Origin of the sequence: Pseudomonas sp. ITEM 17296, from assembly GCF_028895205.1 — a bacterium.
Classification (GTDB): Bacteria; Pseudomonadota; Gammaproteobacteria; order Pseudomonadales; family Pseudomonadaceae; genus Aquipseudomonas; species Aquipseudomonas kermanshahensis.
Map to the genome: position 1 here is coordinate 115,344 of NZ_WJRS01000013.1, position 56,079 is coordinate 171,422.

At 62.4% G+C, this 56,079-nt stretch carries 52 protein-coding genes and 1 tRNA gene (2 of these 53 running past the window's edge); 24 read left to right on the forward strand and 29 right to left on the reverse strand.

All coding sequences use genetic code 11. The features are described from left to right. A protein-coding gene (locus GIB19_RS16100; RefSeq protein WP_027594369.1) for an Lrp/AsnC family transcriptional regulator crosses the window boundary here: on the reverse strand, positions 1 to 28 show its beginning. It extends 434 nt beyond the left edge of the window; 28 of the gene's 462 nt are visible here — the first part of the coding sequence; its start codon is at positions 26 to 28; its stop codon lies beyond the left edge, outside the window. Between the two features lie 114 nt (positions 29 to 142). On the opposite strand from GIB19_RS16100, the gene GIB19_RS16105 reads away from it, so the two are divergent. Together GIB19_RS16105 and GIB19_RS16110 are read left to right on the forward strand one after the other, a co-directional pair. Further along, positions 143 to 712, forward strand: a complete 570-nt coding sequence (locus tag GIB19_RS16105) for a serine acetyltransferase (RefSeq protein WP_099428163.1) — start codon at positions 143 to 145, stop codon at positions 710 to 712. A gap of 93 nt (positions 713 to 805) precedes the next feature. After that, positions 806 to 1,348 carry a DUF2442 domain-containing protein gene (locus GIB19_RS16110; RefSeq protein ID WP_099428164.1) on the forward strand — a complete coding sequence of 181 codons (543 nt, stop codon included), beginning with the start codon at positions 806 to 808 and terminating at the stop codon, positions 1,346 to 1,348. Between the two features lie 71 nt (positions 1,349 to 1,419). Here GIB19_RS16110 and GIB19_RS16115 read toward each other — a convergent pair. From GIB19_RS16115 to rpsU, 5 genes are all read right to left on the reverse strand, one after another. After that, positions 1,420 to 1,496, reverse strand: a tRNA-Ile gene (locus GIB19_RS16115). 16 nt (positions 1,497 to 1,512) lie between these two features. Next, positions 1,513 to 5,256, reverse strand: a complete 3,744-nt coding sequence (locus GIB19_RS16120) for a bifunctional diguanylate cyclase/phosphodiesterase (protein ID WP_099428170.1) — start codon at positions 5,254 to 5,256, stop codon at positions 1,513 to 1,515. A gap of 131 nt (positions 5,257 to 5,387) precedes the next feature. Continuing rightward, positions 5,388 to 7,235 carry an RNA polymerase sigma factor RpoD gene (gene rpoD / locus GIB19_RS16125; protein WP_085274068.1) on the reverse strand — a complete coding sequence of 616 codons (1,848 nt, stop codon included), beginning with the start codon at positions 7,233 to 7,235 and terminating at the stop codon, positions 5,388 to 5,390. Between the two features lie 67 nt (positions 7,236 to 7,302). Beyond that, positions 7,303 to 9,285 carry a DNA primase gene (dnaG, locus tag GIB19_RS16130; protein ID WP_274887204.1) on the reverse strand — a complete coding sequence of 661 codons (1,983 nt, stop codon included), beginning with the start codon at positions 9,283 to 9,285 and terminating at the stop codon, positions 7,303 to 7,305. Between the two features lie 312 nt (positions 9,286 to 9,597). Beyond that, a complete protein-coding gene (gene rpsU, locus GIB19_RS16135; protein ID WP_003255575.1) occupies positions 9,598 to 9,813 on the reverse strand; it encodes a 30S ribosomal protein S21 in 216 nt (71 codons plus the stop codon). A gap of 204 nt (positions 9,814 to 10,017) precedes the next feature. Here rpsU and tsaD point away from each other — a divergent pair, with 204 nt between their 5' ends. Then, on the forward strand, positions 10,018 to 11,043 hold the full coding sequence (gene tsaD / locus GIB19_RS16140) for a tRNA (adenosine(37)-N6)-threonylcarbamoyltransferase complex transferase subunit TsaD (protein ID WP_099452716.1): 1,026 nt from the start codon (positions 10,018 to 10,020) through the stop codon (positions 11,041 to 11,043). Between the two features lie 6 nt (positions 11,044 to 11,049). Here the strand turns inward: tsaD and plsY are convergent, their stop codons facing one another. After that, positions 11,050 to 11,619, reverse strand: coding sequence for a glycerol-3-phosphate 1-O-acyltransferase PlsY (gene plsY, locus GIB19_RS16145; protein ID WP_274887205.1), 570 nt, complete (start codon positions 11,617 to 11,619; stop codon positions 11,050 to 11,052). A 74-nt stretch (positions 11,620 to 11,693) separates the two neighbouring features. On the opposite strand from plsY, the gene folB reads away from it, so the two are divergent. Continuing rightward, entirely contained in the window at positions 11,694 to 12,050 is a 357-nt protein-coding gene (folB, locus tag GIB19_RS16150) for a dihydroneopterin aldolase (protein WP_033703061.1), read from the forward strand. After that, positions 12,041 to 12,550 carry a 2-amino-4-hydroxy-6-hydroxymethyldihydropteridine diphosphokinase gene (gene folK / locus GIB19_RS16155; protein WP_027594378.1) on the forward strand — a complete coding sequence of 170 codons (510 nt, stop codon included), beginning with the start codon at positions 12,041 to 12,043 and terminating at the stop codon, positions 12,548 to 12,550. The genes folB and folK overlap by 10 nt, the downstream gene beginning before the upstream one ends. Before the next feature lie 138 nt (positions 12,551 to 12,688). Here the strand turns inward: folK and GIB19_RS16160 are convergent, their stop codons facing one another. The 11 genes from GIB19_RS16160 to GIB19_RS16210 form a co-directional block, all read right to left on the reverse strand. After that, positions 12,689 to 13,807: a multifunctional CCA addition/repair protein gene (locus GIB19_RS16160; protein WP_274887206.1), complete on the reverse strand. Its 1,119-nt coding sequence runs from the start codon at positions 13,805 to 13,807 to the stop codon at positions 12,689 to 12,691. A 60-nt stretch (positions 13,808 to 13,867) separates the two neighbouring features. Further along, positions 13,868 to 15,436, reverse strand: coding sequence for a SpoVR family protein (locus tag GIB19_RS16165; protein WP_027594380.1), 1,569 nt, complete (start codon positions 15,434 to 15,436; stop codon positions 13,868 to 13,870). Then, positions 15,433 to 16,704: a YeaH/YhbH family protein gene (locus GIB19_RS16170; protein WP_027594381.1), complete on the reverse strand. Its 1,272-nt coding sequence runs from the start codon at positions 16,702 to 16,704 to the stop codon at positions 15,433 to 15,435. The genes GIB19_RS16165 and GIB19_RS16170 overlap by 4 nt, the downstream gene beginning before the upstream one ends. Positions 16,705 to 16,823: 119 nt before the next feature. Further along, positions 16,824 to 18,746: a PrkA family serine protein kinase gene (locus GIB19_RS16175; protein ID WP_027594382.1), complete on the reverse strand. Its 1,923-nt coding sequence runs from the start codon at positions 18,744 to 18,746 to the stop codon at positions 16,824 to 16,826. Positions 18,747 to 19,029: 283 nt separating this feature from the next. Beyond that, a complete protein-coding gene (gene glpE / locus GIB19_RS16180) occupies positions 19,030 to 19,359 on the reverse strand; it encodes a thiosulfate sulfurtransferase GlpE (RefSeq protein ID WP_274887207.1) in 330 nt (109 codons plus the stop codon). Between the two features lie 14 nt (positions 19,360 to 19,373). Then, complete coding sequence (locus GIB19_RS16185; RefSeq protein ID WP_027594384.1) at positions 19,374 to 20,240, reverse strand: symmetrical bis(5'-nucleosyl)-tetraphosphatase; 867 nt, start codon at positions 20,238 to 20,240, stop codon at positions 19,374 to 19,376. Beyond that, a complete protein-coding gene (apaG, locus tag GIB19_RS16190) occupies positions 20,240 to 20,620 on the reverse strand; it encodes a Co2+/Mg2+ efflux protein ApaG (RefSeq protein ID WP_027594385.1) in 381 nt (126 codons plus the stop codon). The genes GIB19_RS16185 and apaG overlap by 1 nt, the downstream gene beginning before the upstream one ends. A gap of 163 nt (positions 20,621 to 20,783) precedes the next feature. After that, positions 20,784 to 21,584: a 16S rRNA (adenine(1518)-N(6)/adenine(1519)-N(6))-dimethyltransferase RsmA gene (rsmA, locus tag GIB19_RS16195; RefSeq protein ID WP_027594386.1), complete on the reverse strand. Its 801-nt coding sequence runs from the start codon at positions 21,582 to 21,584 to the stop codon at positions 20,784 to 20,786. Next, a complete protein-coding gene (gene pdxA, locus GIB19_RS16200; RefSeq protein WP_274887208.1) occupies positions 21,581 to 22,570 on the reverse strand; it encodes a 4-hydroxythreonine-4-phosphate dehydrogenase PdxA in 990 nt (329 codons plus the stop codon). The genes rsmA and pdxA overlap by 4 nt, the downstream gene beginning before the upstream one ends. Further along, a complete protein-coding gene (gene surA, locus GIB19_RS16205) occupies positions 22,567 to 23,886 on the reverse strand; it encodes a peptidylprolyl isomerase SurA (RefSeq protein WP_027594388.1) in 1,320 nt (439 codons plus the stop codon). The genes pdxA and surA overlap by 4 nt, the downstream gene beginning before the upstream one ends. Further along, positions 23,867 to 26,674 carry an LPS-assembly protein LptD gene (locus GIB19_RS16210; RefSeq protein ID WP_027594389.1) on the reverse strand — a complete coding sequence of 936 codons (2,808 nt, stop codon included), beginning with the start codon at positions 26,672 to 26,674 and terminating at the stop codon, positions 23,867 to 23,869. Before GIB19_RS16210 ends, surA begins: the two co-directional genes overlap by 20 nt. 130 nt (positions 26,675 to 26,804) lie before the next feature. Between GIB19_RS16210 and GIB19_RS16215 the strand changes: the two genes are divergently transcribed. From GIB19_RS16215 to GIB19_RS16225, 3 genes are read left to right on the forward strand one after another with little or no spacing between them, the layout of a single operon-like run. After that, the gene (locus GIB19_RS16215; RefSeq protein WP_099428178.1) at positions 26,805 to 27,824 is read left to right on the forward strand and encodes an aminoglycoside phosphotransferase family protein; all 1,020 of its coding nucleotides are present in this window, start codon (positions 26,805 to 26,807) and stop codon (positions 27,822 to 27,824) included. Beyond that, complete coding sequence (murU, locus tag GIB19_RS16220) at positions 27,821 to 28,492, forward strand: N-acetylmuramate alpha-1-phosphate uridylyltransferase MurU (RefSeq protein ID WP_099428179.1); 672 nt, start codon at positions 27,821 to 27,823, stop codon at positions 28,490 to 28,492. Before GIB19_RS16215 ends, murU begins: the two co-directional genes overlap by 4 nt. A gap of 1 nt (position 28,493) precedes the next feature. Then, complete coding sequence (locus GIB19_RS16225; RefSeq protein ID WP_027594392.1) at positions 28,494 to 29,258, forward strand: TerB family tellurite resistance protein; 765 nt, start codon at positions 28,494 to 28,496, stop codon at positions 29,256 to 29,258. Positions 29,259 to 29,353: 95 nt separating this feature from the next. On the opposite strand, the gene GIB19_RS16230 is transcribed toward GIB19_RS16225, so the two are convergent. Next, positions 29,354 to 30,352: an alpha/beta hydrolase family protein gene (locus GIB19_RS16230; protein WP_274887210.1), complete on the reverse strand. Its 999-nt coding sequence runs from the start codon at positions 30,350 to 30,352 to the stop codon at positions 29,354 to 29,356. A 93-nt stretch (positions 30,353 to 30,445) separates the two neighbouring features. On the opposite strand from GIB19_RS16230, the gene GIB19_RS16235 reads away from it, so the two are divergent. The 9 genes from GIB19_RS16235 (at position 30,446) to trpE (ending at position 41,493) form a co-directional block, all read left to right on the forward strand. Next, positions 30,446 to 32,833 (forward strand): PAS domain-containing sensor histidine kinase, encoded by a 2,388-nt coding sequence (locus tag GIB19_RS16235; RefSeq protein ID WP_274887211.1) that lies wholly within the window; start codon positions 30,446 to 30,448, stop codon positions 32,831 to 32,833. Positions 32,834 to 32,840: 7 nt separating this feature from the next. Further along, positions 32,841 to 33,473, forward strand: a complete 633-nt coding sequence (locus GIB19_RS16240) for a response regulator (RefSeq protein WP_274887219.1) — start codon at positions 32,841 to 32,843, stop codon at positions 33,471 to 33,473. Between the two features lie 305 nt (positions 33,474 to 33,778). Beyond that, on the forward strand, positions 33,779 to 34,903 hold the full coding sequence (locus GIB19_RS16245) for an ABC transporter ATP-binding protein (RefSeq protein WP_027594396.1): 1,125 nt from the start codon (positions 33,779 to 33,781) through the stop codon (positions 34,901 to 34,903). A gap of 40 nt (positions 34,904 to 34,943) precedes the next feature. Beyond that, positions 34,944 to 35,978, forward strand: coding sequence for an ABC transporter substrate-binding protein (locus tag GIB19_RS16250; protein ID WP_274887212.1), 1,035 nt, complete (start codon positions 34,944 to 34,946; stop codon positions 35,976 to 35,978). Positions 35,979 to 36,131: 153 nt separating this feature from the next. After that, complete coding sequence (locus GIB19_RS16255; protein WP_274887213.1) at positions 36,132 to 37,379, forward strand: ABC transporter permease; 1,248 nt, start codon at positions 36,132 to 36,134, stop codon at positions 37,377 to 37,379. Between the two features lie 11 nt (positions 37,380 to 37,390). Continuing rightward, complete coding sequence (locus tag GIB19_RS16260) at positions 37,391 to 38,218, forward strand: ABC transporter permease (RefSeq protein ID WP_099428183.1); 828 nt, start codon at positions 37,391 to 37,393, stop codon at positions 38,216 to 38,218. A gap of 233 nt (positions 38,219 to 38,451) precedes the next feature. After that, on the forward strand, positions 38,452 to 39,126 hold the full coding sequence (gene rpe, locus GIB19_RS16265; protein ID WP_099430855.1) for a ribulose-phosphate 3-epimerase: 675 nt from the start codon (positions 38,452 to 38,454) through the stop codon (positions 39,124 to 39,126). Beyond that, positions 39,123 to 39,941: a phosphoglycolate phosphatase gene (locus GIB19_RS16270; RefSeq protein WP_027594401.1), complete on the forward strand. Its 819-nt coding sequence runs from the start codon at positions 39,123 to 39,125 to the stop codon at positions 39,939 to 39,941. The genes rpe and GIB19_RS16270 overlap by 4 nt, the downstream gene beginning before the upstream one ends. 70 nt (positions 39,942 to 40,011) lie before the next feature. After that, the gene (trpE, locus tag GIB19_RS16275; RefSeq protein WP_027594402.1) at positions 40,012 to 41,493 is read left to right on the forward strand and encodes an anthranilate synthase component I; all 1,482 of its coding nucleotides are present in this window, start codon (positions 40,012 to 40,014) and stop codon (positions 41,491 to 41,493) included. Between the two features lie 81 nt (positions 41,494 to 41,574). Here trpE and estP read toward each other — a convergent pair whose 3' ends face one another. Beyond that, positions 41,575 to 43,464, reverse strand: a complete 1,890-nt coding sequence (gene estP, locus GIB19_RS16280) for an esterase EstP (protein ID WP_274887214.1) — start codon at positions 43,462 to 43,464, stop codon at positions 41,575 to 41,577. A gap of 373 nt (positions 43,465 to 43,837) precedes the next feature. Here estP and GIB19_RS16285 point away from each other — a divergent pair, with 373 nt between their 5' ends. From GIB19_RS16285 to GIB19_RS16300, 4 genes are all read left to right on the forward strand, one after another. Then, the gene (locus tag GIB19_RS16285; protein ID WP_099428187.1) at positions 43,838 to 44,431 is read left to right on the forward strand and encodes an aminodeoxychorismate/anthranilate synthase component II; all 594 of its coding nucleotides are present in this window, start codon (positions 43,838 to 43,840) and stop codon (positions 44,429 to 44,431) included. Positions 44,432 to 44,440: 9 nt separating this feature from the next. Beyond that, complete coding sequence (trpD, locus tag GIB19_RS16290) at positions 44,441 to 45,490, forward strand: anthranilate phosphoribosyltransferase (protein WP_027594405.1); 1,050 nt, start codon at positions 44,441 to 44,443, stop codon at positions 45,488 to 45,490. Then, positions 45,487 to 46,320 carry an indole-3-glycerol phosphate synthase TrpC gene (trpC, locus tag GIB19_RS16295; protein WP_099428188.1) on the forward strand — a complete coding sequence of 278 codons (834 nt, stop codon included), beginning with the start codon at positions 45,487 to 45,489 and terminating at the stop codon, positions 46,318 to 46,320. Before trpD ends, trpC begins: the two co-directional genes overlap by 4 nt. Positions 46,321 to 46,464: 144 nt before the next feature. Beyond that, a complete protein-coding gene (locus GIB19_RS16300; protein ID WP_027594407.1) occupies positions 46,465 to 47,169 on the forward strand; it encodes a lipoate--protein ligase family protein in 705 nt (234 codons plus the stop codon). On the opposite strand, the gene crp is transcribed toward GIB19_RS16300, so the two are convergent. After that, positions 47,166 to 47,810, reverse strand: a complete 645-nt coding sequence (gene crp, locus GIB19_RS16305) for a cAMP-activated global transcriptional regulator CRP (protein ID WP_027594408.1) — start codon at positions 47,808 to 47,810, stop codon at positions 47,166 to 47,168. The genes GIB19_RS16300 and crp overlap by 4 nt on opposite strands. A 191-nt stretch (positions 47,811 to 48,001) precedes the next feature. On the opposite strand from crp, the gene GIB19_RS16310 reads away from it, so the two are divergent. Continuing rightward, the gene (locus tag GIB19_RS16310; protein ID WP_027594409.1) at positions 48,002 to 48,424 is read left to right on the forward strand and encodes an OsmC family protein; all 423 of its coding nucleotides are present in this window, start codon (positions 48,002 to 48,004) and stop codon (positions 48,422 to 48,424) included. A 138-nt stretch (positions 48,425 to 48,562) separates the two neighbouring features. Here the strand turns inward: GIB19_RS16310 and GIB19_RS16315 are convergent, their stop codons facing one another. The 6 genes from GIB19_RS16315 to hemJ all read right to left on the reverse strand — a co-directional run bounded on the left by GIB19_RS16315 (position 48,563) and on the right by hemJ (position 52,989). After that, positions 48,563 to 49,603 (reverse strand): DUF2157 domain-containing protein, encoded by a 1,041-nt coding sequence (locus tag GIB19_RS16315; protein ID WP_274887215.1) that lies wholly within the window; start codon positions 49,601 to 49,603, stop codon positions 48,563 to 48,565. A gap of 10 nt (positions 49,604 to 49,613) precedes the next feature. After that, positions 49,614 to 50,261: a 2-polyprenyl-3-methyl-6-methoxy-1,4-benzoquinone monooxygenase gene (gene coq7, locus GIB19_RS16320; RefSeq protein WP_027594411.1), complete on the reverse strand. Its 648-nt coding sequence runs from the start codon at positions 50,259 to 50,261 to the stop codon at positions 49,614 to 49,616. A gap of 65 nt (positions 50,262 to 50,326) precedes the next feature. Next, on the reverse strand, positions 50,327 to 50,665 hold the full coding sequence (locus GIB19_RS16325; protein ID WP_027594412.1) for a histidine triad nucleotide-binding protein: 339 nt from the start codon (positions 50,663 to 50,665) through the stop codon (positions 50,327 to 50,329). A 64-nt stretch (positions 50,666 to 50,729) separates the two neighbouring features. Beyond that, positions 50,730 to 51,512 carry an SDR family NAD(P)-dependent oxidoreductase gene (locus tag GIB19_RS16330; protein ID WP_027594413.1) on the reverse strand — a complete coding sequence of 261 codons (783 nt, stop codon included), beginning with the start codon at positions 51,510 to 51,512 and terminating at the stop codon, positions 50,730 to 50,732. A gap of 68 nt (positions 51,513 to 51,580) precedes the next feature. Beyond that, positions 51,581 to 52,537 carry an NAD(P)H-dependent flavin oxidoreductase gene (locus GIB19_RS16335; protein ID WP_274887216.1) on the reverse strand — a complete coding sequence of 319 codons (957 nt, stop codon included), beginning with the start codon at positions 52,535 to 52,537 and terminating at the stop codon, positions 51,581 to 51,583. 26 nt (positions 52,538 to 52,563) lie between these two features. Continuing rightward, the gene (gene hemJ, locus GIB19_RS16340) at positions 52,564 to 52,989 is read right to left on the reverse strand and encodes a protoporphyrinogen oxidase HemJ (RefSeq protein WP_027594415.1); all 426 of its coding nucleotides are present in this window, start codon (positions 52,987 to 52,989) and stop codon (positions 52,564 to 52,566) included. 142 nt (positions 52,990 to 53,131) lie between these two features. Between hemJ and argC the strand changes: the two genes are divergently transcribed. Then, positions 53,132 to 54,166, forward strand: coding sequence for an N-acetyl-gamma-glutamyl-phosphate reductase (gene argC / locus GIB19_RS16345; protein WP_008089527.1), 1,035 nt, complete (start codon positions 53,132 to 53,134; stop codon positions 54,164 to 54,166). 146 nt (positions 54,167 to 54,312) lie between these two features. After that, positions 54,313 to 54,663, forward strand: a complete 351-nt coding sequence (gene erpA, locus GIB19_RS16350) for an iron-sulfur cluster insertion protein ErpA (RefSeq protein ID WP_027594416.1) — start codon at positions 54,313 to 54,315, stop codon at positions 54,661 to 54,663. A 58-nt stretch (positions 54,664 to 54,721) separates the two neighbouring features. Here the strand turns inward: erpA and GIB19_RS16355 are convergent, their stop codons facing one another. Together GIB19_RS16355 and GIB19_RS16360 are read right to left on the reverse strand one after the other, a co-directional pair. Further along, entirely contained in the window at positions 54,722 to 55,813 is a 1,092-nt protein-coding gene (locus GIB19_RS16355; RefSeq protein WP_274887217.1) for an anhydro-N-acetylmuramic acid kinase, read from the reverse strand. Positions 55,814 to 55,816: 3 nt separating this feature from the next. After that, positions 55,817 to 56,079, reverse strand: partial view of a peptidoglycan DD-metalloendopeptidase family protein gene (locus GIB19_RS16360; protein ID WP_099428193.1) — the 3' portion only. Its footprint extends 1,159 nt past the window's final position; 263 of the gene's 1,422 nt are visible here — the last part of the coding sequence; its start codon lies off the right edge, out of view; the stop codon is at positions 55,817 to 55,819.

The following is a 56,079-nucleotide window of genomic DNA, read 5'->3' on the forward strand; positions in this document are numbered from 1 at the left end:
CCAGCGTAATGGGGCGGGCATCCGACATGGCAAGTCTCTACAGTGGGCCCGCTAGCCTAGCCAGCCAATGGCAACCAGGGCAAGGCTGCGTCACTGGCTTTCTTTCGGCATCATGGCAGGCCGACCGTACTGGACCTACGCCGTGAACTTCGCAAACCTGCTCGAATGCTGGCGACTGGAAGTCTCCAACAAGAAAAAGCCCGGCCGCCGCATCAGCCTGCTGTTCAACGTGCTGCGCCGCGCCCGCAAGGACAACAAGCTGCGCTTTCTCTTTGCCTTCCGCCTGGCCCAGTACCTCGACGCACGAGGCGGCCTGGCCCAGCGTCACGCCATGCGTATGCAGCAACGGCTCAATCTTAAGTACGCCGTGGACATCGACATCGGCGCCCAGATCGCCCCCGGGCTGCGCATCGCCCACCTGCCTGGCGTGGTGATTACCCGCCACGTGAGCATCGGGCGTAACTTTTTCATCCGCCAGAATTGCTCGATCGGCATCAAGACCCTAGGGCTGGAGGCGTATGCGTTGCGCATTGGCGATAACGTCAGCGTGGGCGCCAACAGCTGCATCGTGGCGGACCGGATCAGCATTGGCGACGACGTGGTGATTGGTGCCATGTCGCTAGTGATGCGGGACATTCCGGCGGGGAACACGTTTTACAATACGCGGCAGGTAGAGATGCAGCCTCGGGTGATCACAAAATCTAACGATTAACTGTTGTCATGATCGCCATTGCTGAGCGGACAATGAGGTTTTCGAGGCTGCGACATCCAAGGGGTATCGCTGCCGCTCGGATGGATTGAATCCATGACCAACAAACACTTCCGGCTGACAGAGCTCGCTGTCACTGCCCCCAACGAGTTACTGCTGACCTTCGCCGATGAAAAGCACTACCCATTGAGGATGGACGCTATCATCGCGAAACACCCAACGTTGCGCCGGCTATCTGACCCCGAGGTTTTTGCGACCGCTGCAATTGGCGAGTGGAGCGATACCGTTATTTGGGCCGATGACGACGAATTGGAGCTTGCTGCCGACAACCTCCGCGCCAGAGCAGTGGAGCAAAGCGGTGATTGTTCGCATGAGCTGGTTTGGAATTGGATGGCCAAAAACGGGCTTACGTTGGACCGTGCCGCGCAGGAATTGGGCCTTAGCAGGCGTATGCTGGCTTACTATCGCAGTGGCGAAAAACCTGTGCCGAGGACGGTCGCTTTAGCGATGAAGGGCTGGGATGCGCTTTGTACTAGGCAAGAGGAAGCTCAAGAGGCTTCTAGGCGCCGGAAGGTGTCACTCAACAAGGGCGCCAACGGGTTTGCGAATGCAGGCCAGGTATCCAAGAAACGGGCCTAAGCGGCATGTCCTTAATCAGGACGGGACAACAGGCACAAAAAAGCCGCGCGATTGCGCGGCTTTGTCGTATTTGGTGGGCCCACACGGACTCGAACCGTGGACCAAAGGATTATGAGTCCTCTGCTCTAACCAACTGAGCTATAGGCCCTCAGTAAGTGGCCGGATTATAACGAGGGTTTTGAAAGGGTGCCATCCGAAAGATCGGATAGTGCTATACGAAGAAACGTCGCGGCGAACTCCTCCGGGGGTAAGGGCAGGCTGACGATGTAGCCTTGGATCTGTTCACAGCCCTCGGCTGCCAGGAAGCGCTGCTGGGCCTGGTTCTCCACACCTTCGGCAATGATCGTGAACTGCATGCTGCGGCCCAGGGCAATGATCGCCCTCGCGATGGCGGCGTCGTGGGGGTCGTCAGGTAGGCCGCGGATGAACGACTTGTCGATCTTGAGGATGTCCAACGGCAGGCGTTTGAGGTAGCTGAGGGACGAATAACCCGTGCCGAAGTCGTCGATGGCCAGCTGCACGCCTAGTTTTTTCAACTGGTGCAGCACGGCCAGGGCTTCTTCTGCCTGGCTCATGATGAAGTTTTCGGTGATCTCCAACTGCAGGTCGCCGGCCTTGAGCTGGTAGGTCTTTAGCAACTGTTCGATGCGCCGTGCCAGGTGGGGATGGCGCAGTTGGGCGCCGGCCAGGTTGATCGACAGCGGGCCAAAGTCTTCGTAGTGCATCTTCCAGATGTGCATTTGCTGGCACGCCTTTTCAAGCACCCAGTCACCGAGCTGCAAAATGGTGCCGTTCTCTTCCGCCAGGTGAATGAAGTGCTCTGGCGGCACTTCGCCAAAGGTCGGGTGGCTCCAGCGGATCAGCGCTTCGGCGCCGACCAGGCTCTGGGTCTTTAGGCTGAGCTTGGGCTGGAAGCACAGGCTCATTTCGTTGCGTTCGACGGCGCGGCGCAGCTCATGTTCGAGGGCGATGCGCTCGCTGGCCTGGGCGGTGAGGTCGCGGGTGTAGGCTTCTACGCGGTTGCGGCCTTTGGCTTTGGAGCGGTACATGGCGGCGTCGGCATTGCGGATCAGTGTGGAGACGTCGCTGCCGTCCTGTGGATAAAGGCTGATGCCGATGCTGGCGCTGGTGAAAAACTCGTGCTCGCCGGCCTGGAAGGGCGCGCTGAAGCAAGCCAGCAGCTTGCCGGCGATGCTGTTGGCGTCGCTGGGCCTGTGCAGGCCGGGCAACAGAATGATGAACTCGTCACCGCCCAGGCGCGCCACGGTGTCGACGTCGCGCACCTGTTCTTTCAGGCGCTGGGCGATGCCTTTGAGCAACAAGTCGCCGACCGGGTGGCCGAGGCTGTCGTTGATGTGCTTGAAGCGGTCGAGGTCGAGGAACAACACCGCGCCCTGGCGGTTCGAGACTTGGGCGCAGGTGAGCACGGCCTGCAGGCGGTTCTCGAACAGGGCACGGTTGGGCAGGCCGGTGAGCGGGTCGTGGTGAGCCTGGTAATCCAGCTTGGCCTGGGCGTGCTTGAGGCTGGAAATGTCGGCGAACACTGCTACGAAATGGGTAATCTCGTATTCGCTGTTGCGCACCGCGCTGATGGTCAGCCAACTGGGGTACAGCTCGCCATTCTTGCGTTTGTTGTAGATCTCGCCCTGCCAGTGGCCCTCGTCGGTCAGTTGGTGCCACATGGCGGCATAGAAGGCGCTGTCGTGCTGGCCTGAGGCAAGCAGGCGCGGGGTTTGGCCGAGCGCCTCGATCTCGCCGTAGCCGGTAATTTCGCTGAAGGCGCGGTTGACCGCGCTGATGCGCTGGTCGATGTCGGTGATCAGAACGCCCTCGGCGGTGTTTTCGAACACAGTGGCGGCCAGCTGCAGTTTTTCCTGCATGAGGTGGCGCTCGGTGATGTCGCGGGCAATGGTCAGCATGCAGTCGACACCGCCAATCGGAAGGGGCCGGGCGGACAGTTCGCACAGGCGGATCTGCCCATCGCTGCGGCGGATGTGGCAGCTGAAGTCACGTACGAAGCCATCACGCTTGAGCTGGTCGACCAGCCGCTTGCGCTCGTTGAGGTCCACCCAGATGCCCAGGTCAAGGGAGGTCTGGTCGATGGTCGGGTTCAGGTCGTAGCCGGTGAGGCGGCAGAAGCCTTCGTTGACCTCAATCAGCAGCCCGTCGCTTTGGCGCGACAGCAGCAGGCCGTCGGGCGATGCGTGGAATGCCTTGGCGAACTTCTCTTCCGAGGTTTGCAGTTGCTCCTGGGTTTCTTTGAGCTGGCTGATGTCGCGCACGGCCACGACCAGCGCCGGCGTGCCATCGAGCTCGAATGTTTCTGCCGAGGTCAGGCCTGTGAACAACTGGCCATTGCTGCGGCGGAAGCTCATTTCCAGGTTGCGGATGCCGCCTTGGTGCAGGCGTTCGAGCAGCCGCGGCCCGGTGCCGGCGACGGCCCACAGGTTCAGCTCGGTGGCGGTGCGGCCGATCACTTGACCTGGGGTGAGGCCGATCTGCTCTTCGAAGGCTTCGTTGACCTCCAGCAGGCAGCCGTCGCTATGGCGGGCGATCAGCAGGATGTCCGGGCACTGCTGGAACACCGAGGCGAACTTCTGCTCCGACAGGCGCAGGGCGTCTTCGGTGCGTTTGGTCTCGCTGATGTCGATCATCAGCCCGCGCATCACCGGCCGGTGGCCATGCTCGATCATGCTGACGATGTTGCGGATCCAAAGGGGCTGGCCATCGGCGCGGATGACCCGGTAGTCGAGGCTGTGATCGCGGCCGGCTGCGGTTTCACTGTCGCAATAAGCCTGGGCCCAGAGCGCGTCCTCCGGGTGCAGGATGCTGCGCCAGAAGCCGGGCTTGAGCCAGTCATGCAACGGGTAGCCGAGCAGGTCTTCGGCATGGGGCGAGACATAGTTGTAGGTGAAATCGTTGGCGTCGGCTTCCCAGGCGATGGCCGACAGGCTCTCGACCAGGCCGCGGTAGTGATATTCGCTGCTGCGCAGCTCTTGTTCGAGGGCGATGCGGCGGGAAATTTCCGAGCTAAGCCTGCGGTTGATGCGGATCACCACGGCAAGAATCGCCACCAGCAACAGCACCGCAGGCAGGCCATACACCAGCATGTCGGACCAGAACAGGCGCTGGTCCACCACGTTACCGACCCAGCGCTGTTGAATACGGTTGATCTCGGCGCTGCTCATGTCGGCCATGACTTTGTCGAGAATGCCCACCAGGACTTTGTTGTCCCGTGGTGCGGCCATGGCCAGTTGGTAGCGGTAGGGCGTTTCGCCACTGACATAGAGGCCGTCGAGCTTGAGCTGGCGAAGGCTCCAGATACTCGAGGCGAGGTCGCCGACCACGGCGTCGACTTCGTCTGTGGCCAGTGCCTGCAGGGCCGAGCTGACATTGGGCATGGCCACCAGGTTGAGGTCGGGGTGGTGGGTGCGCAGCAGTTCGTGCGGGGCGTAGTTTTCGACCACGGCGATCTTCAGGCCGTACAGGTCCTTCAATGAGCGGGGTTGCGCCCCGCCTTTGTGGGCCAGGATGACAATCGGGAAGTCGAGGTAGGGGCGCGTAAAGGCCAGGTAACCCTGGCGCTCGGGAGTCGACATGATGCCGGGTAGCAGGTCGAGCTGGTTATTGCGCGCCTGCGCCAATACCTCGGTCCAGCTCTTGGGCTCGACCGGTTTTAGCGTCACGCCCAGGCGTTCCTGGATCGTGTCGATGTAGTCGGCGGCCAATCCCTGGTACCGGCCCTCCTGGTCGCGAAACTCGAACGGTGGCCAAGAGGCGTCTACGCCCAGGCTTAACTGCGGGTGGGCAGCCAGCCAGGCTTTTTCCTCGTCTGTCAGGGTCAGGGCGCCGGCCGTTGTGGTCCACAGGATAAGGAGCAGCAACAGAATGGCCGGCATTAGGGGCATAGCGGCCTCGCTATCAGAGTGTCTGACGTCGAGTGTAGACGGGCATTCAGGGGGATGTGGGGCAGAAATCAGGCATTGTGTCGCCGCTTTGCCCACAAAAGAAAAACCCCGGCCTGGGCCGGGGTTTGTCATCACTCGTCGAGGAAGGAACGCAGATGCTCGCTGCGCGTCGGGTGGCGCAATTTGCGCAACGCCTTCGCTTCGATCTGACGGATCCGTTCACGGGTCACGTCAAACTGCTTACCTACCTCTTCGAGGGTGTGGTCGGTGTTCATGTCGATGCCGAAGCGCATACGCAGCACTTTGGCTTCGCGGGCGGTCAGGCCCGAGAGCACGTCACGGGTGGCTTCCTTGAGGCTTTCGACCGTGGCTACATCGATCGGGGACTGCATGGTCGAGTCCTCGATGAAGTCGCCCAGGTGCGAATCTTCGTCGTCACCAATCGGGGTTTCCATGGAGATCGGCTCTTTGGCGATCTTCAGTACCTTGCGGATCTTGTCCTCAGGCATTTCCATGCGCTCGCCCAGCTCTTCCGGGGTCGGTTCACGGCCCATTTCCTGCAGCATCTGGCGGGAAATACGGTTGAGCTTGTTGATCGTCTCGATCATGTGCACCGGAATACGGATGGTGCGGGCCTGGTCGGCGATCGAACGGGTGATCGCCTGGCGAATCCACCAGGTGGCATAGGTCGAGAACTTGTAGCCGCGACGGTATTCGAACTTGTCCACCGCTTTCATCAAGCCGATGTTGCCTTCCTGGATCAGGTCGAGGAACTGCAGGCCACGGTTGGTGTACTTCTTGGCGATGGAGATCACCAGACGCAGGTTCGCCTCGACCATTTCTTTCTTGGCGCGGCGGGCCTTGGCTTCACCGATCGACATGCGACGGTTGATTTCCTTGATCTCCGCGACGGTCAGGCCAGTCTCGGTCTCAAGGTCGATCAGCTTCTGTTGGCAGGCGACGATGGCAGCGTCTTTTTCACCCAGGGCAGCAGCCCACTTGGTGTTACGCTTGGCCAGGTCACCGCTCCAGGTCTGGTCGGTTTCGTTGCTTGGGAACATGCGCAGGAAGTCGGCACGCGGCATGCGAGCGTCACGGACGCACAGTTGCATGATGGCGCGTTCTTGCTGACGCAGGCGGCTCAGTGCATCACGCACGCGCTCTACCAGTACCTCGAACTGCTTGGGTACCAGCTTGATCGGCATGAACAGATCGGCCAGCGCCTGCATGGCGCCGATGCTCTCGGCATGGCTACGGCCATGCTTTTTCAGCACCTTGAGGGTGACGGCAAGCTGATCGGAAACCGCACCGAAACGCTGAGCGGCAACGACTGGGTCCGGGCCACTTTCGGCCTCTTCCTCATCGTCGCTCTCTTCGCTTTCTTCTTCGTCGTCCGTTTCTTCCTTGGCAGCCGCAACCTTGGCACCTGGAACAGGCACTTCTTCGGTCGGGGCAGCGATGTTGTCATCAGGGTCGATATAACCGCTGAGCACATCGGACAAACGGCCACCTTCGGTGGTGACGCGGTCGTATTCGCTGAGAATGTAGTCGACAGTACCCGGGAAGTGAGCGATGGCGCCCATGACTTCACGGATGCCTTCCTCGATACGCTTGGCGATTTCGATCTCGCCTTCGCGGGTCAGCAGCTCGACAGTACCCATTTCACGCATGTACATGCGCACTGGGTCGGTCGTGCGGCCGATATCGGTTTCAACTGCCGCCAACGCAGCAGCGGCTTCTTCGGCCGCGGCTTCGTCGGTGTCGGCTTCCGCCAACAGAAGGGCATCCGCATCCGGAGCACTCTCGAATACGTTGATCCCCATGTCGTTGATCATGCGGATGATGTCTTCCACCTGTTCAGGATCTGAAATATCCTCAGGCAGGTGGTCGTTGACCTCCGCGTAAGTCAGGTAGCCCTGCTCACGACCGCGGGTGATCAACTCTTTGATACGAGACTGCTGTTGCGCTTTTCCGGACATAACACCCTATCCACTGAAGGTCTTGGCGGGCAAAAAACAAGCCGAGGATTATACCCGAGCATGGGCCTCACGCGCCAGATGAGGTCGGCGTTTGTGCGGGAACATTCCTGCTAAGCAGGGCGAGAAGCTGCGATTTTTCCTCACTGCTCAACTCGCTTTGACGTGCTTTCCTGAGCAGATGTTCCAGGCTGCGCTCGCGTTGGCGGGCGGACAAGCTAGTTATAGTGTCGAAAAACTGTTGTTCAAGGTTGTCGGCTACGATCAGCCATTCCTTCTCGGCCAGCGCTCGCAGCAAACGGCCCTGTTCGGTGCCGTGCCAACGTGCGATCAACTGCATTGAGCTTAGCCCAGGATTCTTCTGAGCGGCTTCGATCAATGCCACCAGCAACTGGCTGTACAGGTGCTCTTCGTCGGCGAAGTGGCTGGCATCTTCCACCTTGCCGGCCAGTAATGGGTGGTGCAGCAACGTGCGCAAGGCCGCCAGGGTCGGGGGCTCCACGGGGGCCGGGGTGCGCGGTGGGGCCTCGTCGCGTTGCTGCCAGGGCTTGCCGCCTTTGCGGTTTTTGTCCCAGGGCTTGTCGCTCCACGGCTTCTTGCCGCCCCCTTTGTTCGGCTTCCATTGTTGCTCTTGCTGTGCCGGCGCGTAGTCGTGCTGCGGCATGTCGCCGTAGTCTGGCGTGTAACTGGCCATGGCATCGTAGTCATAGCCCGGATCATAGTCCGGGACGCTGCTACTGGCTGCCGGTTGCTGGGCCAGTTGCTCGACTTGCTGAGGGTCGAGGCCGGTGATTTCCTTCAGGCGGTTACGCATCAGCTGACGCAAGTTGGCGCCAGGGATTTTTTCGATCAACGGTGCAGCCAGGGTCGCCAAATGCGCCTTGCCTTCCAGCGAGCGCGGGTCAGCTTCGACACTCAGTTGCTCGAAAAAGTAATCCGCCAGGGGTTGGGCATGCTGGTTGATACGTGCCATGAAGGCATCGGTGCCTTCGGCGCGCACCAGGCTGTCCGGGTCTTCGCCTTCGGGCAGGAACAGAAAGCGTGCGCGGCGGCCATCTTGCAGGGCCGACAGGGTCGACTCCAGCGCGCGCCAGGCCGCCTTGCGCCCGGCCTGGTCGCCGTCGAAACAGAACAGCACGCTGGGCACCACGCGGAACAGGCGCTTGAGGTGCTCTTCGCTGGTGGCGGTGCCGAGGGTGGCGACGGCGTTGCGCAGGCCCTGCTGGGCCAGTGCGATGACGTCCATGTAGCCTTCGACGACGATGATTTCGTCGAGGTTGCGGTTGTGCTTGCGCGCCTCGTAAAGCCCGTAGAGTTCCTGGCCTTTATGAAAAACCGGGGTTTCCGGGGAGTTGAGGTACTTGGGTTTGTCGTCACCCAGTACGCGGCCGCCGAAGGCGATCACGCGGCCACGGCTGTCGCGGATCGGGAACATCACGCGGTCGCGGAAGCGGTCATAGCGTTTGCCGGTTTCGGCGTTCTCGATCAGCAGGCCGGCATCGATCATGACCTTTTGCTGCAGGGTGTCGGCACCCAGGTGCTTGAGCAGGTTGTCCCAGCCGGGCGGCGCGAAGCCCAGGCCGAAGTCCCGGGCAATCTCCCCAGACAGGCCGCGGCCTTTGAGGTAGTCCACCGCCGCTTTGCGGGTGGGGTGGTTGCGCAGGGCCTGGCGGTAGAATTCGGTGGCGGCATCCAGTAGCGGATACAGCGGTGAATCGGTTGGCTGGCGCGGCTTTTGTGCGCGACGGCCTTCCTCGCGGGGTACTTCCATGCCAGCGGCGCGGGCCAGTTCCTCGACCGCCTGGGGGAAGTCCAGGTTGTCGTGGTCCATGACAAAGCCGAGGGCGTTGCCACCGGCGCCGCAACCGAAGCAGTAATAGAACTGCTTGTCGGGGCTGACCGTGAAGGACGGGGTCTTTTCCTTGTGGAACGGGCAGCAGGCCGAGTAGTTCTTGCCGGTTTTTTTCAGCTGGACGCGCGAACTCACCACGTCGACAATGTCGAGGCGGTTGATAAGGTCGTCAATGAAACTCTGGGGAATCAGCCCGGCCATGGCAGTCTCGTCATCTGGCAACTGGCAAGTCTAATCGCTCACGCGCCGGTTGGGGCGAATGCTGCAAGGGGAAGTGCGAGGGAAGTATGTGCTCGTCGCCAGCCAATGAAGGCTCGTCAGACAGGACGTGCACGATCTGGTCAATGACCAGCTCTGACGTTTCAGGCAGGTTGCCCCCATGCAGTTCGCATGAAGCGAGTGCATAAAAGGCCTTGAGCTAGCTGCCCAAGTTTGAAGCAGTTGTGAAGCAACCGCTGCCATCGGCCCGGCGGTGAGCCGGGCAGGGCAGAAGCTTTGCGTAGAACGTCTGTATTAGTACAGACGAACGGCGCGGCGCTGTTCGCGCTGAACTTTCTTGGCGTGGCGCTTAACAGCAGCAGCTGCTTTACGCTTACGCTCGGCGGTCGGCTTCTCGTAAAACTCGCGGCTACGAACTTCAGCCAGTACACCGGCTTTTTCGCAGGAGCGCTTGAAACGACGCAGAGCTACGTCGAAGGGTTCGTTCTCTTTAACTTTGACGGCTGGCATCCAGGGCTACCTTAATTCATTACCGGGGTAGACGTGCTCCTGGCAAAACAAAGGTGTGCTGGAGAACGTCGGTTTTCAAGGGTTGCGGATGTTAACCCTTAGCTGGCCGGAATGCAAAGCCTCTGATCGAAAACCGCTGGTCGGCACCCGACACGGCGACTATCATGCGCGGCTTCGAATTCAGCCCCCACAAGGGACGAGCCCATGCTAGTACTGGGATTGGAAACATCCTGCGACGAAACTGGCGTCGCATTATATGACAGCGAACGCGGTTTGTTGGCCGACGCGCTGTTCAGCCAGATCGACCTGCACCGCGTGTTTGGCGGTGTGGTACCGGAGCTTGCCTCGCGCGATCACGTCAAGCGCATGCTGCCGTTGATTCGCCAGGTATTGGACGAGGCTGGCTGCGTCGCCACCGAGATCGATGCCATCGCCTACACCGCGGGTCCTGGGCTGGTCGGCGCACTGCTGGTCGGCGCGTCCTGCGCCCAGGCCCTGGCGTTTGCCTGGGACATCCCGGCCATTGGCGTGCACCACATGGAAGGCCATCTTCTGGCGCCCATGCTGGAAGAAAACCCGCCCGAGTTTCCGTTCGTCGCTTTGTTGGTGTCGGGTGGCCATACCCAGTTGGTCAGGGTCGATGGCATCGGCCAGTACGAGCTGTTGGGCGAAAGCCTGGACGACGCAGCCGGTGAGGCGTTCGACAAGACCGCCAAGCTGATCGGCCTGAACTACCCCGGCGGCCCGGAAATCGCCCGGCTGGCCGAGCAGGGCGTGCCAGGGCGGTTTGTTTTCCCACGGCCGATGACCGATCGCCCGGGGCTGGAATTCAGCTTCAGCGGCCTCAAGACCTTCGCCCTGAATACCTGGCAGCAGTGCCGTGATGCTGGCGACGACGGTGAGCAAACCCGTTGCGACGTGTCGCTGGCATTCCAGCAGGCGGTGGTGGAGACTTTGACCATCAAGTGCAAGCGTGCCCTGAAGCAGACGGGCCTGAAGCGGCTGGTGATTGCCGGTGGTGTCAGCGCCAACAAGGCCTTGCGTGCCTCCCTCGAGGAAATGCTGGCTGGCATGAAGGGCAACGTGTACTACGCCCGCCCGCAGTTCTGCACCGACAACGGCGCGATGATCGCCTATGCCGGCTGCCAGCGCCTGTTGGCCGGGCAGCAGCAGGACCTGGCGATCAGCGTGCAGGCGCGCTGGCCGATGGAGCAGTTGCCGCCGGTCTGAAAGTTGTCAGAAGTGGCGTTCACGCCCGGCGAACAGGTCGCGTAGGTTGTTGCGGTGGCCCCAGACGATCATCAGCGTGAGCACGCTGATCGGCAGCAATGCCTCGGGTTCGCGCCAGGCGAGCAGGGGCAAGGTCAGCGGCGTGGCGATAAGCGCCGCCAGTGAGCTGGTACGTGTGAGGCAGAAGGTCAGCAACCAGGCCGCGATGGCCAGCAATGCCGCCGGGAAGTACAGGCCCATGAGCATGCCGGCCGCGGTTGCCACGCCCTTGCCGCCCTGGAAGCGAAAGTACAGCGGGAACAGGTGGCCCAGCACCGCGCACACGCCAACCCAGGCCTGCTCCTGCAGGTCGAGGCCGGCAGCGCGGGCAAGCAATACGGGCAACAAGCCCTTGCACAGGTCGCCAAGCAGGGTCAGGATCGCCAGCTTGCGGCCTGCCAGGCGAAGCATGTTGGTGGCCCCGGCATTGCCTGAACCGCTGGCACGGGGGTCCGGGCTGCCGAAGAGGCGGCTCAGGACAATGGCGAAGGACAGCGAGCCGAGCAGGTAGGCGAGCAGCGCCAATAACCAAAACATGCTAACTATTCCGGGCGAGGACGCCCTGATTCTAACGGCGCCAGTCGCCCTTGTCGTGCTGTGGAGAGAAGTGCTTGGACAGAGTGTTCATCGAAGGCCTGGAAGTCGATACCGTCATCGGTGCCTATGACTGGGAGCGGGATATTCGCCAGTGCTTGCGCCTGGACCTGAGTTTTGCCTGGGACAACCGCCCGGCAGCGGCCGGCGACGATCTCAGCCTGGCGCTGGACTACGCCAGTGTTTCGGCGCGTATCCAGGCATTTTCCGAACAGGCACGCTTCGAGTTGGTAGAAACCTTCGCCGAGCGCCTGGTCGCGGTGCTGATGGAAGAATTCCAGATTCCGTGGGTGCGGTTGAAGCTGACCAAGCCAGGCGCGGTTCCGGCTGCCCGTGGCGGTGTTGGCGTGGAGATCGAGCGCGGATGTCTCTGAACACGGTTTACCTGGGCTTGGGCAGTAACATCGACCGGCATGCACACTTGTGTGCCGGGCTCGATGCCTTGGCGGGCATTCTTACCGACATGCGCTGTTCGCCAGCGTTCGAAAGCCAGGCGGTCGGGATCAAGAGTGGGCCGTTCATCAACTTCGTGGTGACCGGCAAGACCGATTTGCCGTTGATGGAGCTGGACCGCCGCCTCAAGTTCATCGAAGCCGACAACGGCCGTTACGCGCCAGAGCGTAAAGGGCTGCCGCTGGATATCGATGTGCTGCTGTATGACGACCTGCATGGCACGTTCGATGGGTTGGTGCTGCCGCGGGCCGAGATTTTGAAAAACGCGTTTGTGCTGTGGCCATTGTCGCTGCTGGCGCCAGAGCTGGTGCACCCGGGGGTGGGCAAGCCGATGGCGCAGGTGTGGCAGGAGGCGCGGATTGATCAGGTGTTGGCGCCGGTTGCCTTTGAGTGGCGCGGGTTGCAACTGACGCCTGCCTGATCCGAACTCTTTTGTTGCCTGAGCGGGCCTCTTCGCGGGTAAACCCGCTCCCACAAGTACGCCGCTGCCCTCAGGTTTTGTGGGGTCTCTGTGGGAGCGGGTTTACCCGCGAAAGGGCCCGCTCAGGCAATCGAGAAATCAGCCTTCTGCACCACTTTTGTAAGCAACAAGTGCCTTCAACCGCTCACCTTTGAGTGCCTCCCCCAGCGCCTGCCCGGTCAGCCCAGCCTGCACCAGCGGCTTCACATCCACAGCCCTCGCCGCCACCGCTGCGCCCCGCAGGTAATCAGCCTGTGGATAAGCCCGCTCGCCCTGACGCGCACGCGCATCCATCTCGCAGGCGCTGAGGAAATCGTCAAAACGCTGTGGCCGGCGGTACACATCGAACTTCTGCAACAGCCCCAGCAATGCCTCAGGATCCAGCTCAAAGGCCTGGTTGCAGTGTGTCAGGCACTCACCCACCAGCATGGCCAGCTCCTGGCACTCGCGCGGTGCCTTGAAGCGCTGGCTGACCGCCTTGATCACAGCCGGCTGTAGCTCGCGCAGCAGGCAGGCCCAGCGCACGTGCAGCGGTTGACCGTGCAGCGCAGCCTGCTCCAGGCCTGCCAGGGCGTGGGGGCTGTCGTTGAGCTCAGGCAGCAGCTCCTGCAAGGCATCGCACGCGTGCAAGACCTCGAAGAACACCTGGGGTCGCGGCTCCATCAGCGCGCGCTCGATCTCTTTCCAGCTGCGCTCAGCGGTGAGCGCTTGCAGCTCGCCGGAGGCGCTGATCTGGCGCATCAGCGCCAGCGTCTCGTCAGCGACCTTGAAGCCGAGGGGGGCGTAGCGTGCGGCAAAGCGGGCAACCCGCAGCACCCGCAGCGGGTCTTCGGCGAATGCCGGGGAAACGTGGCGTAACAGGCGCCTGTCGAGATCTTCTCTGCCGTGGTAGGGGTCGTACAGCGTGCCCGCATCATCCTCCGCCATCGCATTGATGGTCAGGTCGCGGCGGATCAGGTCTTCTTCGAGGGTGACGTCGGGGCTTGCATGGAAGGTAAACCCGCCATACCCCCGCCCGCTCTTGCGCTCGGTGCGCGCCAGGGCATATTCCTCACCGCTTTTGGGGTGGATGAAAACCGGAAAATCAGCCCCCACCGGGCGATAGCCCAGGGCTTGCATCTGTTCGACGGTCGCGCCAACCACCAGCCAGTCGATATCGCTGACGGGGCGCCCGAGCAAGCGGTCGCGCACGGCGCCGCCGACTTTGTAGATGTGCATGTACAGCCTCCATAACTGCCCACAGGATAACCTGTTGGCAGTCATGCAGGGGCAGCAGTGCTAGAGGTGGTGGATGACGGCCAGGTCCATGCGGCCATAGTCGGCGCTTTCGCTGTGTTCTCCGCGGGGTGGCATGTGGTGGGTCTTCATGACCTGGTCGCCCTGAACGGTCTCCAGGTGGATGTCGAAGCCCCACAGGCGATGCAGGTGCTTGAGCACTTCCTCGGTCGAGTCGCCCAGGGGTTTGCGGTTGTGCTGTTGGTGGCGCAGGGTCAGTGAGCGGTCGCCGCGCCGGTCGATGCTCCAGATCTGCACGTTCGGTTCGCGGTTGCCCAGGTTGTATTGCGCCGCCAGCTGCTCGCGGATGACCCGATAACCGGTCTCATCATGGATGGCGGGCACCAGCAGGTCATCGCGCTGGTCGTCGTCCAGAATGCTGAACAGCTTGAGGTCGCGGATCACCTTGGGCGACAGGTACTGCAGGATGAAGCTCTCGTCCTTGAAGCTGCTCATCGCGAACTTGATGGTCGATAGCCAGTCACTGCCGGCAATGTCGGGGAACCAGTGGCGATCCTCCTCGGTAGGGTTTTCGCAGATCCGGCGGATGTCGGTGTACATCGCGAAGCCCAGCGCATAGGGGTTGATGCCGTTGTAATACGGGCTGTCAAAGCCTGGCTGGAACACCACGCTGGTGTGCGATTGCAGGAACTCCATGATGAAGCCGTCGGTGACCAGGCCTTCGTCGTACAGGTCGTTCATCAGGGTGTAGTGCCAGAAGGTAGCCCACCCTTCGTTCATGACCTGGGTCTGGCGCTGCGGGTAGAAATACTGGGCGATCTTGCGCACGATGCGCACCACTTCACGTTGCCAGGGCTCGAGCAGCGGGGCGTGTTTTTCGATGAAATAGAGGATGTTTTCCTGAGGTTCGGCGGGGAAGCGCGCATCATCGCGGTCGCCGCCTTTTTCTGCGCCCTTGGGAATGGTGCGCCACAGGTCGTTGATTTGCCGCTGCAGGTGCTCTTCGCGCTCTTTTTGCCGGCGCCGTTCCTCTTCGGCGGAAATGGGGTAGGGGCGCTTGTAACGGTCGACGCCGTAGTTCATCAGGGCGTGGCAGGAGTCGATGAGGTCTTCGACCGCATCGATGCCGTGGCGCTCTTCACATTGGGCGATGTACTGCTTGGCGAACACCAGGTAGTCGATGATCGAACTGGCATCGGTCCAGGTGCGGAACAGGTAATTGCCTTTGAAGAAGCTGTTATGGCCGTAGCAGGCGTGAGCAATCACCAGCGCCTGCATGCACATGGTGTTTTCTTCCATCAGGTAGGCGATGCACGGATCGGAGTTGATCACGATCTCGTAGGCCAGGCCCATCTGGCCCCGACTGTAGGATTTTTCGGTGCTGAGGAACTGTTTGCCATAGGACCAGTGGTGGTAACCCAGCGGCATGCCGACCGAGGCGTAGGCATCCATCATCTGCTCGGCGGTGATCACTTCGATCTGATTGGGGTAGGTGTCCAGGGCGTAACGCTCGGCCAGACGACTGATTTCCCGGTCGTAAGTCTGGATCAGGTCGAACGTCCACTCGGACCCGGTGGAAATGGGTTGGCGTTTCTGAGCTCTGGCGGTCATGTGGCTAACCTGCGCTGGAAGAGTTCACGGAAGACCGGGTAGATGTCGCCGGCCGATACCAACTGCTGCTGGGCGAACGTGTCGGGGAAGCCCTCGCCGATTCGCTCGTACTCGTACCACAGCGCCTGATGCTCACGGGGGGTGATCTCAACGTAAGTGTAGTACTGCACGTGCGGCATGATCTGCTTGGAGAGGATCTCGCGGCAGATCGGCGAGTCGTCGTTCCAGTTGTCACCGTCAGAGGCTTGCGCGGCGTAAATGTTCCAATCGCTGGCCGGGTAGCGCTCGGCCATGATTTCCTGCATCAGCTTGAGTGCGCTGGAGACGATGGTGCCGCCGGTTTCCCGCGAGTAGAAGAACTCCTCTTCGTCCACTTCACGCGCACTGGTGTGGTGGCGGATGAAGACCACTTCGATACGGTCGTAATTGCGCTTGAGGAACAGGTACAACAGGATGAAAAAGCGCTTGGCGATGTCTTTGGTGGCCTGGGTCATGGAGCCGGAAACGTCCATCAGGCAGAACATCACCGCTTTCGAACTGGGGTTGGGCTGCTTGACCAGCAGGTTGTACTTCAAGTCGAAGGTATCGAGGAAGGGCAGGCGGTTGATGCGCGCCTTGAGGCGTTCGATCTCTTGCTCGACTTCCTGGATATCCGTGAAATTGTCAGGTTCCTCGACCTTAAGGCGGTCGAGTTCTTTCTGCGCCTCACGCAACAGGGCGCGGCTGCTGCCGGTCAGGGCGATACGCCGGGCATGGGCCGAACGCAGGGTGCGCACGATGTTGATGCGCGAGGGGTTGCCTTCGTTGGCGATACCGGCGCGTACGGTCTTGAAGGTGTCGGCACCGGTCAGGTGACGTTTGACCAGGTTGGGCAGTTCGAGGTCTTCGAACATGAACTCGAGAAACTCTTCCTGAGTGATCTGGAAGACGAATTCGTCCATACCCTCGCCGGAGTTGCCGGCTTTGCCACGGCCACCGCCACCACCGCCCCCCTGAGGCCTGGGGATGTGTTCGCCGGCAGTGAATTCTTTGTTGCCAGGGTGCACGATGGTCTGCTTGCCGCCACGACCGTGGTGCAACACCGGTTCATCGATGTCCCGTCCCGGAATGCTGATTTGCTCGCCATGCTCCATGTCCATGATGGAGCGGCGGCTCACGGCCTCTTCGACGGCCTTCTTGATGTGGTCACGGTAGCGCCGCAGAAAACGCTGGCGGTTGACCGTGCTCTTGTTCTTGCCGTTCAGGCGTCGGTCGATTACGTAGCTCATGGTCCCTCCGGTAGCTGGGAACAGCTGCACGCTTCAAGCTACGAGCTGCACGTAAAAGCAGCTGCCGCCGCCCGAGGCTGGCACTGCAGCCTTGGGCGTGCGGTGTGTAGCTTGCCGCTTTATTGCGATTTCCTGACCCGCAGGTACCATTCCGACAGCAGACGAACCTGCTTGTCGGTGTAGCCACGCTCCACCATCCGGGTGACGAAGTCGTTGTGTTTCTTCTGGTCTTCCTTGCTGGCCTTGGCATTGAAGCTGATGACCGGCAGCAAGTCTTCGGTGTTGGAGAACATTTTCTTCTCGATCACCACCCGCAGCTTTTCATAGCTGAGCCAGCTCGGGTTCTTGCCGTTGTTGTTGGCGCGTGCGCGCAGTACGAAGTTGACGATCTCGTTGCGGAAGTCTTTCGGGTTGCTGATGCCGGCCGGCTTCTCGATCTTTTCCAGCTCTTCGTTGAGGGCAATGCGGTTGAGGATCTCGCCGGTTTCCGGGTCGCGGTATTCCTGGTCCTGGATCCAGAAGTCGGCGTACAGCACATAGCGGTCGAAGATGTTCTGGCCGTATTCGCTGTAGGACTCCAGGTAAGCGGTCTGGATTTCTTTGCCGATGAACTCGATGTAGCGCGGCGCCAGGTATTCCTTCAGGTAGCGCAGGTAGCGTTCGCGCACTTCGGCCGGGAACTGTTCCTGTTCGATTTGCTGTTCGAGCACGTACAACAGGTGAACCGGGTTGGCTGCGATTTCGTGTGGGTCGAAGTTGAAGACTTTGGAGAGGATCTTGAACGCGAAGCGGGTCGACAGGCCGTTCATGCCTTCGTCGACACCTGCCGAGTCGCGGTATTCCTGGATCGACTTGGCCTTCGGATCGGTGTCCTTGAGGTTTTCGCCATCGTAGACGCGCATCTTCGAATAGATGTTGGAGTTCTCTGGCTCTTTGAGGCGTGAGAGCACGGTGAACTGGGCCAGCATCTTGAGGGTGTCGGGCGCACAGTGGGCCTTGGCCAGCGAGCTGTTGACCAGCAGTTTGTCGTAAATCTTGATCTCGTCACTGACACGCAGGCAGTAGGGCACCTTGACGATGTAGATGCGGTCGATGAAGGCTTCGTTGTTCTTGTTGTTACGGAACGTGTGCCACTCCGATTCGTTGGAGTGGGCCAGCAGGATACCGGTGTAGGGAATCGCCCCCAGCCCTTCGGTACTGTTGTAGTTACCTTCCTGGGTCGCCGTAAGCAGTGGGTGCAGGACCTTGATCGGCGCCTTGAACATCTCGACGAATTCCATCAGGCCCTGGTTGGCCCGGCACAGCGCACCCGAATAGCTGTAGGCGTCGGCGTCGTTCTGTGGGTATTCCTCGAGCTTGCGGATGTCCACCTTGCCGACGAGGGCCGAGATGTCCTGGTTGTTCTCATCGCCAGGTTCGGTCTTGGCAATGGCGATCTGGTTGAGGATCGACGGATAGAGTTTGACCACTTTGAACTTGGAGATGTCGCCGCCGAACTCCTGCAGGCGCTTGGTGGCCCAGGGCGACATGATGGTGTTCAGGTAGCGCCGTGGGATCCCAAACTCTTCCTCGAGAATGGCCCCATCTTCGGTGGCGTTGAACAAGCCCAGTGGCGATTCGAATACAGGTGAGCCCTTGATGGCGTAGAAGGGCACCTTTTCCATCAGTTGCTTGAGCTTTTCGGCCAGCGACGACTTGCCGCCACCTACCGGGCCCAGCAGGTAAAGGATCTGTTTCTTCTCTTCCAGGCCCTGCGCCGCATGGCGGAAGTACGACACGATCTGGTCGATGCATTCTTCCATGCCATGGAAGTCTTCAAAGGCCGGATAGCGCCTGATCACCTTGTTGGAGAAGATCCGCGATAGCCTGGAATTGTTAGAGGTGTCGACAAGCTCCGGTTCGCCGATGGCCAGCAACAGCCGTTCTGCCGCCGATGCGTAGGCGCTGCGATCCTGCTTGCACAGCTCGAGGTACTCCTGCAGCGAAAGTTCTTCCTGGCGGGTGGACTCGAAACGTTGTTGGAAGTGGCTAAAAATGCTCATGACGTCACCTCGCTCGATACGTGGAGACGACGCCGGATCAGTCAGCTGATGCTGGCATGCAACCGGGTTCGCCGATTGCTGTATACCCCCCAGAACACCCTTGAAACGCTACCGATGACCCGCACGCCGGTGTACCGGCTCTCCCCTTTTTTGGATGGCCTGGGCTTAAGGATAGTTGGTAATACGCAAGGTCAAGGGCGTGAGGCCGAGAAGTTGCTCGCGACCGTTCGTCAGGTGAGCCGCGAGCCCGCATGGGGCGCGGGCTGCAGTAAAAATGAAAAAATTATTCGGCAGCGCCTTGGGCGGTCTCGGCCGGGTAGGTGGCGCGCCACAGCTCAAAGCCGCCATCGACGCTGTACACCTCTGAAAAGCCCTGGCCCGCCAGGTAGGCGGCAGCGCTCTGGCTGGAATTGCCGTGGTAGCAGACCACCAGGGTCGGTGCATCGAGGTCGGCGTTGCGGATGAAATCGGCGACCGAATGGTTGTCCAGGTGGGTGGCGCCACTGATGTGGCCGGCGGCAAAGGCTTGTGGGTCGCGAATGTCGACCACTACCGCACCTTGCTCGCGCAGTGCCAGGGCCTGCTCGGGAGGGATGCGTTTGAATTCGCTCATGGCTACGGTTTCCTTCAGGGCTGATCGTTGATTCTAGTGGGTTGTGCCGGCGGGCGTACGGTGCCGTCGTCGGAACAGTCGCAGCGATGGTATTCACCGCTGTCGACGTTGTAGAGGGTCATGGCACCGCCCCACACGCAACCGGTGTCCAGGGCGATGATGCCGGGTTCGTCGACGCGCCCTTCAAGGGCGGCCCAATGGCCGAAGATGATCTTCACGTGGCGTGAACGGCGGTCCTTGTGCGCATACCAGGGCTTGTAGCCTTTGGGGGCAGTGCCCAGGCCTTCCTTGCTCTTGAGGTCGAGCTTGCCCTCGGGCGTGCAGAAGCGCATGCGCGTGAGGTAGTTGGTGATCACCCGCAGGCGCTCGATGCCGGTGAGGTTCTTGCTCCACTTGTTGGGCTCGTTGCCGTACATGCCGTCGAGGTAAAGCTTGAGCCGGCCGTCGTCGCGCAGTGCTTCCTCGACTTCGGCGGCGAGCTCCAGGGCTCTGCCCAGGGTCCATTGTGGCGGTATGCCGGCATGCACCATGGCAATGCCGCGGGGCTCGTCGTAGTGCAGCAGTTTTTGCCGGCGCAGCCAGTCGAACAGCAGGTCGGCATCCGGCGCTTCGATGATTTCGCGCAGGGTGTCGCTTTTTTTCAGGCGTTCGACGTTGTGCCAGGCGGCCAGCAGGTGCAGGTCATGGTTGCCCAGTACGCAGACCAGCGATTGGCGGATCGAGTAGAGGAAACGCAGGGTCTCCAGCGATTCGGGACCACGATTGACCAGGTCGCCAACCAGCCACAGGCGGTCGACGGCGGGGTTGAAGCGAACACGTTCGAGCAGGCACTTGAGCGGTTGCAGGCAGCCTTGCAGGTCACCGACGGCGTACGTTGCCATCAGTGCAGGGCTCCAGGTACCGCCAGGCGGAAGGGCGCAATCTCGGCGTCGAAGCGTTTACCGTCTTCGGCGAACATCTGGTAGCTGCCCTGCATGGTGCCCACGCGGGTGCTGATGACCGCGCCGCTGCTGTAGGTGTGGCTCTGGCCCGGGTCGATGTTAGGTTGCTGGCCGACCACGCCGGCGCCGCGCACTTCTTCGACTTCACCGTCGCCGTTGGTGATCAGCCAGTGCCGGGACAGCAACTTGGCTGTGACAGAACCGTTGTTTTGCACGGTGATGGTGTAGGCGAAAGCGAAACGACTGTTTTCGGGGTCGGATTGTTCTTTGAGGTAACGGGTCACGACGCTGACGTCGATCTGGTAACGGGGATCGGACATGCAAAGGCCTTGGGCGAACTGACGCAATAATGCAGTCTAGGCCATTGGCGGGGGGGAGGGCCAGCGGTGTGGTCGCGGGCAGGTATGTGCAGGCGGGGTGGGGTGGCAGTGCCGGCCTCTTCGCGGGCAAGTCGGACCGCGAAGAGGCCGTAAAAGGCGCTAATCAGGCTTGCTGATCGGCCAACTGGTCAGCCAGGCGCACGAAGGCGGCCAGGTCCAGCTGTTCAGGCCGCAGGCTGCCATCTACGCCAGCGGCTTCGATCGCCTGGCTGTCGAGCAGGCCTTTAAGGGTGTTGCGCAGTGTCTTGCGGCGCTGGTTGAAAGCTTCGCGAACGACACGCTCCAGCAGCAGGTGGTCCTTGGCCGGGAACGGCAGCACTTCATGTGGCACCAGGCGCACGATGGCCGAGTCCACCTTCGGCGGCGGGTTGAACGCGCCAGGGCCAACGTTGAACAGGTGTTCGACCCGGCAGTGGTACTGCACCATGATCGACAGGCGGCCCCAATCACCGCCACCTGGGCCTGCGGCCATGCGCTCGACCACTTCCTTTTGCAGCATGAAGTGCATGTCGCGGATCAGCCCGGCATGGCTGAGCAGGTGGAAGATCAGCGGGGTGGAGATGTTGTAGGGCAGGTTGCCGACCACCTTGAGGCTGCGCGGTGGCACACCCAGCTGGTTGAAGTCGAACTTCAGGGCGTCGCCCTGGTGCAGGCGGAAGTTGTCGCGCCCGGCAAACTTGTGCTGCAGGATCGGCACCAGGTCCTTGTCCAGCTCCACTACGTCCAGTTGCGCGCCGCTGCCCAGCAGGCCCTCGGTGAGGGCACCCTGGCCCGGGCCGATTTCCAGCAGGTGTTCACCTGCCTTGGCGTTGATGGCGCGCAGGATGCGGTCGATGATGCCGGCGTCGTGCAGGAAGTTCTGGCCGAAGCGCTTGCGCGCCCGGTGTTGGTATTGCTCGTTCATGGTCGGTTCTCGGCCATCTGGTAGGCGGTTTCCAGCGCGACCCGCAGGCTGCCGGTGTCGACCTTGCCGGTGCCGGCCAGGTCCAGGGCGGTGCCGTGATCGACCGACGTGCGGATGATCGGCAGGCCCAAGGTCACATTGACTGCGGCGCCGAAACCTTTGTACTTGAGTACAGGCAGGCCTTGGTCGTGGTACATCGCCAGCACTGCGTCGCAGTGCTCCAGATATTTGGGGGTAAACAGGGTATCGGCCGGCAGCGGTCCGCGCAGGTCCATGCCTTCGGCACGCAGGCGGGCCAGTGTCGGTTCGATGATGTCGATTTCTTCGCGGCCCAGATGGCCGCCTTCTCCGGCGTGCGGGTTGAGGCCGCACACCAGGATGCGAGGGTTGGCAATGCCGAACTTGTCGCGCATGTCGGCATGCAGGATGCGGGTGACACGCTCGACGCGTTCGGCCGTGATGGCGTCGGCAATGTCGCGCAGTGGCAAGTGCGTGGTCACCAGGGCCACGCGCAGGCCACGGGTCGCCAACATCATCACTACCTGTGCGGTGTGGGTCAGCTCGGCCAGAAACTCGGTATGCCCGGAGAAGGCAATGCCGCTTTCGTTGATCACACCCTTGTGCACCGGGGCGGTGATCATCCCGGCGAAATGCCCGTCGAGGCAGCCGTTGCCGGCGCGGGTCAGGGTTTCCAATACGAAGCCAGCATTGGCCTTGTCCAGTTGCCCTGCCGTCACGGCGGTGGCCAAGGGCGTATCCCACACGTACAGGCTGCCCGCAGGCGCGGGCTGGTCGGGCCAGCGCCCCGGCGCTACCGGCAGCAGGTTGACGGCCAGCCCCAGCTGCGTGGCCCGCTCGGCGAGCAGGTCACGGCTGGTGATGGCGATCAGGGGGTGGGGCTGGGCGTCTGCGGCGAGCAGCAAGCACAGGTCGGGACCTATGCCAGCTGGCTCGCCGGGGGTGACGGCGAAGCGCAGGGGCTTCACTGGGCGGCCTGGTCAGCGCCAGGCAGCTTGATTTCAACGTAGGCTTCGTCGCGGATCTGGCGCAGCCAGGTCTGCAGCTCTTCGTCGTACTTGCGGTTGCGCAGCACATTCATGGCCTGCTGCTCGCGTGCCTGCTCGGTGCTGTCGGTGGCGCGGCGGCCCAGCACTTCCAGGACGTGCCAGCCGTATTGGGTCTTGAACGGTTTGGTCACCACACCTTGCTGGGCGGTGGCCATCTGCTCGCGGAACTCAGGTACCAGGCTGTTCGGGTCGACCCAGTTGAGGTCGCCGCCGTTGAGCGCGGAGCCCGGGTCTTCCGAGAAGCTCTTCGCCAGTTCGCCGAAGTCTTCGCCGTTCTGGATACGGTCGTACAAGCGCTCGGCCAGCTGCTTGGTGGCCGCTTCGCTGCGGATTTCGCTCGGCTTGATCAGGATGTGGCGGACATGCACTTCGTCACGCAGCACGTTCTCGCCGCCGCCACGCTTCTCCTCGAGTTTGAGCAGGATGAAGCCGTTGGGGATGCGGATTGGCTGGGTGATGTCGCCGACCGACATGTTGCTGAGCATCTTGGCGAAGTCAGGTGGCAGCTGGCCGGCTTTACGCCAGCCCATTTCACCACCCTCAAGGGCGTTTTCGCTGGCCGAGTTGGCAATCGCCACCTGGCCGAAGTCCGCGCCCTGGCGCAGTTGCTGGTAGAGCTCACCGACCTTGCGCGCCGCTTTCTGGATGTCGTCCGAATTGGCGGCTTCCGGGGTCGGGATGAGGATGTTGGCCAGGCGGTACTCTTCCGAGAGCTGCATCTTGCCCAGGTCCGAGTTCAGGTAGTTTTTCACTTCCTGCTCGGAAACCTGAATGCGCTCGGCCACACGGCGCTGACGCACGCGGCTGATGATCATTTCGCGCTTGACCTGCTCGCGCGCGTCGTCGAACGACAGACCATCATGGGCGAGGGCTGCGCGGAACTGGTCCAGCGACATGCCGTTGCGCTGGGCAATGGTGCCAATGGCCTGGTTCAGCTCCTCATCGGTGATGCGGATACCGGAGCGCTCGCCGATCTGCAGCTGCAGGTTCTCGACGATCAGGCGCTCGAGCACCTGCTGTTCCAGAGCGCTGGTCGGTGGCACGCCGGCGCCACGCTTGGCGATGGTTTGCTGAACTTCGTGGACGCGCTGGTCCAGTTGGCTCTGCATGACCACGTCGTTGTCGACGATGGCCACCACTTTGTCCAGGGGTTGTACCGCGGCATGCACCGCGCCACTCAGCAATGCAGCGCCCAGCAACACTGGGCGCAGACGATCAATAAGCTTGGTCTTCACGTGTACGGTAACCTTGAATGCCTTCGTCGAGGAAAGATTCGACCTTGTTGCCTACTACACCACCGAGGCCTTTCAGCACGATCTGCAGGAAGATACCGTGGTCGCCTTTTTCGTTCTGCGGGAGTGCCTGGCTGAAGTCGTCGTAGTCGATCCAGTAACGGTTGACCAGGCGCAGCTTCCAGCAGCAGTTGTCGTATTCGAAACCGCCCATGGCTTCCAGGGTGCGGTTGCGGTTGTAGTCATGCTGCCAGCGAGCGATCACGCTCCACTGTGGAACGATCGGCCAGATGACCGAGAAGTCATGCTGTTGGATCTTGTAGTAATCCTTGATGTAGTTCGGATCACCAGGCGTGCCGTAGTCGCCGCCACCCACTTTCCAGGTACCCGTGGTCGAGTCGTAGGCAATGGTGTCGTTGCGGTAGCGGTAGCCGAGGTTGACGATCTTGTTCGGATTGTCTTCAGGCTGGTAGTGGAACATCGCGCTGCCCGAGCGGGTGCTGCGGCTGTCCGGGTCCCAGTTGAAGTCCGAGTTGAAGCGCCAGTCGCGGTTGAAGTTGTAGCTGTACAGCAGTGCGTACGGCGACACGTCAGACTGCGAGTCTTTACGGGTGCGGTAGTCGATGCCTGGCAGTTGGACCTTGCGGTCCTTGAAGTACAGCGCCTGACCGATGCTGAAGCTCTGACGCTCGAAGCCGTTGTCTTCGATCCAGCGCGTGGTCACGCCCAGCGACAGCTTGTTCTCGTCGCCGATGCGGTCGGTACCGCTGAAGCGGTTGTCGCGGAACAGCGAGTCGTAGCTGAACAGGGTTTCGCCCGAGTCGAACAGCGGGATGTCCTTCTGGTCCTCGTAAGGGACGTAGAGGTAGAACATGCGCGGTTCGAGGGTCTGGCGGTAGTTGGTACCGAACATCGACGTGTTGCGATCGAAGTACAGGCCGCTGTCGACGCTGAAAATCGGAACGTCGCGGTTCAGGCTGCTGTTGAAATCGCCGTTGAGCGCGACCGAGGCTGGGTTGTTGGCGATGTCGCTCTTGCCCTTGCCATCCAGATCGAGGTCATAGTGGGTGTACATGTACTTCAGCTTCGGCGTGATGTAGCCGTAGCTGGCTTGCATAGGCAAGCTCATGGACGGGGCAACGTTCAGTCGCGTGCCGTTGGCGCGGGCAACACCGAAGATGTTCTCGTCCAGTCGACGGCCAGGAACGCCGGCACTTGCGTCCGGGTTGCCATCTTTGTCGAGTACGAAGTCGTTTTTCAGGTCACGATCAAAGCGAACCGCTTCAGTCTCATACCCAAAATTCAAACCACCCGGCTGGAACGGCAGTGCGCCATTGAGGGTGATCTGCGGCAGACGGTCATACGGCGTGATCTGCGAGATGGTCGCCATCTCGTAGGCATGCACGTTCAACCGTGCGGTATAGCTGTCGCCACGGTAGGTCAGGGCACCCTGCTGGTTGAGCAGGTCACGGCTTTCGACGCCGATCTGGTCGGACTCCAGGTCCTGGAAGTAGAACGGGTCGCTGATGTCGGTGTAGTCCACCTCGGTCATCAGGCGCTCGTCCAGCCCGCCCTTGTGCTGCCAGTTGACCATCCAGCGCTGATCTTTGTAGTCAGTCTGGTCTTTACGGTCGTCGTCCTTGTCGTTCAGGTACGCGCCGCCGAACTGGCCTTCGCTGGATGGGGTCAGGTAACGGAACTCACCTTCCATCAGCAGGCCGCGCTTGGTCATGTAGCGCGGGTACAACGTGGCGTCATAGTTGGGCGCCAGGTTGAAGTAGTACGGCGTGACCAGCATGAAGCCGGTGTCGCTGCTGCTGCTGAACGACGGCGGCAGGAAGCCGGACTGGCGACGGTCGTCGATCGGGAAGTAGATGTACGGTGTGTAGAACACCGGGAAATCCTTGACCCGCAAAGTGACGTTGGTCGCGGTACCGAAGCCGGTCGCCGGGTTCAGGGTGATGTTGTTGCCCTTCAGCTGCCAGGCGTTGCTGCCCGGTTCGCAGGTGGTGTACGTACCGTCTTTCAGACGGATGATGGCGTTTTCGCCACGCTTGGCGTACAGGGCGTTGCCGCGAATGTGCGACTTGTGCATCACGTATTCGGCGTTGTCGACCTGGGCTTCACCCGTGTCGAGCTGGATCTGCGCCTCGTCACCCACTACCAGCGAGCCGTTGTCACGGATCTTGACGTTGCCCTTGAGCTCGCCACGGTTTTCGGTCTGGTAGAGGTTGGCCTCGTCGGCCTCGGCCTGCATGCTGCCTTGGCGCATGACCACGTTACCGGCGAGGGTAGCGATCTGCTGCTCCTGCTGGTACTTGGAAACCTTGGCATTGATGTAGGTCGGCGATTCGTCCTTGGGCGTGGTGTCGGCCATGCCTGGGCGGGTCGGCTCGATGTACGCGCCACCGCAGTACGGGCCGGTTTCGGCCAGCTGGGCTGCGGTGAGCTTGTCACGGGGGACCCAGTCCAGGTGGCTGTAGTCTTCGCTGCGCGACTTCAGGCCACGGCCCTTGGCCTCGGTGACCAGCATCGGTTTGTCCGCGGTTTCGGCCTCGGCCGCCTGGGCCTCGGTGCCGGAACTGAGGGCAGCACCCTCGTGCACCGGACGCGGCGGCAGGTTGTTGACTGGAGTCTTGGGCTTGCAGTCCCAACCGCCGGAGGCGGACACTTGGCAGTCGAACTGTTCGGCTGCCACGACGTACGACGTGGCCAGAGGTTGCAGGGCCAGCAAACCGCCGGTGACCAGCAACGGAAACTTTCTACGAAACGCGGGGGATTTCAATGCCATCTTATTAGTCCGGGCTTCCTGCGTGCCATCTGCCCGCGTGTGGGGCCGCACGCCTCTCGATGGTCTGAAAAAGATGCTGGATAATAAAGCATGACCCGCTTGACGGCTAGGGCCGTCGGAGACCCTTGTAATGCCTGATCACGATGTACGCTTGCAACAACTGACTGTCTGGCTCGATGAGCAGCTCAACAATCTTTTTCTGAAAAACGCCTGGGGCGAAGTGCCAGCAGGTAGCCTGACGGCCGCCAGTAGCGATGCGAGCTTCCGTCGCTACTTCCGCTGGCAGGGCGCTGGGCGCAGTTTCGTGATCATGGACGCCCCGCCGCCGCAGGAGAACTGCCGACCGTTCGTCGCCATCGATCACCTGCTGGCCAGTGCCGGTGTGCATGTGCCAGTGATCCATGCCCAAGACCTGGAGCGCGGTTTCCTGCTGCTGGGCGACCTGGGCCATCAGACATACCTGGACATCATTGATGCCGACAACGCCGATGCCCTGTTCAGTGACGCCATTGATGCGCTGCTGGCGTTCCAGCGCCTGCCGATGAACGCGCCACTGCCGAGCTATGACGACGCCCTGCTGCGCCGTGAAGTCGAACTGTTCCCGGAGTGGTACGTAGGGCGGGCGCTTGGCCTGACCCTTACCGAAGCCCAGCAAGCCACTTGGCAGCGTGTGAGCCAGGCGCTGATCGACAGTGCCCTGGCCCAGCCCAAGGTGCTGGTGCACCGCGACTACATGCCGCGCAACCTGATGCAGAGCACGCCAAACCCAGGCGTGCTGGACTTCCAGGACGCCGTTTACGGCCCGGTCACCTACGACATCACCTGCCTGTTCAAGGATGCCTTCCTCAGCTGGCCACAGGCCCGTGTCGAAGCCTGGCTGCGGGATTACTGGCAAAAGGCGCAGGCGGCCGGCATTCCGGTACAGGCCGACTTCGAGGCGTTCCACCGTGCCAGCGACCTGATGGGCGTGCAGCGCCACCTCAAGGTCATCGGTATTTTCGCCCGCATCTGCCACCGCGACGGCAAGCCACGCTACCTGACAGACGTCCCGCGCTTCTTCGCCTATATAGATGAAGTGATCAAGCGCCGCCCCGAGTTGGCGGAGCTGGGTGAACTGATCGCGGAACTCCAGGCCGGAGCGCGTGCATGAAGGCGATGATCCTGGCGGCAGGCAAGGGCGAGCGCATGCGCCCTTTGACCTTGCATACCCCAAAACCCCTGGTGCCCGTCGCCGGTCAGCCGCTGATCGAATACCACCTGCGCGCCTTGGCGGCTGCGGGGGTTACCGAGGTGGTGATCAACCATGCCTGGCTCGGCCAGCAGATCGAAGATCACCTGGGCGATGGCAGCCGCTTCGGCCTGAGCATCCGCTATTCACCCGAGGGCGAGCCGCTGGAAACCGGTGGCGGGATCTTCAAGGCCCTGCCGTTGCTGGGCGAGGCGCCGTTTCTGCTGATCAATGGTGACGTCTGGACCGACTACGATTTCGCTCGCCTGAAAGCGCCGCTTGCGGGCCTGGCGCATCTGGTGCTGGTCGACAACCCTGGCCATCACGGCCGTGGCGACTTCCGCCTGGTAGCCCAGCAGGTGGTGGATGGCGACGACGCACCGGGTACCCTGACCTTCAGTGGCCTGTCGGTGCTGGACCCGGCGTTGTTCGCCAGTTGCCAGCCGGGTGCTTTCAAGCTGGCACCCCTGCTGCGTCAGGCCATGGCGCAGGGCAAGGTCAGTGGTGAGCACTACCGTGGCCATTGGGTCGACGTCGGTACGCTCGAGCGCCTGGCGCAGGCTGAACGCCTGATCGGCGAGCGCGCCTGACATGTGGTGGCCAAGCACGGTAATTGGTGCCGGTGCCGGTTTTGCCGTCGCCAGCATCCCGGGCGCCCTGCTCGGTGCCCTGGTAGGGCAGGCCATGGACCGGCGCCTGCAGGTGCGCGGCTGGGAGGACCTGCGCGAGCGCTTGGGCGGGCGCCCGGCCTTGCGTGACGAAGAATTGCTGTTCGTGCTGCTGGGCAGGCTGGCCAAGTGCGATGGCCGGGTTGCCGAGCAGCATATCCAGCAGGCACGCCAAGAGATGGTGCGCCTGGACCTGGCCGACGCGGCCCGGCTGCGGGCGATTGCCGCGTTCAACCGCGGCAAGGCCGGCAAGGACCGACTGGCCGGCCACCTGCGTCGTATCCGCGAGCAGCCGCATGCCGCCGAAGGGACCTTGCGCGCCTGTTGGCGCATGGTCTGGGCCGACGGCAAGGTCGGCGCCAAAGAGCGCGACTTGCTGTTGGACTGGGGGCAGACGCTGGGCTTGAGCCGGCGGCAGGTGCAAGCCATGTCGCTGGAGTACGAGCCGCGCAAGTCCGGGCTGGACGGCGGCACCATGACGTACGCGGCAGCCATGCGCCTGCTGGCCGTGGAGGCAGATACCGAGGGCGACAAGGTCAAGCAGGCTTATCGCCGGCTGGTTAGCCGCCATCACCCGGACAAGCTGGCGGGCAGCGGTGCCACGGATGCCCAGGTGCGTGCAGCGACCGAGCGGACCCGGGAGTTGCATCAGGCGTATGCGCTGATTCGCAAGCGGCGGGGGTTGTAGAAAAGCGGGGGGCGCTTTGCGCCCCTTTTCGCGGCGCAAGGCCGCTCCTACAGGGACCGCGCAACGGTCGCAAGCGCGGCCCCGGCAGCCTCGAGTCAGTCTTGCGGGTTCATCCACCCGCGCACCCGGCGGAACAATTGTTCCTGTTCAGCGGCCTTGTTACCGGGCATTGCAATCAGCGACAACTGGCGGTACTGGCTGTCCTTCTGCCGTTTGCTGGCCTGCAAGCGCAGTTCCGCTGCACGTCGATCGCCCGTGCGGGTGGCGTAATACACGTCGGCGGTCGGCACCTTGAGGGTCGGCGCGAGGCTTTCCAGGGCATGTTCCACCCGGGCCGGCGTCTGCGCGGCGATCATCACCAGCTTTTGCACCTGCGCGGGTTGTTTCTCGCTCAGGTAGCGGGCTGCCCAGTACGCGCCACTGCCATGGCCGATCAGCACGATGCTGCGTGAGTCATGCTGTTGCGCGTAAGCCACCGCCGCGTCGAGGCGGGCGAAAATACGTTCGGCGTCGGCCGGGTCATTCTGCTCGCTGGCCTGTGCGGCATCGGTGCTTTCTGCTGTGTCGGGGTCGGCGGCAGTCGCCTGGGCGACGTTGGCGTTGGCATCGGTCGGTGTGTCTTTGGCGGGCGCTGTTTCGCCCTCGTCCTTGGCAGGGGCCGCTGCGGGCTTGGCTTCGACACGCGCCTGCGGGCTGTCGGTAAGCAGGTCGGGCAGGCTGACGCTGAGGCTGTGCCAGCCCACATCGGGGAACTTGCGCCGCAACGGGCCGACGGCGTTCGGCCAGTCGGCCGTCTCACCGGCACCGGGCACGAGGATCACCGCACCTTTGGGGTCGTTGCTGTTGGCCGGCTTCCACAGTGCCAGGAAGCTTTCGGCACCCGCCTGCAGCGTTTGCTGCTCGGCCTTGGGCACCAGGCGCTCCAGGGCCAGGGCGTCTTCCTGGCTGCGTTCCAGCAGGGGCGGGCGGGTGGCTTCGGCCGGTGGGGCCTCGGCGGTGGTCGGTGGTTTTTCAGCGTCGGCGGCCATGGCGCCGAGCGGAAGGATCGAGGCTAGGCAGCACATTGCCAGCGTCGTGCGATAAAGTGTGGACATGCGTCAACCCAAGGCCAGAATGATACCGGCAGCCTAATAGTATTTGCCCGTGACGGCCATGTTAGGGCCGCCCTTGCCAAGACGAGCGTGTAGATGAAGCGAATGCGTCGCCTGTTGGTTATCGGCTGCTTGTGGCTACCCTTGATCGCCTTGGCAAGGCCTGAAGCCGTGCCGAGCGTTGCCCTTGAGCCCGCGCAACAGCAGTGGTTGGACACCCACCGCAGCCTGCGCGTCGGCCTGGTGCTGCAAGCGCCTTATGCGCAGTTCGACCGGCGCTTGCAGCAACTGTACGGGGCCAACGTCGAGTTGGTGAACGCGTTGGCGCAGGCACTGAGGCTGGACCTCACCTGGCGCAACTTTGCCGACCAGGCCAGCCTCGAGCACGCGTTGCAGGCCGGTGAAATCGATTTCGCCCCCGGTCTCACACAAACCCCGGCAAGCCTGCGCCTGTGGCTGTTCAGCGACCCGTACATGCGCGTGCCACAGTTGGTGGTCGGCCCACGCACAGGCGCCATGGCCGTCGAGCTAGAAAAACTCGAACCCGATCAGCGCGTCGCGGTGCGCATGCCCAGCCCGTTGGCGGACTACCTGCGCAGCAACTACGGCACGCTCAACTTGCAGGGCGTGCCCAACGAGCGCGAGGCCTTGCAGTTGATCGTCGGTGGCCAGGCCAGCTACGCGGTGCTCGATGAAGCCCAGCTCAGCCGCCTGTCGCGTGAAAGCGAGTTCGGCGAGCTGGCGGTGGTTGGCGATATTGGCCTGCCGCAGCTGCTGCGGGTGGGGTCGCGGCGCGACTGGCCGTTGCTGGCCGACGTGCTCGAACGTGGCCTGCAGGCCATGCCGGCCAAGGCCTTGGAGCAACTTCACCAGCGCTGGTTGCAACCCAAGTACCCACGCTTGAGCGAGTCGGCCGGCTTCTGGCAAAACCTCGCCATGTTGTTTGGCATGTTGTTGCTGTGTGCGCTGGCCACGTTGATCTGGCAGCGCCGCCAGCAGCGCCAACTGGAACGTAGCCTGCTGGCCACCCGCGAGAACCTGGCTGAGCGCCAAGTGCGTGAAGAGGCGCTGCGGCTGAGCCAGTTCGCCATCGACCAGAGCACCGTGGGCATTTTGTGGGTCAATTGGGACAGCCATGTCCGTTATGCCAACCATGCCGCAGAGCGCATGCTGGGCTATGGTGAGGGCGCGTTGCTGGAACGCCCGCTGAGCGACTTCGAGCCAAACTTGAACATGGACCGGTGGTTGGAGCTTTGGCGCGGCGCGCGGGCGGGGGGAGGGGGTGTGGGGCAATTCGAGACCCATTGCCTGCGCGCCGACCTCAGCGTGTTGCCGGTGGAGCTTTCGTTAAGCTTCCTGCGTTTTCGTGATGCCGAGTACCTGGTGGTGTACATCGCCGATGTCACCGAGCGCCACCGCGCACTGGCAGCGCTGCGCGAAAGTGAAGCGCGCCTTAAAGGCATCGCCGGCAACGTGCCGGGGCTGGTGTTCCGGCTGGAACGTGACCCGGCCGAAGGCGACCTGGAGTTCCCCTACATTAGCGAAGGCAGCGAGGCCTTGGTCGGCTACGCACCTGCCGAAATCCAGCACCCGCAGATGGGCCTGCGCAACCTGGTGCACCCCGAAGACCGCAGCGACTATCACCGGGTGCAGGACCTGGCCCTGGCCAGCAACCAGGACTGGTCCTGGCAAGGGCGCATCCTCACGCGCCAGGGGGAACAGCGTTGGGCCGACATCAAGGCCAGTACCCGGCGCCTGGCCGATGGCCGGGTGGTGTGGGACGGTATCGTCTGGGATATCACCCAGGGCAAGCGGGCAGAACTGGCGTTGGCGCGTTCCCAAGAGCAACTGCGCGAACTGTCGGCGCACCTGGAGAGCGTGCGCGAAGAAGAAAAGGCCCGCATCGCCCGCGAAGTGCACGATGAGCTGGGGCAGATGCTGACCGTGCTCAAGCTCGAAGTCTCGATGTGTGAGCTGGCCTTTGCCGAGCTGGATCCGGGGCTTAACGAGCGTTTGTCGAGCATGAAGCGCCTGATCGCGCAGCTGTTCCAGCTGGTGCGCGATGTGGCCACGGCATTGCGCCCGCCCATTCTCGACGCTGGTATCGCCTCGGCCATCGAGTGGCAAGCACGGCGTTTCGAGGCGCGTACACAGATTCCCTGCCTGGTGCAGGTACCGGATAATCTGCCAGCATTGAGTGATGCCAAGGCGACCGGGCTGTTTCGTATCCTTCAGGAGGCGCTGACCAATGTCATGCGCCATGCCCAGGCACACAGCGTAGAGATCGAACTGGTGCGTGAAGCAGGGCAATTGCGCATGACCGTCAGCGACGACGGCACGGGTTTTTGCCGCGATCAGACCCGGCCCACCTCGTTCGGCCTGGTGGGCGTGCGCGAGCGCGTGCTGATGCTAGGTGGCAGCATGACGCTGGACAGTGAACCGGGCGAGGGCACCAGCCTGAGCGTGGCCATTCCGTTGGAGTAGGAGACCGATCGTGATTCGAGTGCTGGTGGCGGAAGACCACACCATTGTCCGTGAAGGCATCAAGCAATTGATTGGCCTGGCCAAGGACATGCAAGTGGTGGGCGAGGCCGGCAATGGCGAGCAGTTGCTCGAAGCCTTGCGCCATATGCCGTGTGAAGTGGTGTTGCTGGATATCTCGATGCCCGGCGTCAGCGGCCTTGAGGCCATCCCCAGAATCCGCGCCCTGAACAACCCTCCGGCGATCCTGATGCTGTCGATGCATGATGAGGCGCAGATGGCGGCGCGGGCGCTCAAGGCCGGTGCCGCAGGTTATGCCACCAAGGACAGTGACCCTGCCTTGTTGCTGACCGCTATTCGGCGGGTTGCCGGGGGTGGGCGCTACATCGACCCAGCGCTGGCCGACCGCATGGTCTTCGAGGTGGGCCTGACCGAGTCCCGGCCGTTGCACACGCTGCTCTCGGAGCGGGAATTTTCGGTGTTCGAGCGCCTGGCCCAGGGCGCCAACGTCAACGACATTGCCCAGCAACTGGCGCTGTCGAGCAAGACCATCAGTACCCACAAGGCGCGGTTGATGCAGAAGCTCAAGGTGAACTCGCTGGCGGAGCTGGTGAAGTACGCCATGGAGCACAAGCTGGTCTGAGTGTTCTGGTTGCGACATGGCCTGACGGTTGGCAATGAGCGAGTACTGTGGGAGCGGGCTTGCCCCGCGAAAGGGCCGGCAAGCTCAACCTCATTGCCTGGGGTGGCGCATTCGCGGGGCAAGCCCGCTCCCACAAGGTGAAGTGGTGTGCCTGGGGTCTATTCCAATCCCGCCATTCTTGTAGGGCGATCCCTACAATGAATCTTCCATCTGGATGATGGCATTCTCTCAGTACCCCCGATTTTCGGGCGTTTGCGTCTTGTCTAGTCTTTGCCTACGCAGTCATCCAACAAGAAGGTGCAGGCATGAGCGAGGCGAATTCGAACGCTGCAACCAGCGAAACGCTGGTCAGCTTCCGTGGTGTGCAGAAGAGCTACGACGGCGAGTCGCTGATCGTCAAAGACCTCAACCTGGACATCCGCAAGGGCGAGTTCCTCACCTTGCTCGGCCCGTCCGGCTCGGGCAAGACCACCAGCCTGATGATGCTGGCCGGTTTCGAAACCCCCACCGCCGGCGAGATCCAGCTGGCCGGGCGCTCGATCAACAACGTGCCGCCGCACAAGCGCGACATCGGCATGGTGTTCCAGAACTACGCGCTGTTCCCGCACATGACCGTGGCCGAGAACCTGGCCTTCCCGCTGACCGTGCGCAACCTGAGCAAGACCGACATCAGCGAGCGGGTCAAGCGTGTGCTCAACATGGTGCAGCTCAATGCCTTTGCCAAGCGCTACCCCGGCCAGCTGTCCGGTGGCCAGCAGCAGCGGGTGGCCCTGGCGCGGGCCCTGGTGTTCGAGCCACAGCTGGTGCTGATGGACGAACCACTGGGCGCACTCGACAAGCAGCTGCGTGAACACATGCAGATGGAGATCAAGCATATCCATCAGCGCTTGGGGGTGACCGTGGTCTACGTGACCCACGACCAGGGCGAGGCGCTGACCATGTCTGACCGGGTGGCGGTGTTCCACCAGGGCGAAATCCAGCAGATTGCCGACCCACGCACCCTCTATGAAAAGCCGTGCAACACCTTCGTCGCCAACTTCATCGGTGAGAACAACCGCATCAACGGCACCCTGCTGGCCAGTGATGGCCATCGCTGCCAGGTGCAGCTGGCGCGGGGCGAGCGGGTCGAGGCACTGGCGGTGAATGTCGGCCAGGCCGGCGAGCCGGTGACCTTGTCGATCCGCCCGGAACGGGTGCGTCTCAATGGCCACAGCGAAAATTGCGTCAACCGCTTCTCTGGCCGTGTGGCCGAGTTCATTTACCTGGGCGACCACGTACGGGTGCGCCTGGAAGTCTGTGGCAAGGCCGACTTCTTCGTGAAGCAGCCGATCGCCGAGCTCGACCCGGCGCTGGCCGTGGGCGATGTGGTACCGCTGGGCTGGGAGGTGGAGCACGCTCGCGCGCTCGATCCGATTGCCGAAGCCCATTGATGGATTGCTTCACCAACCCTGTACTGTGGAGAGAATAATAATGCGCAAGCAGTTGAAACTGACGGCCCTGGCCCTGGGGCTGTTCGCCGCTGGCCAGGCCATGGCGGCCGACCTGACGGTGATCTCTTTCGGTGGCGCCAACAAGGCCGCCCAGGTCAAGGCATTCTACGAGCCTTGGGAAAAGGCGGGTAACGGCAAGATCGTCGCCGGTGAGTACAACGGTGAAATGGCCAAGGTCAAGGCCATGGTCGACACCAAGAGCGTGTCCTGGAACCTGGTGGAAGTCGAGTCGCCAGAGCTGTCTCGCGGGTGCGACGAGGGCATGTTCGAAGAACTCGACCCTGCGCTGTTCGGCGATGCAGCCGACTATGTGCCTGGCGCCATCCAGCCTTGTGGCGTGGGCTTCTTCGTCTGGTCCACGGTCATGGCCTACAACGCTGACAAGCTCAAGACGGCACCTACCAGCTGGGCCGATTTCTGGGACACCAAGAAATTCCCGGGCAAGCGTGGCCTGCGCAAAGGCGCCAAGTACACGATGGAATTCGCCCTGATGGCCGATGGCGTTGCGCCCAAGGACGTCTACACCGTGCTGGCTACCAAGGAAGGCCAAGACCGCGCCTTCAAGAAGCTCGATGAACTCAAACCCAGCATTCAGTGGTGGGAAGCCGGCGCCCAACCGCCGCAGTTCCTGGCCTCGGGCGACGTGGTCATGAGCTCGGCCTATAACGGCCGGATCGCCGCCGTGCAGAAAGAGAGCAACCTCAAGGTGGTGTGGAACGGCGGCATCTACGACTTCGATGCCTGGGCAATTCCAAAAGGCGCCAAGAACGTCGAAGAGGCGAAGAAGTTCATCGCCTACAGCGTTCAGCCCGAGCAGCAGAAAACCTACTCCGAGAACATCGCCTACGGCCCGGCCAACTCCAAGGCCGTGAGCCTGCTGTCGGACGAGGTGAAGAAAGACATGCCGACCACGCCTGAAAACATTGCCAACCAGGTGCAGATCGACGTGGGCTTCTGGGCTGACAACAGCGAGCAGCTGGAGCAACGCTTCAACGCCTGGGCGGCGAAGAAGTAAACGACAAGGAGCCGCTACGCGGCTCATCGCCGGCAAGCCGGCTCCCACAGGCCAGGCGTAGCGCCTGAGCCCAACGCTGTATCTGTGGGAGCCGGCTTGCCGGCGATGGCTGCGCAGCAGCCCTGATTTCAGCCGGTTTTTACGGAGTTCGCCATGGCCATTGCAGTGCCCCTCAACGAAGGCGCAGGTCCAAGTCTCAAGCAGCGCCTCAAGCACGCCGAGCGGGTCAACCGCTGGAAGGCGCAGGCGTTGATCGCGCCGCTGGCGCTGTTCCTTCTGCTGGTGTTTCTGGTGCCGATCGCAGCGCTGTTGTACAAGAGCGTCGGCAACCCGGAGGTGGTCGCCGGCCTGCCGCGTACCGTCGAAGCGGTGTCGCAGTGGGATGGCAAGAGCTTGCCCGGTGAGTCGGTATACAAGGCACTGAGCCAGGACCTGGCCGAGTCGCGCAAGAACCAGACCCTGGGCGACCTCTCCAAGCGCCTGAACATGGAACTGGCGGGCTACCGCAGCCTGTTGACCAAGACCGCACGAGCGTTACCGTTCAAGGCTGAACCTGCCTCTTATAAAGAAGCACTGCAAACCCTCGATGAGCGTTGGGGCGACCCCGCCTACTGGCAGGCGATCCGCCGCAATACCAGCTCGGTCACCTCGTTCTACCTGCTGGCGTCGCTCGACCACCGTATCGATGACCTTGGCGAGCTGGCCAAGGCCACGCCTGACCAAGCCATTTACCTGGATATCTTTGCCCGCACCCTGTGGATGGGGGTGGTGATCACCGCCATCTGCCTGGTGCTGGCCTACCCGCTGGCGTACTTGCTGGCCAATCTGCCGGCCCGGCAGAGCAACCTGCTGATGATTCTGGTGCTACTGCCGTTCTGGACCTCGATCCTGGTGCGGGTGGCGGCGTGGATCGTGCTGCTGCAGTCGGGCGGGTTGATCAACAGTGCGCTGATGGCCATGGGCATCATCGATGAACCGCTGGAGCTGGTGTTCAACCGCACCGGTGTGTACATCTCGATGGTCCATATCCTGCTGCCGTTCATGATCCTGCCGCTGTACAGCGTGATGAAGGGCATTTCGCCCAGCTACATGCGTGCGGCCATCTCGCTGGGTTGCCACCCGTTCGCCAGCTTCTGGCGGGTGTACTTCCCGCAGACCTACGCCGGTGTTGGCGCGGGCTGCCTGCTGGTGTTCATCCTGGCGATCGGCTACTACATCACCCCGGCATTGCTGGGCAGCCCGAACGACCAGATGGTCAGCTACTTCGTGGCCTTCTATACCAACACCAGCATCAACTGGGGCATGGCGACCGCGCTGGGCGGCCTGCTGCTGCTGGCGACCGTGCTGTTGTACCTGATCTATAGCTGGCTGGTCGGCGCCAGCCGCCTGCGCCTGAGCTGAGGAGCCTTGTCATGCTGAGCCCTTACATGTCACCCGTGGAGCGGGTCTGGTACTACAGCCTGCGCATTCTTTGCGGCTTGATCCTGCTGTTTCTGATCTTGCCGGTGCTGGTGATCGTGCCGCTGTCGTTCAACAGTGGCAGCTTTCTGGTGTACCCGTTGCAGGGCTTTTCGCTGCAGTGGTACCAGGACTTCTTCGGCTCTGCCGAGTGGATGCGGGCACTGAAGAACAGCATCATCGTCGCCCCGGCGGCCACGGTGCTGGCGATGGTGTTCGGTACGTTGGCGGCGATTGGCCTGACCCGCGGCGACTTCCCGGGCAAGTCGCTGGTGATGGCGCTGGTGATTTCGCCGATGGTGGTGCCGGTGGTGATCATCGGTGTGGCCAGTTACCTGTTCTTCGCGCCATTGGGGATGGGCAACAGCTTTACCTCGTTGATCCTGGTGCATGCGGTGTTGGGTGTGCCGTTCGTCATCATCACCGTGTCGGCGACGTTGCAGGGCTTCAACTACAACCTGGTGCGCGCGGCGGCCAGCCTGGGCGCTTCGCCGCTGGTGGCGTTCCGCCGGGTAACGCTGCCGTTGATCGCCCCAGGGGTCATCTCGGGTGCGTTGTTTGCCTTTGCGACGTCGTTCGACGAGGTGGTGGTGACGTTGTTCCTCGCCGGCCCCGAGCAGGCGACCTTGCCACGGCAGATGTTCAGCGGTATCCGCGAGAACCTGAGCCCGACCATTGCGGCGGCAGCGACCTTGCTGATCGCATTTTCGGTGGTGCTGCTGCTGACCCTAGAGTGGTTGCGTGGGCGTAGCGAGAAGCTGAGAACTCAGCAGCCTGCTTGATTGGTCTTGCCTGTGCCGGCCTCTTCGCGGGGCAAGTCGGATCGCCGTACCGCCGCTCCCACAGCTCCGAACACTGTGAGGTCTCTGTGGGAGCGGCGGTGCGGCGATCCGACTTGCCCCGCGAAGAGGCCGGTACAGGTTGAAACGCTCGACACGGATTGATACCAATCAGCCTCTACCCGTTCGCCTGAGTTACAATGCGCGCCACCGTGATTCTGACCTACAGGTGCGCCATGCAGCCCTACGCTATTGCCCCCTCCATTCTCTCCGCCGATTTCGCCCGCCTGGGCGAGGACGTCGACAAGGTGCTGGCCGCGGGTGCCGACATCGTTCACTTCGATGTGATGGACAACCACTACGTCCCCAACCTGACCATCGGCCCGATGGTCTGTACCGCCCTGCGCAAGTACGGCGTGACCGCCCCGATCGATGTGCACCTGATGGTCAGCCCGGTCGACCGTATCATCGGCGACTTCATCGATGCCGGCGCCACTTACATCACCTTCCACCCGGAAGCCAGCCAGCACATCGACCGCTCGCTGCAGCTGATCCGCGACGGTGGTTGCAAGGCCGGCCTGGTGTTCAACCCGGCGACCAGCCTGGATGTGCTCAAGTATGTGATGGACAAAGTCGACATGGTCCTGCTGATGAGCGTCAACCCAGGCTTTGGCGGGCAGAAGTTCATCCCGGGCACCCTCGACAAGCTGCGTGAGGCGCGCGCGCTGATCGACGCCAGTGGCCGTGATATCCGTCTGGAAATCGACGGTGGCGTCAACGTCAACAATATCCGCGAAATCGCCGCTGCTGGCGCTGACACCTTCGTCGCCGGTTCGGCCATCTTCAATGCCCCGGACTATCAGGAAGTCATCGCCAAAATGCGCGCCGAACTGGCCCAGGCCCGCCCATGAGCGGCTTCGAGCAGCTGTTCCCAGGGACGCTGCCAAGGCTGGTGATGTTCGATCTGGACGGTACCCTGATCGACTCCGTGCCAGACCTGGCCGCCGCCGTGGACCGCATGCTGCTCGAACTTGGGCGCCCGCCAGCGGGCTTGGACGCCGTACGCCACTGGGTTGGCAACGGTGCCCAGGTGCTGGTGCGCCGGGCGCTGGCCGGGGGCATCGAGCATGCCTCGGTGGACGATGCGCTGGCCGAACAGGCGCTGGCGCTGTTCATGGAGGCCTATGCCGAAAGCCATGAACTGACCGTGGTCTACCCCGGCGTGCGCGACACCCTGCGCTGGCTGCGCAAGCAAGGCGTGGAGATGGCGCTGATCACCAACAAGCCCGAGCGCTTCGTCGCCCCGCTGCTGGACCAGATGAAGATCGGTCGCTACTTCCGCTGGATCATCGGCGGAGACACCCTGCCACAAAAGAAACCCGACCCCGCGGCACTGCTGTTCGTCATGCAGATGGCCGGTGTCACGCCGCAACAGTCGCTGTTCGTCGGCGATTCGCGCAGCGATGTGCTGGCCGCCAAGGCTGCCGGTGTGCAGTGCGTGGGCCTGACCTACGGCTACAACCACGGCCGGCCGATCAACGACGAATCGCCGAGCCTGGTGATCGACGACCTGCGTGCATTGCTGCCCGGTTGCGCAGACCCGGCCACTGGGATAACGTTGGCGGACCTTCAAGCCTCACAAGACAGAGAGTCCACCGTGGCGGTTACTGGCAAATTCTGGATGAAAGTCATCAAGGCCCTGGCCCGTTGGCGTTGGCGCGCCTGACTTCTGCTCGCCGGCCGCTGCCGGCCCGTCCGTTTGCCTGACCTTACTGCTGCTTGCCACGAGGCTACTCATGACCCGCGAAGAATTCCTGCGCCTGGCCGCTGCCGGCTACAACCGCATCCCCCTGGCCTGTGAAACCCTGGCCGACTTCGACACGCCGCTGTCGATCTACCTGAAACTGGCCGACCAGCCCAACTCCTATTTGCTCGAGTCCGTACAGGGCGGCGAGAAGTGGGGGCGTTACTCGATGATCGGCTTGCCATCGCGCACGGTGATGCGTGTGCATGGCTACCACGTCAGTATCCTGCAGGATGGCGTCGAGGTAGAGCGCCACGACGTCGACGACCCGCTGGCCTTCGTCGAGTCCTTCAAGGACCGCTACAAGGTCGCGGATATTCCCGGGCTGCCGCGTTTCAACGGTGGGCTGGTCGGCTACTTCGGCTATGACTGCGTGCGCTATGTGGAGAAGCGTCTGGGCGCGAGCCCGAACCCGGACCCGCTGGGCGTGCCGGATATCCTGCTGATGGTGTCTGACGCCGTGGTGGTGTTCGACAACCTGGCGGGCAAGATGCATGCAATCGTGCTGGTCGACCCGGCCGAAGAGCAAGCCTTCGAACAGGGCAAGGCTCGCCTGGCCGGTTTGCTGGAGACCCTGCGCCAGCCGATTACCCCGCGCCGTGGCCTGGACCTGAGCGGCCCGCTCGCCGCCGAGCCGGAATTCCGTTCCAGCTATACCCGCGAGGATTACGAGAACGCGGTTGGCCGCATCAAAGAGTACATTCTGGCCGGTGACTGCATGCAGGTGGTGCCGTCCCAGCGCATGTCGATCGACTTCAAGTCTGCGCCCATCGACCTGTACCGTGCGTTGCGCTGCTTCAACCCGACGCCGTACATGTACTTCTTCAATTTCGGCGACTTCCATGTGGTCGGCAGTTCGCCTGAAGTGCTGGTGCGTGTCGAGGACAACCTGGTCACCGTGCGCCCGATCGCCGGTACGCGCCCACGGGGTGCGACGGAAGAAGCCGACCGTGCGCTGGAAGACGACTTGCTGTCGGACGAGAAAGAGATTGCCGAGCACCTGATGCTGATCGACCTGGGCCGCAACGACGTGGGCCGTGTGTCCTCGACCGGCAGCGTGCGCCTGACCGAGAAGATGGTGATCGAGCGTTACTCCAACGTGATGCACATCGTGTCCAACGTCACCGGTCAGCTGCGTGAAGGCCTTACCGCCATGGATGCATTGCGGGCGATTCTGCCAGCCGGCACGTTGTCGGGTGCACCGAAAATCCGCGCCATGGAGATCATCGACGAGCTGGAGCCGGTCAAGCGTGGCGTTTACGGCGGTGCAGTGGGCTACTTTGCCTGGAACGGCAACATGGACACCGCGATTGCCATCCGTACCGCAGTGATCAAGGACGGCGAGCTGCACGTGCAGGCGGGTGGCGGCATCGTGGCCGACTCCGTGCCGGCGCTGGAGTGGGAAGAAACCATCAACAAGCGCCGCGCGATGTTCCGCGCGGTGGCCTTGGCTGAGCAGACGTCCGCCAAGTAATGCTGGGAATTGGGGGCTGCTGTGCAGCCCCTCGCCGGCATGAGGGAGCGGGTGAACCCGCTTCATCAGGGCCCAAACCACTCAGAAGTCCAAGCTGACCGCCAAACTCACCCCCTGCTGCGTCAACTCATCACTCTTGCGCCAGTTGTAATTCCCTCGCACATGCACCCCCGCCATCAGCTCATGGCTCAAGCCCAAGCTAGCCCGGGTCAGGTCACTGTGCGGCGTATACCCGGTCAGGGTGAAGTCGTGCGCGGCTAACGTCGTCAGGTGCATCGTCACGTCCTGTTGGTCATCCTCGAACTCGTGCTCCTGGGCAACCTCGGCAAACAGCCGCGTCCCCGTTGCCACCTGCACACTGCCTAACAGCCCGATGCCCAGCCGCCGCGAGGTCCGTTCCTGGTCATCGAAGCCCAGCGCTGTCGAGCGCCCGCTCTTCTCGTCATAACCATCGACCTTGACCCGGGCATAGTCGGCGCTGATGAACGGCGCCAGTTGCCACGGGCTGCTCTCGGCGGCCAGGTTGTAACCCAGCCGGCCCGTTACCGCCCACGCCTCGCCATCGGTATCGCCTTTTTCGCTGCGGTCATTCACGCCGAGGGCGAAGGTGCGTTTGAGGTCGCTGTAGTCCAGGTGCCCGGCCGTCAGTGTAACATCGGCCCACCAGCGGTCCTGGCGGTATTGGGCGAACGCCGTGGCCAGGTAGCTGTCGAGCTTGTAGTCGGAGTCCTGTTCACCCGCCTCCAGTTTCTGCCGGTATACGCCACCCGCCAGGCCCAGGCGCCAGGCATCGTTCAAACGGTAACTGCCACCCAGGGTCAGGTTGTAGCCACGGCCGTCGCCGCTGGCCGCGCTGCGCTGGCCGTCAAAGTCCAGGTCCTGCGCGCCGGTGGCGACGAAGGCCTGCCATTGCCCCACGGCTTGCCAGGGCGTTTGCCACTGGTTGCGCAGCTCGTCCTGGTGGGCGCGCAGGGTGGCGTGGGCCATTTCCGGCAACAGGGTCAGTTCCCAGGGGGCGGAGATGATCGAGTAGGCGTAGTCGGCTATCAACTGCTGGCCGGCAATGGTCGGGTGTACCGAGTCGTTGAACAGCAGTTCGGTTGGATCCGGGGTGGCGCCGTTGATGCCGTAGACCGGGTTCTCGACGCAGCCTTGACCGCTGTAGCAGGTGCCGACCAGGTTCTGGCCGCTGGCCAAGCCGAATTGGGTCGGGCTGGCCAAGGCCTCACCCAGTAATACCGGAATGTTCAGTGGGATGATCTCGGCGTCGATCTGCCCGAGTTGATTGAGCAGTGACTGGTTGAACACGCCCGACAGCAGCGACAGCGGGTTCTGTTGCGGGGTGCCGCTGAAGTTCGGCGTTTGGCCCAGGTCGGGCAGCAACCAGACCATGATGTAGCGGGCGCCGCCTTGTTGCAGGGCTTGGGCGCTCGCAGCCAGCCGGCCTCCAGCAGCGGCGGCATCGGCGGGGCTGTTCACCAGGCCCTGGAGGAAGTCGTTACCGCCACCGGTGAGGTAATAGAGCGCGTTGGGGTCGGCGCGCAGGCCATTGGCCAGGTAGCCGGGGCGTTCACGGAAGACAAAGCCTGGCGCCGGTCCATTGGGGGGGACGATCACTTTCGATGACTCGGTGATCGAATCGAGAATCTGCTGTGTCGTGTAGCCGCCCACTGCCCAGTTGTTGCCATCAGGCCGGATGCCGACCGACGTGGAGGGGTTGAGTTCGTCTTGCCCGATGCCCAGCCGACCGCCAAGAATCATCGGCGAAACCGGCGCGAAGTTACCGTCGGCATCGCGGTTGGTGAAACGCTGGCCTGCCGTACCGCCGGTCAGGTCAGGAAATTGGCCGGCGTCACTCAGGCTGTCGCCAAATACGATCAAGGTCGAATAAGGGGAAGGGGCAGCGAATGCCTGGCTGCAGGCCAGGGCCAAAGAGGCGAGGGTAAAGCGCAACAAGGGAGCTTTTCGCATCAGAGAACATCCTTTTCTTTGTTTTTATGAGGACTACCCGATCGACCATAGCAAATCGCGGGGCTTGTCTCCCAAGTCCATTCGTTTCCCCGTGTTTACAGGCATATTGCGCCCATCGCCCCGGTAGGCTACTGTGCCGGGACGTATGAGCGAGACCTATCCTGTGTTGATCGTCAGCAAACTCTTGATGCGCGTTATCAAGGCCCACGCCCGTTGGCGTTGGCGCGCCTGACTTTATCTCCTGCCGGCCAGCCCGGCCCGTTTCTGTTTGCCTTCTTATCCGTTTCCGAATGCCCTTAGTGGCAATGCCATGCTGCGGGCGGTGTAGGAAGGTTCGTATTCTGAAGTCAGTAGATTCAAGAGGTTTAGCCCGATGTTACTGATGATCGACAACTACGACTCATTCACTTACAACGTCGTCCAATACCTCGGCGAGCTAGGTGCCGAGGTCAAGGTCATTCGCAATGACGAAATGACCATCGCTGAAATCGAAGCCCTCAACCCGGAGCGCATCGTTGTCTCCCCTGGCCCCTGCACGCCGAGCGAGGCGGGTGTGTCGATCGAGGCGATCCTGCACTTTGCTGGCAAACTGCCGATTCTGGGCGTCTGCCTGGGCCACCAGTCCATCGGCCAGGCATTTGGCGGCGACATCGTGCGTGCCCGCCAGGTGATGCACGGCAAGACCAGCCCCGTGCTGCACCGCGACCTGGGCGTGTTCGCCGGCCTCAACAACCCGCTGACCGTGACTCGCTACCACTCCCTGGTGGTCAAGCGTGAAACCCTGCCCGATTGCCTGGAGGTCACTGCCTGGACTGCCCATGCAGACGGTACGGTCGACGAGATCATGGGCCTGCGCCACAAGACCCTAAATATCGAAGGGGTGCAGTTCCACCCCGAGTCCATCCTCACCGAGCAGGGCCACGAGCTGTTCGCCAACTTCCTCAAGCAGACCGGCGGCCGCCGCTAAGGATCGAACATGGATATCAAGAGCGCGCTGAGCCGCATCGTCGGTCATCTGGACTTGTCCACCGAAGAAATGAGCGACGTCATGCGTCAGATCATGACCGGTCAATGCAGTGAGGCGCAGATCGGCGCCTTCCTGATGGGCATGCGCATGAAAAGCGAGAGCATTGACGAGATCGTCGGCGCGGTGTCGGTGATGCGTGAGCTGGCCGACAAGGTCGAGCTGAAGAGCCTCGATGGCGTGGTCGATATCGTCGGCACCGGTGGCGATGGCGCCAACATCTTCAACGTCTCCACCGCCTCCTCGTTTGTGCTCGCCGCGGCCGGTTGCCCGGTGGCCAAGCACGGTAACCGTGCGGTCTCGGGCAAGAGCGGTAGCGCAGACCTGCTGGAAGCCGCTGGCATCTACCTGAACCTGACCCCAGTGCAGGTCGCCCGCTGCATCGACAGCCTGGGCATCGGCTTCATGTTTGCCCAGAGCCATCACAAGGCAATGAAGTACGCCGCTGGCCCGCGCCGTGAGTTGGGCCTGCGCACCCTGTTCAACATGCTGGGCCCGCTTACGAATCCGGCCGGTGTGAAGCACCAGGTGGTCGGCGTGTTCACCCAGGCCCTGTGCCGCCCGCTGGCCGAAGTGCTGCAGCGGTTGGGCAGCAAGCACGTGCTGGTGGTGCATTCCAAGGACGGCCTGGACGAGTTCAGCCTGGCGGCGCCGACGTTTGTCGCCGAGCTGAAAAATGGCCAGATCACCGAGTATTGGGTAGAGCCGGAAGACCTCGGCATGAAGAGCCAGAGCCTGCATGGCCTGGCGGTTGAAGGCCCACAGGCCTCCTTCGAGTTGATTCGTGATGCCTTGGGCCGACGCAAGACCGAGAACGGCCAGAAAGCCGCGGAAATGATCGTGCTCAATGCGGGCGCCGCGCTGTACGCCGCGGATCATGCCATGACCCTGGCACAGGGCGTGGAACTTGCCCATGACGTGCTGCACACCGGCCTTGCCTGGGAAAAACTGCAGGAGCTGGGTGCCTTCACCGCCGTATTCAAGCTGGAGAACGAAGCATGAGCGTACCGACCGTGCTGGAAAAGATCATCGCTCGCAAAGTTGAGGAAGTGGCCGAGCGCAGTGCCCGGGTCAGCCTGGCTGAGCTGGAGCGCCTGGCCAAGGCCGCCGACGCGCCACGTGGCTTTGCCAATGCGCTGATCGAGCAGGCCAAGCGCAAGCAGCCGGCGGTCATTGCCGAGATCAAGAAGGCGTCGCCGAGCAAGGGCGTGATCCGCGAGCACTTCGTGCCAGCGGAAATTGCCGTCAGCTACGAGAAGGGCGGGGCGACCTGCCTGTCGGTGTTGACCGATGTGGATTACTTCCAAGGCGCGGATGTGTACCTGCAGCAGGCGCGCGCGGCAGTGTCGTTGCCGGTGATCCGCAAGGATTTCATGATCGACCCCTACCAGATCGTCGAGGCCCGTGCACTGGGCGCTGACTGCGTGCTGCTGATCGTCTCGGCGCTGGATGACGTGAAGATGGCCGAACTGGCTGCCACAGCCAAGGATGTCGGCCTTGATGTGTTGGTCGAAGTGCATGACGGCGATGAGCTGGAGCGTGCGTTGAAAACCCTCGACACGCCGCTGGTGGGGGTGAACAACCGCAACCTGCACACCTTCGAGGTCAGCCTGGAAACCACCCTTGACCTGCTGCCGCGTATTCCGCGTGATCGCCTGGCGATTACCGAGAGCGGCATCCTCAACAGGGCCGATGTAGAGCTGATGGCAATCAACGAGGTTTACTCGTTCCTGGTGGGTGAGGCGTTCATGCGCGCTGATCAGCCTGGGCTGGAATTGCAGCGGTTGTTCTTCCCGGAGCAGGTGAAGAAGACTGTTCAGCCACTGGACTGATCGAAACGAAGCCGGCGTGACTGCCGGCTTTTTTGTATGCCTGTAATGGCCCTTTCGCGGGTAAACCCGCACCCACAGGTACTTCGGCGCCCTTGTGGCTGTGTTGAACCTGCGGGGATCGATAACAACATCAAAGGTGGATCAATGACCGATCAACCCCTGGCACTGACCGTTGAACAAGGCCTGCATGCCGAACAGGACCTGCTGGCCGCCGTCTGCCGCGGCGAACGCGACAGCGGTGTGCTGTTTTGGCGCCCGACCGACCATGCCCTGGTCATGCCGCGGCGCATGAGCCGCCTGGACAACTTCGAAGCCGCCTGTGCCGAGCTGGCGATCGCTGGCTGGCCGGTGCTGTTGCGCGAGACCGGCGGTGAACCGGTGCCGCAGTCGCATGCCACGGTCAATGTGGCGCTGGTCTATGTGGCGCCGCGCGTTGAAGGTGACCATGGGCGCATCGAAAATGCCTACGAGCGGCTGTGCCTGCCGCTGTGCGAGGTGCTACGCGAGTGGGGCGGGGTGGCTTCGGTGGGCGAGATCGACGGGGCGTTTTGCGACGGCCGCTATAACGTCAACCTCAATGGCCGCAAACTGGTCGGCACGGCCCAACGCTGGCGCCAGGGGCTGGGTGGCAAACGCCCGGTGGTGTTGGTGCATGGCGCGTTGCTGCTGGATAACGAGCGTGAATCGATGGTCGCGGCAGTCAACCGCTTCAACGAATGCTGCGAACTGGAGCAGCGCTGCCGGGCCGATGCGCATATTGCCTTGCACGAAGTGGCGCCCCAAGCGCCCTGGTTCGAGCGCCTGTCACAGGCTTATGCCAAGGTGCTGGCCGATTTGCCCAAGGACTAACGGGTACCGTAGACCACCATGGTCTTGCCCTTGACCTGCACCAGGCTGCGTTCCTCGAGGTCTTTGAGGACGCGGCCGACCATCTCCCGCGAACAACCGACGATACGCCCAATCTCCTGCCGAGTGATCTTGATCTGCATACCGTCCGGGTGGGTCATCGCATCGGGTTGCTTGCACAGTTCGAGCAGGCAGCGGGCAACACGCCCGGTGACATCGAAGAAGGCCAGGTCGCCAACCTTGCGCGTGGTGTTACGCAGGCGCTGGGCCATCTGGCCGCCCAGGGCGTAGAGGATGTCGGGGTCCTGGCGGGAGAGTTCGCGAAACTTGTCGTAACTGATCTCTGCTACTTCGCATTCAGTCTTGGCGCGGACCCAGGCGCTGCGTTGCTGCTCGCCCTCTACGGGCTCGAAAAGGCCCAGCTCGCCAAAGAAGTCTCCATTGTTGAGGTAGGCAATGATCATTTCGTGACCATCGTCGTCCTCGATCAGGATGGTCACCGAACCCTTGATGATGAACGACAGTGTTTCGGCCTTGTCGCCGGCGCAGATGATGTTGCTTTTAGCGGTGTAGCGGCGGCGTTGGCAGTGCACCAGCAGTTTGTCGATGTTCTTGATCTTGGCGGGTAGGGCGGAGGCAACCATCACGAAATCCTGTTCGATACGACGCATAGGTTTCTTATAGAGAGTGTCTGGCAGAACGCGCCAGTCATTTGGCGCCAGCTTATCAGACACTACAGGATGTTTCGGTACTAAACCGACACGTCTCGAGCTTTTCCGACAGCCACACAAGGTCTAAGCTGACACCCTTTTCCGAATATTAGGAGTCCGGGTAGATGAAGGCACGTATCCAGTGGGCCGGTGACGCGATGTTCCTCGGCGAGTCGGGGAGCGGGCATGTCGTCGTGATGGACGGCCCACCCGAGGCCGGTGGCCGAAACCTGGGCGTGCGCCCGATGGAAATGCTGTTGCTGGGCCTGGGTGGCTGCAGCAGTTTCGATGTGGTGAGCATCTTGAAGAAGTCGCGCCAGGCCGTGGAAAGCTGCGAGGCGTTTCTGGAGGCTGAGCGCGCCAGTGAAGACCCGAAGGTGTTTACCAAGATCCACATGAACTTCGTGGTCAAGGGCCGTGGCTTGAAAGAGGCCCAGGTCAAACGCGCCGTGGAGCTGTCGGCGGAGAAGTACTGCTCGGCTTCGATCATGCTGGAGCGTGCAGGTGTCGAGATTACCCACGGTTACGAGATTGTAGAGCTGGGTTAAGTGCTGGATTGTTGGGGCTGCTTCGCAGCCCATCGCAGGCAAGCCAGCTCCTACAGGCCCGCGCCGTTTTGGAGGCTTGCGTTTAACCTGTAGAAGCTGGCTTGCCTGCGATGGGCCGCGAAGCGGCCCCTGCTATCTTCAGTCACGTAATGCCGGAAGGGCCACCCGCAACCACTGCGGTAAACCGTTTCTGAAGGCCTGGCTCAACCGCTCCCGCCGCTTCTGGTAAACCAGACCCAGCCAGATAACCCCCAGCCCAATCACCGTCACCACCACTGGGAACAGCAGCGATTCGGCGAATACCTCGTAAGACAGGTACCCCAGGTAAGCCGCCACGCCCAATGCCCCGAACACCATGAACACCGGCCTGCGTAACAGCACGGCGATGCCCATCAGGCCGATATTGATCAGGCAGTAGAGGGCCTTGCCCAGTTCGCTACCGCTGTCCACCAGGGTCAACCCGCCCCAGAACGCCGCAAGCCCAGCCAGATACCCCCAGTGGGCATAGTCCTCACGCGTGCGGCCGTCCACCACCAGAAACACCAGCAGCATGCCCAAACCGAACCACAGCGACACTTCGCGTCGTTGTTCCCAGCTGAACGGCGAGCCATAGAACCATTCGCTGAGGTCCATCGACATGAACCACAGCGCCACGGCAATCGGCATCATGATGAACGGGAAGGGGATCAGCCTTAGCATGAGCAACCCGGCAATCACAGTTGCTGCTTCCATCATCAGCCAGCCACCCTGCACATAGGTGTAGTACTGGTGATAGGCGGTTTGCCTGTCATCCATCGGCCACCAGCCCACCAGGCGCTCGATGGCGAATACCGCCAGCGGCACGATGCTGACCGCGACCGCCGCCAGTACACCGGCGGCAATCGGCTGAGCGCGCCGTTGCAAATTAAGGGCAAAGAGGGTCAGCAGGACGATGTACAAGGTGGCAATGGCCAGCAGTGCCCAGTCGCCGATCGACATCCAGGCTTCAGTCAGCAGCCAGCCCATGGCGCCCATGATGAGCAAGGCGCCGAAATAGAAGGCGACGTGCGCCAGCTGAAAGCTGCCACGTGTTGCCGGTTGCTGGCGCAGAAACTGCAGCAGGGCCTGGTCTTGGCCCGGCTGGAGGATGCCGGCTTGCACGGCACGCGCCAGGTCCTTGGCGCTGAATCGTTCCGTCATGGGGGTGCCTTCAGATGCGGTAAGTGCTTTTGGTCATGACCTTGGCCAGCAGGCTCATGCCGAAACGCACAGGGGCAGGGAAGCGATAGCCGCCCGCTTCGAGGGCAGATTCGGCGTGCTGCTCTTCATCGATGCGCATCTGCTCAAGGATCGCGCGGGACTTTTCGTCCTCGTGCGGGATTTGCTCCAGGTGTTCGTCCAAGTGTTTGCACACCTGATGCTCGGTGGCTGCGACGAAGCCCAGGCTGACCTTGTCGCTGACCAGGCCGGCGAGGGCGCCAATACCGAACGACATGCCGTAGAACAACGGGTTGAGCACGCTCGGGTGGCTGTTCAGCTGACGAATGCGCTGTTCACACCAGGCCAGGTGGTCGATTTCTTCCTCGGCGGCGTGCTCCATGGCTTTGCGTACCTGGGGCAGCTTGGCGGTCAGGGCCTGGCCTTGGTACAGCGCCTGGGCGCAGACTTCGCCGGTATGGTTGATGCGCATGAGGCCGGCAATGTGGCGGCTCTGGGCGTCGTCCAGGTCGGCATCCGGCTGGACGATGGCCGGGGATGGGCGGGACGGTTGGCCGCTGAAGGGCAGCAAGGTGCGCATGGCGGTATCGGCCTGCAGCAACAAGCGGTCGAGCGGCGAGTAGTGACGTTCGGTAGCCATCGGGCACCTCCGCAAGAGTGTGCCCGACAGTTTACCGCAATAGCGCAAGGGTCGCTTGCCCTGGATCAGCCCGGTGGCCAGTGCATCTGGCGTTGGCCAAGCACGTGCATATGGATGTGGTAGACGGTCTGCCCACCTTGCTCGTTGCAGTTCATGACCACGCGGAAGCCGTCATCGCAACCCAGTTCCTTGGCCAGGCGCTGAGCAGTGAACAGGATGTGGCCGGCCAGGCCTTTATCCTCTTCGGTCAAATCGTTGAGGGTGCGGATGTGCTTTTTCGGGATGACCAGAAAATGCACGGGCGCCTGGGGGGCGATATCGTGGAACGCCAGAACCTGGTCGTCCTCGTAAATGATCTTCGCCGGGATTTCCCGGTTGATGATCCTGGTGAATAAATCGTCCACAGCACTTGCTCCATGGTGAGGGTCCGGGCCGAGTGTACTCAGCCGGGCGCCGCTCGCCCAGTGGCTATTCCATTCCGACCGGGCAGTAGCGGCGATGGATTACCCCGGCGAGCTTGCGCACCAACCAGCGCGGTAGCAGGCGTGGCGCGAACGCCAGCCAGCGATTGCGTCGGCCGGGGGTGATCAACGTGCGGTTTTTGTCCAGGGCACGCACGGTGTACAGCGCCACTTCCTCGGGGCTGAGGCAGCGCGTGCTGCCCTCGAGCCGCGGAATGCGCCGGCGCGAAGAGCGTACCGGGCCAGGGCAGAGTACCGAGACCTTGATGCCGGTGCGCTTGAGCTCCTCGCGCAATGCTTGGGAGAAACTCAACACATAAGCTTTGCTGGCCGCGTAGGCCGCCATCCAGGGGCCCGGTGCGACGCCGGCCAGGCCTGCGACATTGAGGATCTGCCCGCCACCCTGTACAGCCATCAGGTTGCCGATGGCATGGCAGAGGCGGCTCATGGCCAGGATATTGACCTCCAGCAGGTCCTGCTCGTCGGCCCACTCATGGGCCAGGAACGGCCCGTAGGTGCGCAGCCCCGCGCAGTTGACCAGCAGGTCGATTCGCCGCTCACCTTCTTCCAGCTCTAGCACAAAGCCCGAAAGGCGAAGCGGCTGGCTGAGGTCACAGGCGCGGAACAACACTTCGACACCGAAGCGTTGGGTCAGCTCGATGGCCACCGGCTCCACCGTTTCGCGCTGACGTGCCACCAGGATCAGATTGCGCCCGCGCCGTGCCAGCGCTTCCGCCAGGGCCAGGCCCAGGCCGCTGGAAGCACCAGTGATCATGGCGTAACGGGTCATGCAAAGGCTCCTGGGGGCTGAAGAGGGCGCCTAGTGTACAGCTTGGCTGGGCAAGGTGTTGCCTTTTGCTACAAGGCCTGAGCGCGAATACCCTGGCAGCGATCCAGGGCTTCCCGGTACTCGCTTTGCAGGCGTTCGATCAGCACGCGGGCGTCCGGCAGGTCATGGATATCGCCCACCCCCTGGCCTGCCGACCATACGGTTTTCCAGGCCTTGGCTTCATCGTCGATCGGCTTGAGCTTGCCCAGTTCGTGGCCATTCTTGAGTGCGTTCATGTCATAGCCCGCCTGCTCCAGGCTGGGGCGCAGGAAGCTCGCTGGCACACCGGACACCGCCGGGGTGTGGACGATATCGACGGCATGGGCATCGAGCAGCATCTGCTTGTAGGCATCCTGGGCCTGGCTTTGCACGGTGGCAATGAAGCGGGTGCCCATGTATGCCAGGTCCGCACCGAGCAGTTGTGCCGCGAGAATTTCATGGCCATGGTTGATGCAGCCCGCCAACAGCAGGGTCTTGTCGAAGAACTGCCGGATTTCGGCCACCAGGGCGAAAGGGCTCCAGGTACCGGCATGACCGCCGGCACCCGCCGCGACGGCGATCAAGCCATCGACGCCGGCCTCGGCGGCTTTCTCGGCATGGCGGCGGGTGGTGACATCGTGGAACACCAGGCCGCCGTAGCTGTGCACGGCATCGACCACTTCCTTCACTGCGCCCAGGCTGGTGATGACGATCGGCACCTTGTGCGCTACACACAGGGCCAGGTCGGCCTGCAAGCGCGGGTTGGTCGGGTGCACGATCAGGTTCACCGCATAGGGGGCCGGTGCTTGCAACTGTGCCAGGCCTGCTTCGATCTCTTCTAGCCAAGCCTTGAACCCGGCACTGTCGCGCTGGTTCAGCGCCGGGAAGCTGCCCACCACGCCACTGGCGCAGCAGGCCAGAACCAGGCTCGGGTTGGAAATCAGGAACATCGGTGCTGCCACCACGGGCAGGCGCAGGCGTTGTTCGAGCGAGGCGGGCAATGACATGGCAAGGCTCCTGTAGGGGGTTACCGTCAGAACGGTTTGACCACCACGAGAATTACGATACCCAGCAGGAACAGCACCGGGACTTCGTTGAACCAGCGGTAGTAGACGTGGCTGCGGGTATTGGCGCCGCTGGCGAAGCGTTTGCGCTGCGCGCCGCACATGTGATGGTAGCCGGTCAGCAGGATGACCAGGGTGAGCTTGGCGTGCAGCCAGCCTTGGCTCAGCCAGCCCGGGGTCAGGTAGAGCATCCAGGCGCCGAACACATAGGTGGCGATCATGGCCGGGTTCATGATGCCGCGGTACAGCTTGCGCTCCATGGTCACGAAGCGGTCCTGGCTGATGCTGTCCTGGCTCTGGGCGTGGTAGACGAACAGCCGGGGCAGGTAGAACAGGCCGGCGAACCAGCAGACCACGCTGACGATATGCAGCGCTTTGATCCATAGGTAAAGCATTGAGGGAGTTCCTTCAGGTTTTCACGGTCGTCAGATAGTAGTGGTCAAGCGCCCGAAGGGTCACCCGAAGAGTTGTTACAGGCGGCTTGCGCCCCTATTATCGTGCGCTTTCCAGTGGGCTCGTTGATAAGGGGCAAGCGTTATGATCAAGGTCGGTATCGTCGGCGGCACGGGTTACACCGGCGTCGAACTGTTGCGTCTGCTGGCGCAGCATCCACAGGCCGAAGTGGCGGTCATCACTTCGCGCTCCGAGGCGGGCGTGGCGGTAGCTGACATGTACCCGAACCTGCGCGGCCACTATGATGGCCTGGCGTTCAGCGTGCCGGACAGCAAGGCCCTGGCGGCGTGCGACGTGGTGTTTTTCGCAACGCCCCATGGTGTCGCCCACGCCCTGGCAGGCGAACTGCTGGCGGCCGGCACCAAAGTGATCGACCTGTCTGCCGACTTCCGTCTGCAGGATGCTACCGAGTGGGGCAAGTGGTACGGCCAGCCTCATGGCGCGCCTGAGCTGCTCAAGGACGCCGTCTATGGCCTGCCTGAAGTCAACCGCGAAAAAATCCGCCAGGCACGCCTGATTGCGGTCCCGGGCTGCTACCCGACGGCCACCCAGCTGGGCTTCTTGCCACTGCTGGAGGCCGGCCTGGCCGACCCGTCGCGCCTGATTGCCGACTGCAAGTCGGGTGTCAGTGGTGCTGGGCGTGGCGCTGCAGTGGGCTCGCTGTTCTGTGAGGCTGGCGAGAGCATGAAGGCCTATGCGGTCAAGGGCCATCGCCACCTGCCAGAAATCAGCCAGGGCTTGCGCCTGGCGGCGGGCAAGGACATTGGCCTGACCTTCGTGCCGCACCTCACGCCCATGATCCGGGGTATCCACGCCACCCTGTACGCCACCGTGGCAGATACGTCGGTCGATCTGCAGGCGCTGTTCGAGAAGCGTTATGCGGATGAACCGTTCGTCGATGTGATGCCAGCTGGCAGCCACCCGGAAACCCGCAGCGTGCGCGGTGCGAACGTCTGCCGTATCGCTGTCCATCGTCCGCAGGGCGGTGATCTGGTGGTGGTGCTGTCGGTGATCGACAACCTGGTCAAGGGCGCGTCGGGCCAGGCGGTGCAGAACCTCAATATCCTGTTCGGCCTGGATGAGCGTATGGGCCTGTCCCACGCGGGCCTGCTCCCCTAACAGGGTAAGCTGGCACAGAGGCCCGCCGTGTGCGGGCCTTTTTGTGGGCGCGACTAAAGCCGCACAATTCTTGACCATTTTTCTCGGAGAAGCGGATAATGCGCGTCATCGAGTTTTATGGCGGCAACTGCGCCGGGAGAATCAGCATGAGCGTCGAAACCTTCACCCCTACCGGTCTGGAATTCACCCAAGGGGCAGCCCAAAAGGTGAAGACCCTGGTCAACGAGGAAGGCAATGAGCGTCTGAAGTTGCGTGTGTTCGTGACCGGCGGTGGCTGCTCGGGCTTCCAGTATGGTTTCACCTTCGATGAAGATGTGGCCGAAGATGACACCATCGTCGAGCGTGAAGGCGTGTCGCTGGTGGTCGACCCGATGAGCTTCCAGTACCTGGCAGGTGCCGAAGTGGACTATCAGGAAGGCCTGGAAGGCTCGCGCTTCATCATCAAGAACCCGAACGCCGCCACCACCTGCGGCTGTGGTTCTTCGTTCTCGATCTGATCACGGGCTGTACGAAAACGCCGCGCATTTGCGCGGCGTTTTGCATTCTGGCAGGGTGTTAAGCGGGGTAGATGGCGCCAAGCACGCGCAGCCCACGGGCTGCTGTCACGCTGGGGCGGTTGGCTGGAATGCCTTCCAGGCAGCAATGGGCAAGCCAGGCAAAGGCCATGGCCTCTACCCAGTCCGGGTCGACGCCATGCGCTGCGGTGCTGTCCACCTGGGCACCTGGCAACAGTTGGGCAAGCCGGCGCATCAGTGTGCCGTTGCGGGCCCCGCCACCGCACACCAGCAGTGCCTCAGTGCCTTGCTGCGCAGTGCCCAGTGATTCGATGATGCTGCGCGCGGTCAGCTCCAGCAGGGTCGCCTGCACATCCTCGGCACGATAGGGCGGCAGCTGGCTCAGGTGGCTGTGCAGCCACGCCAGGTTGAACACTTCGCGGCCTGTGCTCTTGGGGCCGGCGCCTGCAAAGAACGGGTCGCGCAACAGCGCCGCAAGCAAGTCCTCGATCACCACGCCACTCGCCGCCCAGGCGCCGTCAGCATCGTAATGCAGGCCGCGCGAGTGCTCGATCCAGGCGTCCAGCAGCACGTTGCCCGGCCCACAGTCGAAACCATGCACCGGCGTGTCGTTGGCAATCAGGCTGAGGTTGCTGAAGCCGCCGACATTAAGCACGGCGAGCCGTTTGCCCAGGTGGCCGAACAGCGTTTCGTGAAAGGCCGGGACCAGCGGAGCCCCTTGCCCGCCAGCGGCTACATCCCGGCGTCGGAAATCGCCGATCACGCTGATCTGGGTAAGCTCGGCAAGCAGTGCCGGGTTGCCGATTTGCACCGTGAAGCCGCGGGCGGGTTCATGGCGGATTGTCTGGCCATGGCTGCCGATGGCGCGGACAGCGTTGGCTTGCAAGCCCTGGCTCGCGAGCAGGTGGCCGATGCCTTCGGCTGCCAGGCTGGCCCAGCGGTTCTCGGCCAATGCAGCGCGGGCAATCTCGTCAGGGCCGCTGGCGCAAAGGCTCAGCAAGTCCTGGCGAAGGTCGGTAGGCATGGGAATATAGTGAGTGGCGAGCAGTTGAGGCTGCTCGCGCTGTTCGATCAGGGCGATGTCCAGGCCATCTAAGCTGGTACCGGACATGACCCCCAGATAAAGCGCCATGGCTTAGCGCTTGTTCGCTGCGAGCATGGTGGCCTTTTCCTGATCCATGCGGGCGATCAGTGGCTGGCTCTGCTGCAGGAAGCGTTGGCGTTCGGCCTTGGCGATCGGGTCGGACATCGGCACTTTCTGGCTCAGCGGGTCGACGTGAACGCCGTTGACCTGGAACTCGTAATGCAGGTGCGGGCCTGTGGAGAGGCCGGTGGTGCCGATGTAGCCGATGATCTGGCCCTGCTTGACCGAGCCGCCGGTCTTGATGCCTTTGGCGA

Bases quoted from the DNA above. Each gene is read 5' to 3' on its own strand.
- coq7 (WP_027594411.1), bottom strand. From the start codon at position 50,261: ATGGCTACCGAACGTCACTACTCGCCGCTCGACCGCTTGTTGCTGCAG.
- crp (WP_027594408.1), bottom strand. From the start codon at position 47,810: ATGGTTGCCTCCGCCCTACCCGCCAAGATCAAGAACATCGACAAACTG.
- GIB19_RS16110 (WP_099428164.1), top strand. From the start codon at position 806: ATGACCAACAAACACTTCCGGCTGACAGAGCTCGCTGTCACTGCCCCC.
- rpoD (WP_085274068.1), bottom strand. From the start codon at position 7,235: ATGTCCGGAAAAGCGCAACAGCAGTCTCGTATCAAAGAGTTGATCACC.
- GIB19_RS16235 (WP_274887211.1), top strand. From the start codon at position 30,446: ATGAAGCGAATGCGTCGCCTGTTGGTTATCGGCTGCTTGTGGCTACCC.
- GIB19_RS16310 (WP_027594409.1), top strand. From the start codon at position 48,002: ATGAAGGCACGTATCCAGTGGGCCGGTGACGCGATGTTCCTCGGCGAG.
- GIB19_RS16225 (WP_027594392.1), top strand. From the start codon at position 28,494: ATGTGGTGGCCAAGCACGGTAATTGGTGCCGGTGCCGGTTTTGCCGTC.
- GIB19_RS16300 (WP_027594407.1), top strand. From the start codon at position 46,465: ATGACCGATCAACCCCTGGCACTGACCGTTGAACAAGGCCTGCATGCC.
- trpC (WP_099428188.1), top strand. From the start codon at position 45,487: ATGAGCGTACCGACCGTGCTGGAAAAGATCATCGCTCGCAAAGTTGAG.
- GIB19_RS16120 (WP_099428170.1), bottom strand. From the start codon at position 5,256: ATGCCCCTAATGCCGGCCATTCTGTTGCTGCTCCTTATCCTGTGGACC.
- plsY (WP_274887205.1), bottom strand. From the start codon at position 11,619: ATGTTTTGGTTATTGGCGCTGCTCGCCTACCTGCTCGGCTCGCTGTCC.
- GIB19_RS16330 (WP_027594413.1), bottom strand. From the start codon at position 51,512: ATGACCCGTTACGCCATGATCACTGGTGCTTCCAGCGGCCTGGGCCTG.
- estP (WP_274887214.1), bottom strand. From the start codon at position 43,464: ATGCGAAAAGCTCCCTTGTTGCGCTTTACCCTCGCCTCTTTGGCCCTG.
- GIB19_RS16245 (WP_027594396.1), top strand. From the start codon at position 33,779: ATGAGCGAGGCGAATTCGAACGCTGCAACCAGCGAAACGCTGGTCAGC.
- glpE (WP_274887207.1), bottom strand. From the start codon at position 19,359: ATGAGCGAATTCAAACGCATCCCTCCCGAGCAGGCCCTGGCACTGCGC.
- GIB19_RS16255 (WP_274887213.1), top strand. From the start codon at position 36,132: ATGGCCATTGCAGTGCCCCTCAACGAAGGCGCAGGTCCAAGTCTCAAG.
- GIB19_RS16170 (WP_027594381.1), bottom strand. From the start codon at position 16,704: ATGAGCTACGTAATCGACCGACGCCTGAACGGCAAGAACAAGAGCACG.
- GIB19_RS16270 (WP_027594401.1), top strand. From the start codon at position 39,123: ATGAGCGGCTTCGAGCAGCTGTTCCCAGGGACGCTGCCAAGGCTGGTG.
- erpA (WP_027594416.1), top strand. From the start codon at position 54,313: ATGAGCGTCGAAACCTTCACCCCTACCGGTCTGGAATTCACCCAAGGG.
- tsaD (WP_099452716.1), top strand. From the start codon at position 10,018: ATGCTAGTACTGGGATTGGAAACATCCTGCGACGAAACTGGCGTCGCA.
- rpsU (WP_003255575.1), bottom strand. From the start codon at position 9,813: ATGCCAGCCGTCAAAGTTAAAGAGAACGAACCCTTCGACGTAGCTCTG.
- GIB19_RS16355 (WP_274887217.1), bottom strand. From the start codon at position 55,813: ATGGCGCTTTATCTGGGGGTCATGTCCGGTACCAGCTTAGATGGCCTG.
- trpE (WP_027594402.1), top strand. From the start codon at position 40,012: ATGACCCGCGAAGAATTCCTGCGCCTGGCCGCTGCCGGCTACAACCGC.
- GIB19_RS16260 (WP_099428183.1), top strand. From the start codon at position 37,391: ATGCTGAGCCCTTACATGTCACCCGTGGAGCGGGTCTGGTACTACAGC.
- dnaG (WP_274887204.1), bottom strand. From the start codon at position 9,285: ATGGCCGGGCTGATTCCCCAGAGTTTCATTGACGACCTTATCAACCGC.
- GIB19_RS16230 (WP_274887210.1), bottom strand. From the start codon at position 30,352: ATGTCCACACTTTATCGCACGACGCTGGCAATGTGCTGCCTAGCCTCG.
- GIB19_RS16160 (WP_274887206.1), bottom strand. From the start codon at position 13,807: ATGCACATCTACAAAGTCGGCGGCGCCGTGCGCGACCGCTTGCTCGGG.
- GIB19_RS16315 (WP_274887215.1), bottom strand. From the start codon at position 49,603: ATGACGGAACGATTCAGCGCCAAGGACCTGGCGCGTGCCGTGCAAGCC.
- rpe (WP_099430855.1), top strand. From the start codon at position 38,452: ATGCAGCCCTACGCTATTGCCCCCTCCATTCTCTCCGCCGATTTCGCC.
- hemJ (WP_027594415.1), bottom strand. From the start codon at position 52,989: ATGCTTTACCTATGGATCAAAGCGCTGCATATCGTCAGCGTGGTCTGC.
- apaG (WP_027594385.1), bottom strand. From the start codon at position 20,620: ATGTCCGATCCCCGTTACCAGATCGACGTCAGCGTCGTGACCCGTTAC.
- GIB19_RS16175 (WP_027594382.1), bottom strand. From the start codon at position 18,746: ATGAGCATTTTTAGCCACTTCCAACAACGTTTCGAGTCCACCCGCCAG.
- folK (WP_027594378.1), top strand. From the start codon at position 12,041: ATGTCTCTGAACACGGTTTACCTGGGCTTGGGCAGTAACATCGACCGG.
- rsmA (WP_027594386.1), bottom strand. From the start codon at position 21,584: ATGAACGAGCAATACCAACACCGGGCGCGCAAGCGCTTCGGCCAGAAC.
- GIB19_RS16185 (WP_027594384.1), bottom strand. From the start codon at position 20,240: ATGGCAACGTACGCCGTCGGTGACCTGCAAGGCTGCCTGCAACCGCTC.
- GIB19_RS16285 (WP_099428187.1), top strand. From the start codon at position 43,838: ATGTTACTGATGATCGACAACTACGACTCATTCACTTACAACGTCGTC.
- GIB19_RS16250 (WP_274887212.1), top strand. From the start codon at position 34,944: ATGCGCAAGCAGTTGAAACTGACGGCCCTGGCCCTGGGGCTGTTCGCC.
- trpD (WP_027594405.1), top strand. From the start codon at position 44,441: ATGGATATCAAGAGCGCGCTGAGCCGCATCGTCGGTCATCTGGACTTG.
- GIB19_RS16335 (WP_274887216.1), bottom strand. From the start codon at position 52,537: ATGTCATTGCCCGCCTCGCTCGAACAACGCCTGCGCCTGCCCGTGGTG.
- GIB19_RS16210 (WP_027594389.1), bottom strand. From the start codon at position 26,674: ATGGCATTGAAATCCCCCGCGTTTCGTAGAAAGTTTCCGTTGCTGGTC.
- GIB19_RS16165 (WP_027594380.1), bottom strand. From the start codon at position 15,436: ATGACCGCCAGAGCTCAGAAACGCCAACCCATTTCCACCGGGTCCGAG.
- argC (WP_008089527.1), top strand. From the start codon at position 53,132: ATGATCAAGGTCGGTATCGTCGGCGGCACGGGTTACACCGGCGTCGAA.
- GIB19_RS16215 (WP_099428178.1), top strand. From the start codon at position 26,805: ATGCCTGATCACGATGTACGCTTGCAACAACTGACTGTCTGGCTCGAT.
- murU (WP_099428179.1), top strand. From the start codon at position 27,821: ATGAAGGCGATGATCCTGGCGGCAGGCAAGGGCGAGCGCATGCGCCCT.